General features: G+C 38.2%; 44 protein-coding genes and 4 pseudogenes. 16 read left to right on the plus strand and 32 right to left on the minus strand.

Going from position 1 to position 49348, the window contains the following annotated elements:
• Positions 1-130: 130 nt before the first annotated feature.
• From NO346_RS14935 to NO346_RS07730, 3 genes and pseudogenes are all read right to left on the minus strand, one after another.
• A pseudogene (locus NO346_RS14935) lies at positions 131-214 on the minus strand (hypothetical protein); the annotation flags it as partial.
• A gap of 224 nt (positions 215-438) precedes the next feature.
• Positions 439-612: a cbb3-type cytochrome oxidase assembly protein gene (locus tag NO346_RS07725; RefSeq protein WP_005159516.1), complete on the minus strand. Its 174-nt coding sequence runs from the start codon at positions 610-612 to the stop codon at positions 439-441.
• Positions 613-656: 44 nt separating this feature from the next.
• The gene (locus NO346_RS07730) at positions 657-1481 is read right to left on the minus strand and encodes a hypothetical protein (protein WP_005159514.1); all 825 of its coding nucleotides are present in this window, start codon (positions 1479-1481) and stop codon (positions 657-659) included.
• A gap of 151 nt (positions 1482-1632) precedes the next feature.
• Between NO346_RS07730 and NO346_RS07735 the strand changes: the two are divergent.
• Both NO346_RS07735 and NO346_RS07740 read left to right on the plus strand, forming a co-directional pair.
• A pseudogene (locus tag NO346_RS07735) lies at positions 1633-1971 on the plus strand (cytochrome ubiquinol oxidase subunit I); the annotation flags it as partial.
• 225 nt (positions 1972-2196) lie between these two features.
• Positions 2197-3609, plus strand: a complete 1413-nt coding sequence (locus NO346_RS07740; protein ID WP_087536127.1) for a PLP-dependent aminotransferase family protein — start codon at positions 2197-2199, stop codon at positions 3607-3609.
• Here the strand turns inward: NO346_RS07740 and NO346_RS07745 are convergent.
• Complete coding sequence (locus tag NO346_RS07745; RefSeq protein ID WP_256414795.1) at positions 3606-4670, minus strand: AraC family transcriptional regulator; 1065 nt, start codon at positions 4668-4670, stop codon at positions 3606-3608. The genes NO346_RS07740 and NO346_RS07745 overlap by 4 nt on opposite strands.
• Positions 4671-4788: 118 nt before the next feature.
• Between NO346_RS07745 and NO346_RS07750 the strand changes: the two genes are divergently transcribed.
• Both NO346_RS07750 and NO346_RS07755 read left to right on the plus strand, forming a co-directional pair.
• Positions 4789-5505, plus strand: a complete 717-nt coding sequence (locus NO346_RS07750; RefSeq protein WP_256414796.1) for an enoyl-CoA hydratase/isomerase family protein — start codon at positions 4789-4791, stop codon at positions 5503-5505.
• A gap of 37 nt (positions 5506-5542) precedes the next feature.
• On the plus strand, positions 5543-6370 hold the full coding sequence (locus NO346_RS07755) for an NAD(P)-dependent oxidoreductase (protein WP_087545879.1): 828 nt from the start codon (positions 5543-5545) through the stop codon (positions 6368-6370).
• A 131-nt stretch (positions 6371-6501) separates the two neighbouring features.
• On the opposite strand, the pseudogene NO346_RS07760 reads toward NO346_RS07755, so the two are convergent.
• Positions 6502-6963: pseudogene (locus tag NO346_RS07760) on the minus strand (IS1 family transposase); the annotation flags it as partial.
• Between the two features lie 170 nt (positions 6964-7133).
• On the opposite strand from NO346_RS07760, the gene NO346_RS07765 reads away from it, so the two are divergent.
• From NO346_RS07765 to NO346_RS07780, 4 genes are read left to right on the plus strand one after another with little or no spacing between them, the layout of a single operon-like run.
• Positions 7134-7700, plus strand: a complete 567-nt coding sequence (locus tag NO346_RS07765) for a nuclear transport factor 2 family protein (protein WP_178883305.1) — start codon at positions 7134-7136, stop codon at positions 7698-7700.
• 48 nt (positions 7701-7748) lie between these two features.
• Positions 7749-8117, plus strand: coding sequence for a hypothetical protein (locus NO346_RS07770; protein ID WP_087545873.1), 369 nt, complete (start codon positions 7749-7751; stop codon positions 8115-8117).
• A 59-nt stretch (positions 8118-8176) separates the two neighbouring features.
• Entirely contained in the window at positions 8177-8677 is a 501-nt protein-coding gene (locus NO346_RS07775; protein WP_087545871.1) for a chalcone isomerase family protein, read from the plus strand.
• Between the two features lie 11 nt (positions 8678-8688).
• Positions 8689-9375 carry a response regulator transcription factor gene (locus NO346_RS07780; protein ID WP_087545870.1) on the plus strand — a complete coding sequence of 229 codons (687 nt, stop codon included), beginning with the start codon at positions 8689-8691 and terminating at the stop codon, positions 9373-9375.
• A gap of 5 nt (positions 9376-9380) precedes the next feature.
• Here NO346_RS07780 and NO346_RS07785 read toward each other — a convergent pair whose 3' ends face one another.
• From NO346_RS07785 to NO346_RS07830, 10 genes are all read right to left on the minus strand, one after another.
• Positions 9381-10709 (minus strand): HAMP domain-containing sensor histidine kinase, encoded by a 1329-nt coding sequence (locus tag NO346_RS07785; RefSeq protein WP_178883302.1) that lies wholly within the window; start codon positions 10707-10709, stop codon positions 9381-9383.
• Positions 10710-10739: 30 nt separating this feature from the next.
• A complete protein-coding gene (locus tag NO346_RS07790; RefSeq protein WP_256414797.1) occupies positions 10740-11789 on the minus strand; it encodes a cyclopropane-fatty-acyl-phospholipid synthase family protein in 1050 nt (349 codons plus the stop codon).
• A gap of 9 nt (positions 11790-11798) precedes the next feature.
• A complete protein-coding gene (locus NO346_RS07795) occupies positions 11799-12578 on the minus strand; it encodes a DUF1295 domain-containing protein (protein WP_256414798.1) in 780 nt (259 codons plus the stop codon).
• A 37-nt stretch (positions 12579-12615) separates the two neighbouring features.
• A complete protein-coding gene (locus NO346_RS07800) occupies positions 12616-13815 on the minus strand; it encodes a cyclopropane-fatty-acyl-phospholipid synthase family protein (RefSeq protein ID WP_256414799.1) in 1200 nt (399 codons plus the stop codon).
• Positions 13790-14605, minus strand: a complete 816-nt coding sequence (locus tag NO346_RS07805; protein ID WP_256414800.1) for a DUF1365 domain-containing protein — start codon at positions 14603-14605, stop codon at positions 13790-13792. Before NO346_RS07805 ends, NO346_RS07800 begins: the two co-directional genes overlap by 26 nt.
• Positions 14606-14621: 16 nt before the next feature.
• Complete coding sequence (locus NO346_RS07810) at positions 14622-15896, minus strand: NAD(P)/FAD-dependent oxidoreductase (protein ID WP_256414801.1); 1275 nt, start codon at positions 15894-15896, stop codon at positions 14622-14624.
• Positions 15896-16882 (minus strand): acyl-CoA desaturase, encoded by a 987-nt coding sequence (locus tag NO346_RS07815; protein ID WP_256414802.1) that lies wholly within the window; start codon positions 16880-16882, stop codon positions 15896-15898. Before NO346_RS07815 ends, NO346_RS07810 begins: the two co-directional genes overlap by 1 nt.
• Before the next feature lie 224 nt (positions 16883-17106).
• Positions 17107-17910 carry a sulfite exporter TauE/SafE family protein gene (locus tag NO346_RS07820; RefSeq protein ID WP_256414803.1) on the minus strand — a complete coding sequence of 268 codons (804 nt, stop codon included), beginning with the start codon at positions 17908-17910 and terminating at the stop codon, positions 17107-17109.
• 106 nt (positions 17911-18016) lie between these two features.
• The gene (locus NO346_RS07825) at positions 18017-19675 is read right to left on the minus strand and encodes a bifunctional protein tyrosine phosphatase family protein/NAD(P)/FAD-dependent oxidoreductase (RefSeq protein ID WP_256414804.1); all 1659 of its coding nucleotides are present in this window, start codon (positions 19673-19675) and stop codon (positions 18017-18019) included.
• 10 nt (positions 19676-19685) lie between these two features.
• A complete protein-coding gene (locus tag NO346_RS07830) occupies positions 19686-20369 on the minus strand; it encodes an MBL fold metallo-hydrolase (protein ID WP_256414805.1) in 684 nt (227 codons plus the stop codon).
• 192 nt (positions 20370-20561) lie between these two features.
• Here NO346_RS07830 and NO346_RS07835 point away from each other — a divergent pair, with 192 nt between their 5' ends.
• Positions 20562-21860, plus strand: a complete 1299-nt coding sequence (locus NO346_RS07835; RefSeq protein ID WP_256414806.1) for a sigma-54-dependent Fis family transcriptional regulator — start codon at positions 20562-20564, stop codon at positions 21858-21860.
• 51 nt (positions 21861-21911) lie between these two features.
• Here the strand turns inward: NO346_RS07835 and NO346_RS07840 are convergent, their stop codons facing one another.
• The 5 genes and pseudogenes from NO346_RS07840 to radA all read right to left on the minus strand — a co-directional run bounded on the left by NO346_RS07840 (position 21912) and on the right by radA (position 29101).
• Positions 21912-24377, minus strand: a complete 2466-nt coding sequence (locus tag NO346_RS07840; RefSeq protein ID WP_256414807.1) for an acyl-CoA dehydrogenase — start codon at positions 24375-24377, stop codon at positions 21912-21914.
• A 325-nt stretch (positions 24378-24702) separates the two neighbouring features.
• Positions 24703-25139 (minus strand): annotated as a pseudogene (locus NO346_RS07845) (IS5 family transposase); the annotation flags it as partial.
• A 132-nt stretch (positions 25140-25271) separates the two neighbouring features.
• Complete coding sequence (locus tag NO346_RS07850; protein ID WP_256414808.1) at positions 25272-25544, minus strand: hypothetical protein; 273 nt, start codon at positions 25542-25544, stop codon at positions 25272-25274.
• A gap of 1002 nt (positions 25545-26546) precedes the next feature.
• Positions 26547-27587: a YhcG family protein gene (locus NO346_RS07855; protein ID WP_256414809.1), complete on the minus strand. Its 1041-nt coding sequence runs from the start codon at positions 27585-27587 to the stop codon at positions 26547-26549.
• A 122-nt stretch (positions 27588-27709) separates the two neighbouring features.
• Positions 27710-29101: a DNA repair protein RadA gene (gene radA / locus NO346_RS07860; protein ID WP_256414810.1), complete on the minus strand. Its 1392-nt coding sequence runs from the start codon at positions 29099-29101 to the stop codon at positions 27710-27712.
• Between the two features lie 358 nt (positions 29102-29459).
• Between radA and NO346_RS07865 the strand changes: the two genes are divergently transcribed.
• The 3 genes from NO346_RS07865 to chrA all read left to right on the plus strand — a co-directional run bounded on the left by NO346_RS07865 (position 29460) and on the right by chrA (position 32153).
• Positions 29460-29666 carry a hypothetical protein gene (locus tag NO346_RS07865; RefSeq protein WP_256414811.1) on the plus strand — a complete coding sequence of 69 codons (207 nt, stop codon included), beginning with the start codon at positions 29460-29462 and terminating at the stop codon, positions 29664-29666.
• 211 nt (positions 29667-29877) lie between these two features.
• Entirely contained in the window at positions 29878-30798 is a 921-nt protein-coding gene (locus NO346_RS07870) for a chromate resistance protein ChrB domain-containing protein (protein WP_256414812.1), read from the plus strand.
• Positions 30799-30800: 2 nt separating this feature from the next.
• Positions 30801-32153, plus strand: a complete 1353-nt coding sequence (chrA, locus tag NO346_RS07875) for a chromate efflux transporter (RefSeq protein ID WP_256414813.1) — start codon at positions 30801-30803, stop codon at positions 32151-32153.
• A gap of 123 nt (positions 32154-32276) precedes the next feature.
• Here the strand turns inward: chrA and NO346_RS07880 are convergent, their stop codons facing one another.
• From NO346_RS07880 to NO346_RS07930, 11 genes are all read right to left on the minus strand, one after another.
• Positions 32277-33584 carry an MFS transporter gene (locus NO346_RS07880; RefSeq protein WP_256414814.1) on the minus strand — a complete coding sequence of 436 codons (1308 nt, stop codon included), beginning with the start codon at positions 33582-33584 and terminating at the stop codon, positions 32277-32279.
• Between the two features lie 80 nt (positions 33585-33664).
• On the minus strand, positions 33665-34303 hold the full coding sequence (locus NO346_RS07885) for a transmembrane anchor protein (RefSeq protein ID WP_256414815.1): 639 nt from the start codon (positions 34301-34303) through the stop codon (positions 33665-33667).
• A gap of 11 nt (positions 34304-34314) precedes the next feature.
• On the minus strand, positions 34315-35028 hold the full coding sequence (locus NO346_RS07890) for a HupE/UreJ family protein (RefSeq protein WP_256414816.1): 714 nt from the start codon (positions 35026-35028) through the stop codon (positions 34315-34317).
• Positions 35029-35033: 5 nt separating this feature from the next.
• Positions 35034-35405 carry a hypothetical protein gene (locus NO346_RS07895; RefSeq protein ID WP_005322921.1) on the minus strand — a complete coding sequence of 124 codons (372 nt, stop codon included), beginning with the start codon at positions 35403-35405 and terminating at the stop codon, positions 35034-35036.
• A gap of 11 nt (positions 35406-35416) precedes the next feature.
• Positions 35417-38545, minus strand: coding sequence for an efflux RND transporter permease subunit (locus NO346_RS07900; protein ID WP_256414817.1), 3129 nt, complete (start codon positions 38543-38545; stop codon positions 35417-35419).
• Positions 38546-38559: 14 nt separating this feature from the next.
• Positions 38560-40038: an efflux RND transporter periplasmic adaptor subunit gene (locus NO346_RS07905; protein WP_256414818.1), complete on the minus strand. Its 1479-nt coding sequence runs from the start codon at positions 40036-40038 to the stop codon at positions 38560-38562.
• Positions 40039-40048: 10 nt separating this feature from the next.
• Positions 40049-41248, minus strand: coding sequence for a TolC family protein (locus NO346_RS07910; protein ID WP_256414819.1), 1200 nt, complete (start codon positions 41246-41248; stop codon positions 40049-40051).
• A gap of 46 nt (positions 41249-41294) precedes the next feature.
• Positions 41295-41750: a hypothetical protein gene (locus NO346_RS07915; protein ID WP_256414820.1), complete on the minus strand. Its 456-nt coding sequence runs from the start codon at positions 41748-41750 to the stop codon at positions 41295-41297.
• 155 nt (positions 41751-41905) lie between these two features.
• Positions 41906-42808, minus strand: coding sequence for a hydrolase or metal-binding protein (locus NO346_RS07920; protein WP_256414821.1), 903 nt, complete (start codon positions 42806-42808; stop codon positions 41906-41908).
• 106 nt (positions 42809-42914) lie between these two features.
• Positions 42915-44027 (minus strand): YqaJ viral recombinase family protein, encoded by a 1113-nt coding sequence (locus tag NO346_RS07925; protein ID WP_256414822.1) that lies wholly within the window; start codon positions 44025-44027, stop codon positions 42915-42917.
• A gap of 103 nt (positions 44028-44130) precedes the next feature.
• Positions 44131-45192 (minus strand): DUF932 domain-containing protein, encoded by a 1062-nt coding sequence (locus tag NO346_RS07930; RefSeq protein ID WP_256414823.1) that lies wholly within the window; start codon positions 45190-45192, stop codon positions 44131-44133.
• Between the two features lie 488 nt (positions 45193-45680).
• Between NO346_RS07930 and NO346_RS07935 the strand changes: the two genes are divergently transcribed.
• The 4 genes from NO346_RS07935 to NO346_RS07950 all read left to right on the plus strand — a co-directional run bounded on the left by NO346_RS07935 (position 45681) and on the right by NO346_RS07950 (position 48650).
• The gene (locus NO346_RS07935; protein WP_256414824.1) at positions 45681-46691 is read left to right on the plus strand and encodes a DUF1566 domain-containing protein; all 1011 of its coding nucleotides are present in this window, start codon (positions 45681-45683) and stop codon (positions 46689-46691) included.
• A gap of 33 nt (positions 46692-46724) precedes the next feature.
• Positions 46725-47252: a DUF1566 domain-containing protein gene (locus NO346_RS07940; RefSeq protein ID WP_256414825.1), complete on the plus strand. Its 528-nt coding sequence runs from the start codon at positions 46725-46727 to the stop codon at positions 47250-47252.
• 68 nt (positions 47253-47320) lie between these two features.
• On the plus strand, positions 47321-48148 hold the full coding sequence (locus NO346_RS07945) for a hypothetical protein (protein WP_256414826.1): 828 nt from the start codon (positions 47321-47323) through the stop codon (positions 48146-48148).
• A 58-nt stretch (positions 48149-48206) separates the two neighbouring features.
• The gene (locus tag NO346_RS07950; protein WP_087537522.1) at positions 48207-48650 is read left to right on the plus strand and encodes a hypothetical protein; all 444 of its coding nucleotides are present in this window, start codon (positions 48207-48209) and stop codon (positions 48648-48650) included.
• A gap of 54 nt (positions 48651-48704) precedes the next feature.
• Here NO346_RS07950 and NO346_RS07955 read toward each other — a convergent pair whose 3' ends face one another.
• Positions 48705-48977: a hypothetical protein gene (locus tag NO346_RS07955; RefSeq protein WP_087536784.1), complete on the minus strand. Its 273-nt coding sequence runs from the start codon at positions 48975-48977 to the stop codon at positions 48705-48707.
• Between the last annotated feature and the right edge of the window lie 371 nt (positions 48978-49348).

Genomic DNA, 49348 nt, shown 5'->3' on the forward strand with positions numbered 1-49348 from the left:
CTTCATTGATGACTTTATTCTCGATAAAAATCATCTGCTACCACAGAGAATCTATAAATGATAGTGCGTAAGTCCTATTTTAAATATCTTGCCTTTTTAGATTTCGAGCGACTCTCAGTAATGCGCCCTATCCACCTGCGGGTTGGATATAGGGTTCAATTCTGGCAAAATTAGTATTTTCTTGCTTATGAATGGTTTGTTCTGAGTTATCAATCATGTTGCCCTCATCTGAGCTATTTTTTAACATTTGCTACAGATAGGATTAACATGAATTATGCTTCTTTTCTATTCTTGATTTGTCTGATTCGATCAATTAGAGCGTTAAAATCTCTCTTGATTTTAACAATTACAACCAAGCCCAAAACAAAAAACTTACTGGCAATTGCTCAAAATCACCAGTAAAAGACAAAAACCAAGCTTAGGATTAAAAAACATAAGCTATTGCTTCGATTGAGCTGATGATTGTACATGAGCAGCATTTTGCTTCTGTTGCGATGGCATATAATCAGGTTGGTTGCTCACAGCCAGAAAGAAAAAGACTAAAAATAAACAACCCAATAAAATACTGATTCCAACCGCAAGGTATGGGAATCTTGATTGCTGTTGAGACATAAGTTCTGCTCCCATTGAAAGACTAAAATTTAATTCATAACAATTTACATAGTGGATAGAGCCTTAAAACTAGCGCCATTTTGAATTCGGGTTTGCATGTATTCGGCATAGACCGATAACTTTTCAAAAATATGTTCCGAATAGAACATATCCTCGATTAAATGTGCCGCTTGGGTCGGACTAAACTGACCAATCTTTGCGACTAGATTTGCATTAAGACTGGAAAACAAAGTACACAAGCTTTTGTGTGCTTCATCTTTGTTTTTAAATAGCAGCCTACGCATATCAATCAATTCATCATTGAGCATGCTTGGCCTACGATCAGCGTGAATCACATCAATTTTTACATCAAAATAATCTTCTAGGATTTGAATCTGTTGCTGATCTAAAGATAAATGTGTAACCAAGAAAATATGAAAAATATCCGTACGACACAATGCTTTGACTAAACAACGGAACAGAAAATCTTGCTCTGCTTTTGCATCATCGACCAGCTCGATATAAAGCTTGAGGCTGTGGATGACATCTTCGATTTTAAGATTGACACTTTTCTCAGCTTGATAGTATTGATTCAATATCTTAAGTACAGAGGATGAGACTGGCGTGGTATAAATCACAGGCTGATTTAAATTAGCAATCATAAATGGTGCAAATAAATAGGCGAGATTATTATCATTTTCCACTATTTCAGCTTGAGCAATATAAGCGACCTTCTCCTTAGAAAAATCTCTCAGTACCTTGCCCCTTAATAAAGTGGCTTCCAGATTTACATATTCTAGACTTAGCTGTTGTTGTACCGCTTGCGAAGGGACTTTGCTTTGAAAAAGCTGAGTCAACGCATTAAGTTCTTTAGTGATAAACATAGTCATACGCTATTCAGTCCGAATTAGTGTCATTCAAACGACTTACAATGCTTGATCAATATTTAACACACTGCATCGTTGCTTGATGCTATTTTGAATCAGGTACAAACAACTGAATAGCTACAGAGTTTCGCTAAAAAAATATAACAGATCATTTATGGATCTTGGTCTAACTGCTTTAGAATTAGCTCGAATACAGTTTGCATTTACTGTTTCATTTCACATTATCTTTCCTGCCACCTCGATTGGTCTCGCTTGTTTTCTTGCTATGCTGGAATGCAAATAGCTATGTAGTCAAAATCCCATTTATAATGCGGGGTTCCTCGGCATCATGCTCTTTGGTTGGGGATGGGTCAACCCCAAAGCGCATTTTTTTGCTACCCTCATGGTTGCAATCGGCACCTGTATTTCCATGTTTTGGATAGTATCCTCTAACAGTTGGATGCAAACACCGCAAGACTTTAGCATAGAAAGTCGTACTGAGTATTTCGGAATAAAGTCCGTATTGGTGATGAAGGCTATCACTAGGAGCTTTGTATGAAAATAAAATCGCTGCATTTAAATCCAGGCCAATGGTTTATAATCTTATGGTTAGTCGGATTTTTTGCACTCGCCATCTTTGCAGGTCTATTTAGATTACTCTTGATGTTTGCTTATTAAAAAATGGGTGGAATAGCTTTTAGATGAGATCTATTCCATCAATACGGATTTACTTTATTTTATGTATAAATCAGAACAATTAGCACATAACTTGAAACTGCTTATTGAAAATGGTTCTTGGCAGCCACACACCAAGTTACCCTCTTTACGTGAGCAAGTACAACAATCAGGCTTCAGTCTGATTACCGTAATGAATGCTTACCAAGAACTGGAAGCACAAGGGCTGATTTATTCAAAAGAAAAGTCAGGTTATTTTGTGGCTGAGCAAAATCATATTCAGATTCCACAAGCCTATTCAGTGGTGTCTTTAAATCCGAAAATTGAAATTAACTCACTCGTTTTTAAATATCTCAAATCAATTCAATCTCCCAACGTCAGCCCCTTAGGTTCTGCCTTTCCAGACAGTCAGTTGCTGTATCCCCCAAAACTGATTCAGATCATGGGACAACTTTCCCGTAATCGCCATAGTTATGACCAAACTTCAAATTTACCTCCCGGTAATTTGGCACTCAGAAAGCTGATTGCGCAACGCTATTGTATGCAAGGCATTCCAACCGATGCAGATGACATTGTCATTACATCAGGTGGACTAGAAGCATTAAATCTTTCACTACAAGCGATTACACAACCTGGCGATTATATTTTATTACAACAAACAATTTTTTATGGTGCTTGGCAAGCTGCTGAACGTTTGGGTTTAAAAGTCATCACCATCCCAGAACATCCACAGCATGGCTTTGATATTGAAGCTTTTGAACAAGTCATCAAAAATTATCCAATCAAAGTCTGTTGGTTTATGCTGAATGCACATAACCCAATTGGTTTTACTGTCAGCGATGACATCAAATATAAAATCGCTAAATTGTTGCATGAACATCAAATTCATTTAATCGAAGATGATGTTTATGAAGAAATGTTTTATGGCAGCCAAAAACCATTGCCAATGAAGTATTTTGACCAACAAAATCTAGTATTACACTGCTCTTCTTTTTCTAAAACCTTAGGTTCAAGTTTCCGTATGGGCTGGGTCTATGCAGGTAAATTCTCTGAACATATTCAACATTTACAATTGATGAGTACTATTTCTGCCAATGCGCTGATTCAAAATGCGCTGGTGGAGTTCCTCTCTCATCATCATTATGAAAAGCATTTAAGAACTCTGCGACGTGCCTTAGAAAAGAATAAAAAGCAATTCTTTCAATATCTCAAACAACATCTACCGAAAGACTGTAAGGTGTATAACTATCCAAATGGTTATTTTCTCTGGATTCAACTCCCTGACAAAGTCAGTAGTATGCAAATCTATGAGCAACTGATTCAGCATCATATTGGTGTTGCGCCAAGTCCCTTATTTAATGTATTGCCCTCACATCAACATTTTATTCGTATGAATTGTTCTTTTGAATGGACAGAGCAAATTCAGCATTCGCTAGAGTTATTCATTACAACGATTCAACGTCAAATACCCAATTAATTCAGTTTGGATAGATTATTCTTGCGATACTGACTTGGTGTTTCCCCAAAGGTCTTTTTAAATGCACGAATAAAATTGGTGGCTTCTTCATACCCTACCAAGCCAGCAATATCCTGAATACTATATTGCTGTTGTTGCAGTAATTTCTTCGCTTGATTAAAACGAACCTCAGCCAAGATTTGCAAAAATGTAGTGCCCTGTGCTTGCAAATGCCGCTTAATAGTTCGTTCTGACATATTTAAACGTTGCGCAATCAATTGAAGTGAGGGATAACCGTGACTAGAATGATATAACAACTCTGAACGAATACTTTTTTGTAAGTCCCGTGTACTTTCTTTTACGAGTTTAAGCTTGTCATTTTCACAATACAAAATAGCCTGCTGGAACGCGACTTGATCTGCATTCGAATTCTTACAATGTAAATATTTTTTAGAAAATCGAAAACCATTACGTGCTTGATTAAAATGAATCTTTATCTGAGATAAATCAATTTTTTCATAATTCTGAGCATCTGCCCAATCCACAAAAACCTCACAACTTTCTGAAATTTTCTCAGAAAATAAGGTAAGAAAATGAATTGCTCCAAATAATAAGCTCTCGATCAAAAAGTGTCTTAACCGATCAGATTGTTCTGCATCACCTAATTTCACTGGATGAACATCATCTAGATAAACATAGATAAACGTTTCATCTATATGCCATTCAGGGGTAAAATTTTGAATTCGAGTACAAAAATACTGCTGACAAAGGCTTAATGCCGTTTCAACATCCGCACAACTGAGAAATGCAAAACCTAAAGCCCCATGCGAAGTTGGACGTAACCTAAACCCATATTCAATCCCGAGGCGCGGATTCCCCGTCAATCGTAACGCATTCACCACTAATTTTGACCATTGATGCGCACTCATCTTGGCATCGGCTTGTTGCATTTCAGTCGGGATCAATCCAGTTCCATGCAAAACGATGTGTGCATCGATACCATATTCATAGACGATTTCTAATAATACATGGGCATAAGAAACAGAGATGGTTTCTTGAAACAATCCAAAAGGATCACGCATGACACATCCTATGTCCTAAAATGATCATTAATATGGCATAGTCTCCCCTATTGAGCGAGCACTTTCTTCGAAATAATAACCTCAAGATTGATGACTAAAACAATGAGGAATTGCTGAAATGGCAACCATGACACTCGATAAACAGCAATCGACCTATGTGCTGAATTTGACGAATAGCAATCAGGAAAATGCTTTAAATAAAGCGGTATTAGAAGAATATTTTGCTATTTTTGATGAAATTGAAAGTGATAAAAATAATGCCTGTTTAATTATTCGAAGTGAGCATCCTAAAACCTTTTGTAACGGCTTAGACCTTGCTTGGTTAATGCAACAATCATTGGAAGGTAAAAAAGCCTTTACCCTGCAACTTGAAAATATGTTGCTCCGTTTAGCATTACTCAACTTACCTGTAATTGCTGAAATAGGTGGTAATGCTTATGCAGGCGGTGCAATTCTCGCGTCTGCTTGTGACTTCCGATTTATGCGATCAGATCGAGGACGTTTTTGCTTTCCAGAAGTCCATCTGGGCATTCCTTTTACAGATATCATTGCTGAAATTGTGCAACTACTTCCTAATCAACATGCAATTTGGGAAATGTCTTTGACAGGCAAAACCATGACAGGCACTGAATGTCTACAATCCCAAATCGTTCACCAAATTGAACCGATCGAAGCATTAAGTCATGAGGTGTTTAAATTTGCAGAAGATATGGCACAAAAACACCGCCAAACCTATGCCGTGATCAAACGTCAGCTCCGCCATCGAATTGTAGAGATTGCCAAGCAACGTCGACTCTATGATCCTGAAAAATTTGCTCACCCTTTTATGATCTAATTCAACGTTTACAACAAGTCAAATCTAGGAAATATCAATGAATAATATGCAAGGAAGAACTGTTTTTATCACTGGCGGCAGTCGAGGTATTGGCAGAGCGATTGCGTTAAAAGCAGCTCAGGCAGGTGCGAATGTCGTGATTGCAGCAAAAACCGAAGTCGAGACCACTAAATTAACAGGTACAATTTATAGTGTGGCTGAAGAAATTGAAGCTGCTGGTGGCAAAGCATTGCCACTGTTACTAGATGTTAGAGATGAACAGCAAATCCATACCGCTATTCAACAAGCCGCCAAAGCCTTTGGCGGAATTGATGTGCTGATTAATAACGCAGGTGCAATTGCATTAATGGGAGTGGAATCCACCTCATTAAAACAATATGACCTGATCCAAACCATTAACCATCGTGCAACCTTTATCTGCGCACAAGCTGCATTGCCCTTTTTAAAGCAAGCTGAAAATCCACATATTTTAAGCTTATCACCGCCTGTAAATATGTCACCGAAATGGCTCGGGATGCTTGCACCTTATGCCCTATCTAAATATGGTATGACGATTTTGACTTTAGGCATGGCGGAAGAATTTCGTCACTATGGTATTTCATGTAATACGCTTTGGCCTGAAACTTATATCGCAACCGCAGCCGTTTCGAAGAATTTAGGTGAGGAAAATACCTTACAGGTCAGCCGTAAACCACAGATTATGGCAGATGCAGCTTTTGCGGTTTATAGCACGGCTAGAGGTGAACTTACAGGACAAAGCCTGACCGATGAACAAGCTTTGTCTCGTATTGGCATCACTGACTTTTCTCAATATGCATGTGTCGCTGGAAATACCAATCTACAGAAAGATTTCTTTTTGGATTGATCCAACAATGAAAAAACGACCTTAAAACATGTGTCTTAAGGTCGTTTCAAAAGCAAAGAAAATTAACCTGGGAAAATACCACGCTCTTTACGTGCTTTTAAGATGCGCTCACAACCTAAAATGAAGGCAGATTGTTTAAGCTTTTTCTTCAATCGTTGAACTGTAGCTAAGTCTCTTTTACCCCAAACATAAGCAACAATCTCACCTGTTTCTCGATGGAAGGCGTAAATAAGCCATTGTTTATTATTTTTATTTCCCACAAAAGTCCAAAACTCATCAACTTCAAGAGCCTCATAATGACTTTGTTTAGGCTGAATTTGGTAGGTCGATTCGGTTAAAGTACGTAAAACTTTACCGATACTGATTCGCTCAACTTCAGCGATATCTCGTATACCACTACCTCTGACCATCAACTGTAATATTTTTCGAGTAATGCCTGAATTACATCCTAGATCGCTCAGAGCATGGTCACCAATAAACTGACGTTTACAGTCTTTGCACTGATAGTTTTGTTTCCCATCTACTTTGATGCCATTTTTCTTTATACTGTCACTGAGGCAGGTTGGACATTTGATTTCTAGAGTTATTCGCATTTCTCTATTTTATCAAAATTCAACCTGCTTTGTTTCAGCATACTTTTTGAAACACCACCAAGAAATTATTTTCTTAGGCTATGAATAACGTATTAGGTTCAATAATCAGTTCACATCAGATTCACATAACCCGCTCTAAACTATTTATAAAATGAAATGAGTTTACGGGCATGGCATTTATACGAACTTTAGCGGTTTCAACATTAGCCTTATTTTCTTTAGCTTCGTGTAAAAGTATACCAAGCTATTCATCTGACTATAGCAAAGCAAGTAAAGAAATATCAGGCATTGCTTTGACGCAAGAACAAGCGACTGAAATCGGTAAGCGGTTCACTTCAGCATTCAATACACTTGGAACACCAAGTTTTATTAAAAATGCAAGCCAACTTTATGCTAATGACCTATACATTAATGACACCTTATCCCAGTTTTCGAACAAACAAGATTTGGTAAAACATTTTTCAGGTATGAATGAGCATGTAAGTAACGTCAATGTCAAACTTATTAGTGCCACTTATCAAAAAGATTCAGCCTATATACATTGGTATATGGCTTATGATTTTAAAATGTTTGGTCGTAGTAAAACTATGGCATCGTATGGCATAAGCGAAATCAAAATCAACTCCTCTAGCCAAATAGTTTTTCAACAAGATTATTGGGATCCTGCCAATGGCTTATATCGTTCATTACCATATATTGGAAAAGGTTACTCTCTGGTTTTACCTTTCAAAAAATAGTTTAAAATTCGGCCATCATAAATTTGTAATAATTCAAGGGTGATATATATGAACGATAATTTCTTATTAAATCAATTCAGTCACATTGATGGTTTAATCTTCCTTGCTGTGATAGATAATTATGATGGTACTATATTAAAATCTATAGGAGATCATCATATAAATATAGATAGTGCTATACTTGAAGTTACCAATATATATAACATGCAAATAAAGCTGACACATCAGTTTGATCCAATGGATTATCTTGAAGGTATATTTATCAGTTTACACAATCAATATCATATGATTACTCCCCTTGAAAGTAATCAAAACCTATTTTTATATGCAATTTTAGATCATACTCTAACAAATCCTGCATATGCACGTTACGAAATTGAACGTATTGAAAAAAATCTGAATTTTTATGCCTATTAAAAATATATCTTATTAAATAAGCTTTGAATTGAGTATTTCTTTGCACAATGGAGCTAAAAATGAATTCTAATTTAACGAAGAAAATATTTTCATTTTGTGCCATTAACTTAATAGTAGGTACTCATGTAGTGCATGCAAGTGTTCAAACTTGTCGGAATGCCCCACTAATTGTTACGGGAAAAGTTGTTGGTTCAGTGACATACTTTGCAGAGGATTGTAAAAAAAACTGGGAAAACCAGAACATACGCTTAGACTTTTCTTATCGTCAAAACATTCCTGAATGGGCATTTAAACGCGCAGCGACTCATTTCCTTAAGAAAAATATTGCAGACTTCTCAGATAACTCACCACTGAATAACATCACAGAATTATATCACCCTGTAAAAAAAGGTGATCTCTATAGCCTCAGCTACAATCAAAATAGCAATACACTTACATTATCTTTAAATCAAAAGACTCTCGGTGCGATTACAGATCAAAAAGCAAATCAGTATTTTAAAATTTGGTTTGGAAATTCACCTTTTAATGCTAAATTAAAACAACAATTACTTAATCCATAGTGGATATTATTATGAGCAACCAATTTATCCTGATGGTTGAAGACCACTATGAACTTGCGGCAACTGTATGTGAGTTTTTAGAGGAACATGGTTTTGTAATTGATCATGCGCGTAACTTGGATGCTGCACGTAATTTTCTTAAAACACAGGCATATCATCTGCTTTTATTAGACATAAATTTACCTGATGGCTCTGGTTACGATTTATGTGAATGGTTAAGAACAGAACAAGGTATGGATATTCCCGTGCTTATGCTTACCGCTCGTGACACCTTAGATGATAAATTGAAAGGTTTTGTTGCAGGCACAGATGATTATCTAGTTAAACCTTTTGATTTCAATGAATTAGTCATGCGTATTCGTGCCCTAATTAAACGTTCATTAGGCGAAGTTTCCAAAAATAAAATTCAAATTCATGACTTAATTTTAGATAGCTCCACACAAACCATTATACGTGCTGGTCAGCATATTGATTTACCGCGCATTCAATTCAAGCTGCTTAAGATTCTCATGCACCACTCGCCCAGAGTGATGACCAAACAGGAGATTGTCATTGAATTATGGGGCGATGAAGAACCAGAAAGTGATGCCTTGCGTAGCCATATTTACAATTTAAGAAAAATGGTGGATAAACCTTTTCAACAAAAACTCATTCATACGATTTCGGGTGTTGGTTTAAAAATCGCACTTGAGGATTAAGTGCTTTAATTCATATATACCACAACAATTAATCCTGTTGTATTCGGCAGTTCAAGGTCAGTATGTGTATTTAAATAATATTGACGATCGAACAACTCTACTCTCCAGCCTAGTTGCATACATAGTTTTTCTACTAACTGTAGACCTATGCCATGTCCTTTAGGATTGAGTTTTAGCTGACTACGACTTAACTCTCGGACTTTTAATTCATCTGGTAGGCTAATTCCAATGCCGTTATCAGCAATGATGATGCGATTTTTCTGTTGAATAATATGAATACTTGAGCCTTGAGAATAATTTAGCGCATTACGCAAAATATTGCTAAACACCATTTTTGTCATTGATGGATATAATAAACGTGTTGATTCTGAATCATCATACTGCACCAAGATCTCTATCCCTTTACTTTGGCTCACCATATCTAAATCGTGAACGAGATCAGTAATAATGGCAGATAATCGGGTTTGCTCAGCATTTAGGGTATTGGTCGTGTTACGTGCAATTGCAAGTAAAGTATCTACGAGTAATTGCATGTCCTCAATGGTATTTGCTATACGGTTCAATGATTTATCATTACCATATCTTGCTTGGCAGATTTGGACATTACCTTTCAAAATCGTCAAAGGCGTACGTAATTCGTGACTAACATCCCCCGTAAACTCGCGTTCACGATGAATAAACTCACTCAATACTTCATGGTACTTTTCTAATGCCTGTTTTAGATATTCTGCTTCCAAGTTGCCATTGGTACTAATATCTTGAAATGGAGAAGCCTCTTTACTTTGATGAACCCAGTCTATTTGTTCTAGCGCATTTGCAAGACGGGTAATCGGTGAGAAATAACGTTTCGCACGGCGATTTGACCACCATAAAATGCTATAGAGCACAATCAAACTAAACATTAATGGCGCAAGACCAAACATCCAAACAATTTTATTGACGTTACTTTCACCGAACACCAACAACACATGCTGACCATTGCGCTTGCCATAAACAGTCATACGATCTTTGCCATCTACAAAAATACGATGCACACCTTGCTGTAAAGTCAAATCACGAAGTGGTTGCGGAGGCTTGTTTGATGACCAACGATAGCCATATAAATTTTTAGTGTCTGGAAGATCGGCATTTGGATTACGATCAACACGTATCCAATAATGTTCCATTTCTTGTTCAAGCGCAGTTTTGAGTAATGAACCTTTTATCACCCATGCACTACAAGCAATACCAATAATAATTGAAAGTGCGATCAGCCCGATCTGCAACCAATAATAGCGATTAAACATCTCACCGAGTGGATGATTATTTCCGTCATTTTGTTTCGATCTAAACATTGGCTGATCTACTTGCAGAGCTATCTTTAATTATACGACTTTCTTTTTAAACAGGAAGTGACCGACAACCCACTCTTGCCCTTGTTCAAACCCAAATAATTCTGCACAAGCCATAAAGAAAATACGCCAACGTTGCCACCATGCTTCTGCATCTTGAGCGTAAACTTGTTCAAAAAGTGGTTTTAATTGTTCGACATTGCGATCCATATTTTCTAACCAAGCATTCGCTGTTTTCTCGTAATGAGTACCCGACCATTGCCAATGTTTAGATAGCTCTAAATGATCTTGGAAATGTAAGAATGTAGACGTTGATGGCATCAGACCACCCGTAAAAAAGTAACGTGACATCCAATCATATTCACTTTTAATTTCAAATGGATAATGTAAGAAACGATGACAAAAAATATGACACCACAACATCCCATCTGCTTTGAGCCAAGACTGAATTTTCTCAAAAAGCTTTTGATAGTTTCGAACATGTTCAAACATTTCAACCGAAACCACACGATCAAAAGTATTCGCTTTTAACTCAAGCACATTAACATCACAGGTTAAGATTTCTACGTTGTTTAGACCACGCTTTTGAGCTTCTGCAAGAATATGTTGGCGTTGAGTAGCTGAATTAGACACTCCCGTAATTTTTGCATTTGGATAACGCTCTGCCATCCATAAGGTAAATGATCCCCACCCACAACCCAGCTCTAAAATTTGTTGACCATCATGTAATTGAGCACGATCACTATATATCTGTAGTGCAAACTCTTCAGCTTCATCCAAATTTGTTCGATCATGGGGAAAGAAACAGGCACTATATTTCAAACGTTTGCCTAAGACAGCCTGAAAGAAAGCAGTTGGCAACTCATAATGTTGCTCATTGGCTTTGTCTGTTTCAATCGCAATCTCACTATGCTTCAACATATTGAGCACGTCCATATAGCGCTGTGCACCTTGCTCAGGATCATAACGCCCTTCTTGAATCAAACGCTTTTTACTCAATGCACGGATGGCTGCACGAATCGCTTGATCAGGAACTAAACCGCTTTCGACAAGTTTTAAAGATTTTTGAATAATAAAGTCCATGTGCAGTACCTACTGTTTGGGTTTCCACGGAATAAACATTGAAGTTCGTTTTTGATAATCGAGATAATTTTGACCGCGATTTTTTAAGGCTTGTTGTTCACTAAATGGAATACCTGTGATGTAGTACAAAAACAACCACATCAACACTGGATAAATCCACAAGCTATATAATCCTGCTCCTAACCCAATCGTTGGATAAGCAAACCAATGCAACCATTCAAAGAAATAGTTTGGGTGACGTGAATATCTCCATAGACCTTGATCCATTGTTTTGCCATGATTATTGGGATTTTGCTTGAAGTGATATAATTGTTGATCTGCAACTGTCTCACCGACGAATGCAACGAACATAATTAAACCTGCAATAATCAAATAATCATTGGTATCTATACTCCAAGACATGCTTGGCACATTGAGCAAGCTCCACATTGGAAGACTAAATAAGATGGCCAATCCTGCCTGAAACATAAAAAATAGAAAGAAACCAAAATGTTGATATTTGCCCATTGCTCTACGCATGTTGGCATATCGACGATCTTCTTCATGCTCAGCTAAATAACGACGGAATAAATGCAAAGTTAGACGCAAGAACCATATTGAACTGAATACGCCGAGAAACAATCTGACATTTAACGGAGCGATCTCAACAAACAATGCTGTAATGGCAATATTGAGAACAATACAGAAACTCCATGCGACATCTACGATACCTGCACGATGATTAGAGGTTGCCCACAACCAACACAGCGTCATTACTACGGCATCAAGTAAAAATAATTGCCACAACATAACCACCTCCTTGATGCATTAAAAAATCTTGGATTTTTTAATAAGGGCTTGCTTCAAATAGAAGATGCACATCACTGATCACGCCTTCTTTAAAGCCACCTTCGCAATAACAGAGATAGAAATCCCACATCCGAATAAAGTTTTCATCAAATCCTAAAGCCAAAACCCGTTCTTTGGCATTTAAGAAACGCTCACGCCATTGATGAATCGTTTCTGCATAGCTCAAGCCAATATCTTCAAGATGTTTTAAACGTAACTGTTGTTCAGATGCAGCTTGAGTTAAAACACTGATACACGGAATAAAACTTCCTGGGAAAATATAGCGTTTAATATAATCCACGGTATTCAAAGCTTTTTTATAACGTGCATCTTCAATCGTAATAGCTTGAATCAAGCCCAAACCATTCAGTTTTAATAAAGATCGACATTTGTTAAAGTAAGTCGATAAATATTGCTCACCCACCGCTTCGATCATTTCAATCGAAACCAACTTGTCGAACTTGCCTTCTAACAATCGGTAATCTTTGAGTTGAACATCGACACGATGACTAAGGCCCGCATCTGCGATACGTTTGGTTGCTTCATCATATTGTGCTTGAGAAATCGTAATCGTAGTCACTTTACAACCATAATGCTGAGCAGCGTAAATCGCAAAACCACCCCAACCGCTCCCGATCTCAACCAAGTGATCCATAGGTTTGAGCTGTAACTTCTGACAAATCAGTTCTTTTTTATAATCCGATGCTTCTTCTAGAGTCATATCTTTGTGCTTATACACAGCACTGGAATACATCATTGAAGAATCAAGAAAGAGTTTGAAAAAGTCATTGCTCAGGTCGTAATGCTCTGCAATATTTTTCCGACTCCCTGACAATGAATTTTTACGTGTTTTGTACCAAGCTTTTAATACAAGTTGGCTGGCTTGAGAAATCACATTCTGATTAATCTTATCAAGCACATGACGGTTTCTCGCCAAAATTTGAATGACTTCAACGAGGTGTTCACTGCTCCAATAGCCGCGAATATAACCTTCAGCTGCACCAAGTACCCCGTTTTTAAAAATCAGATCAATCAATTCTTTATTATGAATCTCTATCGTCGCTTCTAAATCAGAAACCTCACCCACGGTACCATTCCATTCTCCACGAAAATGAATTTGTCCATGACGAAGTTTGAGCAAGCTTCGAAGAACCAAAGGCAGTGAATCCTGTTCACCGAAAATAAGCGTTTTCATCATGTTGTTTTAAATCCTTATCTTTTTTTGGGTGCCGATAAAATGGAACTTTCTTTCGCCATAGATTAAAAGCTTGAAGGTAGATCGAAGCTAACATCTTGAAAGGTTCAAAGATATGATAAATAGCATAACGATTCAGTTGTGAAGGAACTGTGATGCTGGTTAAAGTGAAATGCATCGTTGCATCAAAGATAAATTTATCTGATTGATAAAGCTGCATATGAATCACATTTTGTTCATCTGAAAAGTTAAATCGCCATTTGTACTGAATATCCATTGGCATGAATGGAGAGACATGAAAACTCTTTTCAAATTCGAACTCATAACTTTTGAAATGACTGTGCTCTTTTAATTTTTGACGACAGTCATGCACATAAACTTTACGTTCATTCCAAGGGGTATTGGTGATTTCACTCAATATGAAAACAGGTTGTTTTTGAGGATTGAGTACAAAATAAAAGATGACTGAATTAAAACTAAATCCTAAAGTTCTTGGCAATGCGAGCACACGAATTTCTGATTGAGTTGATAAAATCGTATCCGCTTGCTGCAAAAGGATTTTCTTAATTCGTTCTCTGATCGAACCTGTATAGCCTTTTAGAAAATCATTTTCATAAAGATTTAAGATATTCCAACGCGAAGTTGAACAAAGCCATGAACGATCTAGGTTTTGATCGATACGATCTGGATCAAAACATAAATAGCTCAAACTAGACTCAAAATCGTGTGCTTTAGGATAAAAGCGCCGATGTCTAATCTGAGCTTTGGCTATGGAAAGTGAATCTTCAAACATGTGATCACCTCCAAATTTAGCCGTTCAATTTTAATAGTTGATCGACTACACGTTGAGCACTTCTCGCCCCATCTTCATGAAAGCCCCAACCCCAATATGCCCCACAGAATGAACTGCGGTTTTGACCATCGATCAAATCCCAACGCGCTTGTGATTCAATTGCTTTTTTATCAAAAACAGGATGTCGATAACGACGTTCGACATAAATCTTATCTTTTGCGATCGGCATATTCGGATTGAGTGTAGAAAAGATCTGAGTCTTACACGGTAGCTTCTGCAAGCTGTTCATCCAGTAAGTAAATCCATAGTGTACTTGATGAGCTTTGCTATTTTTTTGATGTTTCTCTTGAACAGTGACATGCACATGCCAACTTGCCCATTGAGATTGACGCTTCGGCATAATCGAAGTATCAGAATGTACCACCATAAAGTTATCTTGATAATCAAAACAACCTAATACATCTCGCTCATCTGCCGAAGGATCTTGAATCAGCTTTAACGTATCATCAGCATGACTCGCAAACACAACCCAATCAAAAGTTTCTTGTTGTTGATTCGTGACAATATGAACTAAATCATTTTCACGAATCACTTGTTGAACTTGCGCTTTTTTCCAAATAATTGATGGACAAGCTTTTTGAATCGCTCGTATATAAGAAGCTGAACCACCTTTGACCGTCTGCCATTGAGGGCGGTCTTCCAATTGCAACATACGATGATGTTGAAAAAAGCTTACGACAAATTTATAAGGAATATTTCCAACTTGATCCACTGGGCTTGACCACAATGCACCACACATTGGATATAAATGTTCTTGGCGAAATACCTCTGAATAATCATTTTGATTCAGATAGTCTTCGATACTCAGTTCAGCGTTGCACTGATCTAACTGAATATGTTTGTTGTCTTGATAAAAGCGAATCAAGTCGGACAGCATGATCCGAAATTTCTTATTTAAAAAATTCTGAGGTCGCGTTAATAGTGACCATTTTTTTGATGGATTATATTGAAGCCCTGTCACTTGATTGTTGACTGAAAAGCTCATGTCACTATTCTGTGCTTCTACACCTAATTCAGCCAGCATGGCGCTAAATAGAGGATAATTATAATCATTGAATACAATAAAACCGCTATCTACAGCAACGTTTTTACGTTCAATCCAAAGATCATGTGTATCCGTATGTCCACCGAAATACTGTTCTTTCTCAAAGATAGTGACTTCATGCTGTTTTGATAATTTCCACGCAGCGTATATACCTGAAATACCAGAGCCTACGATTGCAATCTTCATCAAGACTCCTCGCTTTGAATTTTACTCGTGTTTATTTTGAGATTTAATTGATGACTTTTATGGGTATCATAAATACGTTGTGGTACAGGTTTAATTCCCCAAATCAAACCGAAAAAAGACATCATTTTTAAAATGTAATAAGTAATGTCGATTTGCCACCAGAAGAAACCTTGCCGAGTACTCCCAGCATAATAATGATGGTTGTTATGCCAGCCCTCACCCAATGTAATAATCGATAAAAATAAATTATTTCGGCTGTTATCCTTCGTCTCGAAGTCTCGACTGCCATACAAATGCGCAAGTGAATTGATACATAAAGTCGCATGAATCAGCAAAACAGTTGAAATCACAAATCCCCATACCAATAGCTGTAAGCCTGAAGTCCCTAAACTCGGATAAGCAATACTCAACCACTCACCTAAACCATAAATTGCAAAAGCAGTGAACAAGACCACAGGTAAACTAAAACGGTCTAACCAAACAATTTCAGGAAACTTTAGCCAGTCTTTAATGACTTCTTTTCGTGTAGAAAAATTCTGTTCATTTAAAAACCATCCAATATGACTGTACCAAAATCCATGTGTAGATGAATGCGGATCGTGATCTGTGTCAGTAAAACGATGATGATAACGATGATGAGCTGCCCACCATAAAGGCCCTCGCTGTGCACTCATGGTTCCGATCAACACAAAAAAGAATTGTATTGGACGCGAAGTTTGAAAGGTTTTATGCGAAAGATAACGATGAAAAAAAGCAGTGATCGCAAACATACGAATAAAATAAAAAAACAGCATGAATGCTATAGCAAACCAAGACACACCCACCCAAAAAACTGCAAGACAAGCGATATGCAGCAAAATGAATGGTAAAATTCTAATCCACTGAATCTTGGTATCTTTTGAGCTTTCTTGAAAAGGAATATGCTGTTTATCTAAAGTATCAGTCAGTGACCAACTATCCATCCATCGCAGAAAAAATTTAAACATTGATTCTTCCTGACCCAATCTCTTTTTATATTTATGATATTAATAGAAATCATATGAAGTTTATGTGAAGCATCCTTTTAGGCATGCTAGTGAACTCTTAGCATCATAATACAAAATTACATAGGAAACATAAATTTATGTATCTTTTAACCTAAACTCAAAACCTCATCGTTTGAGTCTAGGCTCAGTTTTAGAAACTAAAAGTCAAATAGATAACAATATAATTAAAGTGAAATCATGGGCAAGATTTTCGATACGCTTGAAATCACCAAATAAATCGCAACACAAATTACCACTACAGCAAATACCTTTTGTACCGTTTTGATATCAATCAGGCTGATTAATCTTCTGCCAATTAACATGCCGATAATACAAGCCACAACAAAGCTAACAGTTACAACGATTGGATACTGAAAGCCATCTATGATGTGTATTGAAATACTTACACCACCAATTAAGAAAATGATCATCAGTGACGTTGCAACGATACTACGCATATCTAGATCAGTGACTTTACGCAAAGCTGGCACAATCACGAAACCGCCACCAACTCCTAATAATCCAGTTAATAGACCTGCAATCACACCGATAATACCCAACACTGAAGCAGTTTTAACATTCCAAATCAGTTGCCCTGTTGATTGATTCACCTTACACGGCGGATCTTCAAAATCATTCACCTTATTGAAGAAAATACGATAAGCCACAATCATCATCACGATACTAAAACCAAGGCTTAACCAAACTGGAGAAATAATACTCGCAAGATGAATCCCGTAACGTGCTGATGGCAAGCTGATTAATGCGATCCATATTGCGGCACGATAACGTACGATTTTCTTGAATAAGCCTTGAACCATGCCAACAAATGCAGCAAGTGTTACTGCCAACAAACCTACTGGTGCAGCTTGAGACACCGTCCATCCTTGACTCGCCATCAATGCTGGTACAGCCAAAATACCGCCACCTGCGCCTGTCAATCCAAGTAAACATCCGATCGCAAGACCTTCTAAGACTAATAACCACATGATATGCAATGTCCTCGTACAAGGATGAACCCATTTCTGGAGAAAATACTGCCCTAACTCAGCTCTGAATCAGGACTAAGTATTTGATTTATTTAAGCTGAATAAACTAAAGTTTTGGCTTCACCAGCCATTCACGACCTTTGAGCATTCCATCCCAATACATCGGCGGTAGAATTTGCTCTTTTAACAGCCATGCAAGCTGTGAAGGTTTTTGCCCATCGAGCAACCACTTAGGGAAACTAGGTAACAGTTTTCCGCCATAACCAAATTCTGCCAACACAATCTTTCCACGCTCAACTGTGAGCGGACAAGATCCATAACCGTCATATTGCGCAAAATTCTGATTGCCTTTTAAGTACTGCAATACATTCACTGCAACAATAGGTGCTTGCTTTCGTGCAGCTGCTGCCGTTTTCGCATTTGGTGCATTAGTGACATCACCCAAAGCAAAGATATAAGGGTACTTACTATGCTGTAAGGTATGCTGATCAACACTGACCCAACCTGCCGCATCAACCAAGTTACTCGCTCGGATAAAATCAGGTGCTTGCTGTGGAGGAACAACATGAATCATGTCGAAATCAGTTTCAATCACTGAAGTATTTTCCCCTTCACTGACCTTAAACCAAGCTCGCTTTTGGCTTCCATCGACTTTAATCAATTGATGATTAAAGTTTAAATTGGCATTGTAACGTTTAATATATTCCATCAAAGCTGGAACATAAGCTTGTACACCAAATAACACCGCACCTGTATTATAAAAATCAATTTCAATATCTTTTAATACACCTTGTTTTTGCCAATAATCAGCTGACAAATACATTGCTTTTTGCGGAGCACCAGCACATTTAATTGGCATAGGTGGCTGTGTAAAAACAGCTTTACCCTGCTTCATATTACGAACCAAGTCCCACGTATAGGGCGCAAGATCATAACGATAGTTTGAAGTCACACCATTTTTACCTAGCGTTTCAACTAAACCTTCTATTCCATGCCAATTTAATTTTAAGCCCGGACAGACGACTAATACTTCATAGTTAATCGGCTTACATCCCTCTAATAAAACTTGTTTATTATCAGGATCAAAAGCTGCAACAGCCGCCTTAATCCAATGAATTTGTTTAGGAATCAGACTCGCCATTGTTCTTACCGTTTTTTCAGGAGCGAATATCCCACCGCCCACCATCGTCCATCCCGGTTGGTAGTAATGAATTTCAGCAGGATCAATCACGGCAATATCTAAATTCGATTGACGAGATAACAAACTCGATGCCACTGAAATACCCGCCGCTCCCCCACCGACAATCACCACAGAAAAAGTCGGTATATTGTTTAACTGAGTTGGATTTTGCTTCAAAATTCGAGGGACTAAACCTTGTAAATCGTAGCCCAGTGATTTTGACTGCAACAACATCTGATCAATGGTAAGTTCAGCCACTTGAGACAGTGCCCATAAGGTAATCGATCGAGTTCCTGAACGGCAAAATGCTAGTACAGGTTTTTGGGATTTTTGATAAAGTGACTTAAATTCAATTGCTTGTTCATCTGTCACCCGCCCACTTACAACAGGTAAATATTCCAATTGAATCCCATGGCGTATTGCAGCTTCTTGGATCTCAATAATATTTGGCTGGTCGACACCTTCACCATCAGGGCGATTACAAATAATCGTTTTGATTCCCTTGGCTGCAATTTCAACCAAATCAGATTGATTGATCTGCGCAGATACCCAAAATTCAGGGTTAACTTGTTTTAAGTCACTCACAATTTTCCCCTTATTTCCCACACGCTTTATTGGCAGGTAGGGCTATATCAATCTTTTTAGGATATGGAAGATCAAGATTTTTCATAATTTCTACAAAATCTTGTTTGCTACGTCCATGACCTAAACGAGAGTTCGATTCGCGTTCATGCCTTACAGTTGAAGACAAACGACCTTTATAATCATGTCCCGGGTAAACGATCGTGTCGTCAGGTAAAGTGAATATCTGTTGGTGGATACTGTCGTATAAGGTTTCAGCATTTCCTTCTTGGAAATCAGTACGACCACAACCATCTATCAGTAATCCATCACCTGTAAACACCATATTGTCAATGACATAGCTTGTGCAAGCATTCGTATGTCCAGGGGTATAACGTGCTTCTATTAAGCATTCACCAACACGGATCGCACTGCGGTCAGTGATAAAAATATCACCACAATCCACGCCAGAATTACGATGTAAAACTGTTTTACAGCCAAAACGTGCTCTGAGTAAATTTGCAGCCGTAACGTGATCTGCATGAACATGCGTATCTAAGCTGTAAACTAACTTGAGATTCAACTGATTCAACATTTGTTCATAACTTTCTATTTCAGAAGCAACTGGATCAATCAGTACCGCTTCACGTGTTTGTTCAGATGCAACCAAATAAGTATAAGTTGAACTTTCTTTTTCAAAAAATTGATGAAATATCATTTCAATTTGTCTCGATATGCTTGGTTATATTCTTATTTTGCAAACTAAGTGCCAACTTTATGCAATATAAATTATATTCAAATAAAACAATATATTAATTAATAATATTTAATTTTAAACAAAATCACCATTTCATTAATGTTGCACAATATGTTTCAATTGTTTCAAATGAAAAACATTCGATGAAACACCATGCACCAAGCGATTGATTTTGATACTCAAGCTGATTTAGAGAGCTTTTTGTTTAAATTGCAAACCCTAATGTTAGATAATTCCTTTCTTATCTTAGATCAATCTAAGCAGCGTTTTGTGTATGAATTGAACGATAAAAAAATCAATAATTCGTTATTTCAAACTTTAAAAAAAACAATACAACATCATGAGCTTGAAATCGGACGACATATGATGAGTGATGCAGCTCAATCCATCGAGCTGTTTTGCCATCGTCATCCTATTAGAATTATCGATCAGCACTTTGAGGGAACCTTATATTTATTACAATCCACTCAAGTCATACAGAAAATAAAACAAGATCAAAACATCACAACTTTAAAGCAGACTTTTCATAGCCATTCGCCAGAAATGCAACGCATGTTTTCCATTATTCAACGTGTTGCAGTTACAGAGTTCCCAGTTCTAGTTCGCGGTGAATCTGGTAGTGGAAAAGAACTGGTTGCGCAGGCTATTCATGATCATAGTCAGCGGAAAAATAACGTATTTATTGCCATTAACTGTGCAGCTTTAAATGCCAATATTCTGGAAAGCGAATTATTTGGTCATGTTAAGGGTGCTTTTACAGGGGCGATTCGAGAACATAAAGGCGTATTTGAACGTGCTGCTGGCGGAACACTTTTTTTAGATGAAATCGCTGAAATTCCATTAGAACTTCAAGCAAAATTATTAAGAGTTCTTGAGACTGGTGAATTTACACCTTTAGGTGGAGAAAAATCGATTAGAGCGAATGTCCGTATTATCACCGCTACTCATCGAGCGTTACGAGAAGAAGCTCGTCTTGGACGCTTCCGTCAAGATTTATTATATCGACTGCGTGTTATTCCAATTTTTGTTCCACCACTGCGTGATCGTAAGCAAGATATTCCATATATTGCAGATTATATTTTATCTGAACAACACAATGTTTTTGGTACATCGACTAAATTATCTAATTCTGCATTACAAACCTTAATGCAATATGATTGGCCCGGAAATGTCCGTGAATTAAAAAATACGCTCCTTTACGCACTGACCATGGCAAACGAGAAGTCTGAAATAGATGTTTGCGATTTACCCGATGAAATTATTGATAAGCAACATATTCCACCTTCAAATTCAATCATTGAAGATGAACCATTACTGATCTCGGATAAAATCAATAAAGAAACGATACGGAAAACATTAATTCAATACCAAAATGATCTTTCACTCGCAGCAAAAGCACTGGGTATGAGTCGAACCACACTTTGGCGCTATCGTAAAAAATTTAATTTATAAAAAATAAAAAAGCGAGACTTGGATATCTCGCTTTTTTATTGACCACCTTATCTAACTTTTCAAATGAGGGTTCCCAAGAGACAGGTCATTTTCTAAATGCTGATCAAATATATCAGTCAGCATACTGTCGTAGCGTTTAGCATTATATTTTAAAAGCTGTTCCGCTTCATTTGCAGTAATAAAACCCACTGCAACTGCATCTGTAATATGTTCCTCAAAAGTCAGTCCTTTAAACTGATCTTTAGATTCAGCTTTTTTAAACTTATCCCAAAGCGGCTGCAATGTTAGCAACATTTGGAAGGTTGATTCCATGCGCCCCATCACATCTGTTTCATCGGTTGTGTAATAAACATGTTTTTTCAATTCCTCTCTAAAAGAATTTTCTTTAAGTAGTAATTGAGCAACTTGTTGTTTAAGTTCATCCGATGGTTTTGTGACTGGTCGACCAAATGGGAAACTGATTAATTTCACCAATGTCGCAGCAATTTTCACAGGGAAATTCTCATACAATCCAAAGAATGCTTCCTGAGCATTATAGAGAGCCTTATTTAATGCTAATTCTGCATGTTTTTGATCCGACTCAGTTCTTTGTCCATGCTCATAATAATTAAGAATCGCTGTTGCAATAAATAAATGGGCATGAATATCTGCTAAACGACCTGAAAGCATTTCCTTACGTTTTAAATCTCCAGCCAATATTCCCAATGCCATGTCTGCCGTCAAAGCAAAATCAGCACTCATACGATTTATCATTGCATAATATGGTTTTGAGAAATCGTCAGCCGATGAAGAGCCCTCTTTACTCCCCCCTGTGAGACCAAACGCAAGCGCTTTTGCAGCACGATTAAAAGTGTAAGCAAGATGTTTAAATAACAAGGTATTGAATTTTTTTAGAGCACTCTCTTTATTGTCTGATTGCAATAATTGCAGTTCTTCAAATAAATACGGATGGCATCTCATGGAACCTTGACCGAAAATCATCAAAGAACGCGTAAGAATATTTGCCCCTTCTACCGTAATTGCAACAGGTATGGATTGATAAGTTAAAGCCATAAAATTACGTGGTCCTAGCTGAATCGCACGTCCACCAACGACATCCATACCATGATTAATCACTTTTCTCATAGTTTCAGTCGCATAGTATTTTGCCATAGCTGTCATGACGGCTGGAGTCCCACCCTGATTCAAACCACAAGTCACCATGTATCTAAATGACTCAAGCATATAGGCATCACTGGCAATATCACTGGTTGCCTCTTGCACACCTTCAAAATGCCCAACTGACACTTTAAACTGTTGTCGAACGCTAGCAAATGCACCCACTAAAAGGTAACTCATCTCAGCCGCAGCAGTCGCCAATGCTGGTAAAGAAATACCACGACCAACGCCTAGACATTCCATCAACATGCGCCAACCTTTACCTGCATTTTGTTGACCGCCAATAATCCAGTCGATTGGAATGAAAATGTCTGTTCCTTCCACAGTTCCATTCATAAATGGCGCACCAGGATTATGGCGTGCACCTATTTTTATCCCTTCATGACTTGCAGGTATTAATGCACAGGTAATGCCATATTCGCTTTTACTTTTATCACCCAATAGACCATCTGGATCGTACAACTTAAACGCCAAACCAATTACCGTTGCAATCGGTGCAAGCGTAATCCATCGTTTAGAAAAATTCATTTTTAGACCAAGAACTTCTTGTCCTTGATAAGACCCATAACAGACTATACCTGTATCTGGAATCGCTCCCGCATCAGAACCAGCTTCTGGACTGGTTAAGCCAAAGCAAGGAATTTCTGTACCATTTGCTAAGCCGGGTAAATAACGTTGCTTCTGTGCAGTTGTACCGTAATGTAGCAATAGTTCACCGGGACCAAGCGAGTTGGGCACCATACAACTTACTGCCGCAGTCAATGAACGTGATGCTATCTTGCTCATAATGCGGCTTTGAGCAAATGCTGAAAATTGTTTTCCCCCAAATGATTTTGGAATGATGAGTCCTAAAAAACCTTTATCTTTAATAAACTGCCAAACTTCAGGAGGTAAATTTTTATCTTTGTGGTGAATTTTCCATTCATCAAGCATGGAGCAAAGTTGTTGAACTTCATTGTCTATAAAAGATTGTTCTTCAACGGAAAGTTTTGGATATGGATATTGATCGAACTTTTCCCAATCAGGCGCTCCCATAAATAATTCTTTTTCCCACCAACTTGTACCTGCTTCCAAAGCCTCTCTTTCTGTAATACTCATGGTAGGCATTGCTTTGGAAAGAATATTAAATGCAGGTTTAGCAATTAACGCTTCACGTAATGGTGCAACAAGTAAAATAATACTCATTAAAATGATGGGAATACCAACCACTAAACACCAAGGTGTAATAAAAATCGCGCATAGAATCGCAGTAGCGATAGCCAAAATACTACCAATTGTTCGATTGAGTTCGAAATAAAATGCAGCCCACAACACAAAAAACTGAATCAACAAGCTAAGCAATATCAATACGAGAGTCATAATTACTCCTTTGCCTTCAACTTGAACTGAGAAAGATGATTTATTTGAATTACTTCATTTTTAAACTTAGATGGAAATAGGTGAAAAAAGCGTGAATTTTTATTCTACAGATTGGATTGATTTTTTTTAAATTCGCTACCCAACATTACACAACTGCATCAAGATAAAACCTCTTGCGAAAGTCCTTATTGCAAGTTTATCTGGTTTACTAGTGCAGCGAGGCTTTGTTGCCAAAAGTTTGATAGACAATGCTACTCTAATTGAGCTAAATTCAAATGATAACCTGAATATGATGATGATCTAATTATTTGAATTTATTAAAAATTTATACATGTGTATGAATCTCATTCATCTGACTAGGAAAACTCCTTGCTGTGAATTTATCACCTAATAATTTGATGCAATGCATTTTGGTTTCCACTAATCTTCGATGATGATAACCAGACCATTTTTTCCAAAGTGACCTGCCTAGCCTTTTGACTATTTTTAATAATTCATTCCTCTTTAAAGATATCAATTTCTTATCTTTCCAAAGCTTTGCATTCTTCCTAGGTGGAATGACTGCATGTGCATCTCGATCTAAAATGACTTGTCGGCAGTGCTTTGTATCATCAGCACCATCTGTATAGACTAAATCAATTTGTTCATCCAACGGAATTTGATCAAGCAAATCACCAAGCACCTGTGAATCAATCACATTGTTTGTTGTGAGCTGAACTACTCGTAGTTGATATGAAGTTTGCGCCATTGGAGACGATATTCAGTATCAAAATTATAAAATTGATTCTATTTTCGATAAAATAGTTTTATATAAAAAGACCACGTCAAGGGGATGACGTGGCGAAAAACTGAAATATATAACTCACTATACACAGCATATAATCAAGCTATGTATTAATTTTTCGCAATGTTATCGAGTAGTTCTGGTTCCAACATAAAGAAATCTCGTCCAAAATTTTCCAATGGAATATCAGAAAGGTTAATTTGGTATTCAATATCACCGTTAAAAAAACTTTGAGATTTTTGTATCGAACGTTCCCAACCGAATTCCTTACCACATTGCTTGAGCAAATATTGATAAACCTTTGCATCATTGACTCTTAACAAGAATGCATCATCAGATAACTGATGTATCGAGACATTTTCGGAATATTGCACATCAATCATGATCTACCTCCTAGAATGAATGATCAAGTGTATATTAGTTATCATTATAGATAATTGCTTACTATTCAACCATTTTTTAATATTTATTTTTAGTTATGAAATATTTAAGTCATATTTTTGAAATAAACAACAAGAGTGGAAGCGATGTGGCGAAAATTGTCACTAATGCTAGCTTTCTTCTCTGTCAAATTATTAGCGATAAAGAGTAGGTCTTTGGCTGCATAACATCAAAAAGTGTAAATTCTCATAATAATACTTCCCATTAAAACCAATGATGTTCTAAAAAATTATTATTTATACATGCCTAAATACATAAAACAGCATTGATTCGATCTTGATCTGTGATTAAGTTTAATCCATTCATTACCTAAAATTTTCTCCATAACAACTTCTATATTTTCTGATGGGTAAATTATTTTCCAAATTAAGTTAGTAGACACTAAAAAGATTCAGTTCAAATTATTCAACGGTAAATGAATAACATCTTAATTGTTTAGAATTGTCTTCTATAGAAAACAATCATTATAACCTCAGACAACTGACAGTATTTTTTTAAATGTGTACCCTATCTTTTGAATAATTACTACTGAATTTAGGCAGATCAAACCGTCATTCACATCTATTCTACTTTGAAAGAGTCAGTTAAGTTGTTCGAAGTATAGGCTTGTATATTGTTAGCATTTCAAACTGACGATTAGCTAATTCTCAATTGCTCCTTACAAGTTTTATCCCATGTAATTCAATCCAATATTGGATGTAGGGTAGGTTTAGGGGTAAAACCAGAGCTAAGAAAAAAGCCCTTGTAAAAACAAAGGCTTTTTTAAATATTTGGCGGAAGCGGTGTCAGTCACATTAAGAACTCAAATTATTGATTAATAAATATAAAAATATTTAAATTTAGTTTTTTACTACTATTTTTACTACAAAAAATTCCACCAACTCGTTTGTTCAATACTTGTTCATTATAAACTAAATTGCTGTGAATAGCCTGATAACTACCCATTAAGCATTACCCTCAGCTTGCTCATCATCAATCAACTCAAATTTTCTTAATTCATCAGCTACCAAAGTTTGCAGTTGATCTTTAGGTAATAGTAGTTGGTACTCAGCCACCCCGATAGGCTTACCTACATCTTGCAAAGCAATTTCCACATCTAAATGATCTTTATCGGCACAAAGAATAATACCGATAGACTGATTCTCGTTTTCAGATTTTTCTAACCGATCAAGCAGTGATAGATATAGGTTCATTTTACCAACATATTCTGCTTTAAAACTTCCTATCTTGAGTTCAATCGCAACGAGGCTTCGTAAGCCACGATGAAAGAACAGCATATCAACAAAATATTCTTTACCATTATATTCCAGTCGGTGCTGATTACCAATAAAGGTAAATCCCTTACCAAGTTCCAGTATGAAATATTTGATTTTTTCAATCAAACGTCTCTCTAGTTCCAGCTCTCTGATAGGCTCAGTAATTCCCAGAAATCCAAGGTTATACTGGTCTTGGAATATTTCATTGGCATAGTCTGCATGAGTTGCGGGAAGCGTGTTATTAAAATTGTTCGATTTTAACTGGTTCTGTGTTTGACCATACATATCCATTTTTATAGCATTAAGCAATAAATCCCTTGACCAACTTTTTTCAATGGTTTGTTGCATATACCAATGGCGGACTTCTTTATCCTTAATTTTTTCCATCAATAAGATATTGTGTCCCCACGGCAATTTTGCAACAGCCTGTTGCAAAATTGAAGTTTCTGGATACTCCAAAGCAAAACGTAACATATAACCTAAGTTTCGTTCTGAAAAACCTTTTAGGCTGGTAAATTCATGTTGTAAATCTACTGCCAGTTGTGGAATAACCTTTGCTGACCAACCCTCCTGCTGTTGGCGCTCAGCAATCATTTTTCCTGTTTGCCAGTAAAGCAATATCATTTCAGCATTTACAGCAAGAGCTGTTCGTAACCGTGTTTGTTGTATTACATTTTTTATATCAGCGAATAATGACTGGTATTTTTCGATTGCTATTTCATTGCTCATAAAAGAACCTAATCAGATCAGCATCTATCTTGGTAAATTTGGCATAACAACTTGATTCATTGCTTTATCCATGACGACATGAAAGCATAGCATAAGTTGAACTAAAGACTTTTTACTGCTGCTTAATTTACAACCAAAGCATCATTTTCAAAGACAGCCTGTAAGACTTGGTATAAATATTCCACAGCAATCACTTTCATAGAGCCTATAGGTTGTTTTGGCTGATTCACTTTAGGTACAACTACAGTTTTAAATCCATTCTTTTCTGCTTCCTTTATACGGTCCTGTGCATTGGGTACAGACCGAATCTCGCCAGACAAGCCTACTTCACCAAACACAGCCATATCGTGAGGCAAGGGTTGATTTTTCAAACTCGATACACAAGCCAGTAAAACTGCTAAATCTGACGCTGTTTCTGTAATTTTCAATCCGCCCACAATATTGACATAGACATCATGTTTCAGAATATCCACTTTAGCTTGTTCTTTCATAATGGTAAGAAGCAACGTTAGACGATTATGCTCCAAACCTAAAATAAGCTGTCTAGGTGCATTTTCTGTTTTACTCACCAAAGACTGCACTTCAACTAAAAATGGTCGTACACCATTTCTACTAACCATGACAACAGAACCAGCAACTGCCTCACCATAGCGATCCAGAAAAATCGTGGCTGGGTTGATGACTTCTTTTAATCCCTGATCGGTCATATCAAATACACTTAGTTCATTCACCGCACCAAAACGATTTTTAACCACTCTGAGCATGCGATACTGTAAGTCGCTTTGTCCCTCAAAATGCAAGACACAATCAACCATGTGTTCAAGCACTCTAGGTCCTGCCAACTCACTTTCTTTGGTGACATGCCCAACAATCAGTAAAGATATTCCTGTATGTTTGGCAAATCGGGTTAAGATTGAAGCTGATTCTTTAATTTGCGACACATTTCCTGAAGCCGCAGGAATAGACTCTGTATATAAGGTTTGAATAGAATCCAAAATCACCAGAGAGGTTTTTTGTTCCGTTAATATTTCGCAAATACGCTCTACCTTCGTTTCTGCCATGACATCAAGTTTGTCCAGTGGCAGACCCAATCGTTTAGCTCGCATGGCAACTTGTGACAGTGACTCCTCCCCAGTGATATATAAAACGGATTGATTTTCTGCAATATAGGTTGCTGTTTGTAAAAGTAAAGTTGATTTGCCAATGCCAGGGTCACCACCAATTAACACCACTGATCCAGTGACCAGCCCACCACCTAATACACGATCAAACTCATCAATACCTGTTGAACACCTAAGCTCCTGACTCATTTTCACCATATTTAATTTAGTAATATGATGTTGTTGTCCTGCATAGCCAGAATGACTTAAACCTGTTGTTGCCCGATGTCGGGGCTTTCGTTCAACTGTTGTTTTGCTGAAACTATTGTATGCTCCACATTTAACACAGTGTCCTGTCCAGTTATCCTCCTCCTTACCACATTCACGGCATATATGGACTATACATTTAGCCATAGTAAAAACTCTATTTTTTAGTCACCTCAGCACCTTATCAAGCCAGATTATTAATCTCAAGCAAGGTAATGAAATAAGGGGAATTCGTTGAGAATAGAGGGGGAAAATGCCATTCAATGATATACGACATACAAGGTTAAATAACATTGAATTGAATCACCAATATATTTAAGCTGATTCAAAATATAATCCTACAAAACTACAGCGATATTGAGATATTGAAAAAATAGAAGTATTTGCTGCTCAACACCTCCAACCTCTACCTTTGCGATTGATCACATGCTCATCAATGGCAAAAAGGTTACGATGGACGATACGCATAACACTTTAACCCAAAAGCTGGGCAAACCCTCTTCAAATGGCAAGGGGGTACAACGAATGGAAATTTGGCAGTACCCAGGTTTATGCAGCTTATGGTCAGTACGGTTTGCAAAAACTAAGTGTGATGACCACAGGTAATACTTCCAGTTTGGTTGCTGTTGTCAATGACAAACAGATTCAACTGAAAAAAGATACATTTAATAATGTGAAATCAAAGCTCAAACGCGGCTGTACTGATATTTAGGAATTGCGTTTTGCAGACCAGTTTTATTATGCCACTACATTCTTGTAGGGGCATAATAAAATTAAACTGAAATATCTATTCATCATTTATAATTAATATCAACCTACACTCAGTTCAACCTAATATTTTTCTAAATAAGAAATCACTTCTTTGTATTTGTCCTTTAATTTTTTATATGTAATATATTAAACAAATAAGTTGAGTATATTACATGAAAATATCCTTACTCATATCCTCACTGCCTACGCAGAACACAACCACTCGTATGAGAGTCTGGCGATCCCTCAAAGCAAGTGGTGCAGCAATTCTAAGAGATGGTGTCTATCTACTTCCAATTTCTCATAGCGAGAAATTTGATTCTATTGCAAATGATGTTATTTCAGAGCAAGGGACTGCTTATGTGTTTCACGCTGAGCAACCCTTAAATCTTGAACTTGCTCCTTTTTTCAGTAGGAAAGAAGAATACGACGCTCTCTATAAACAACTTACTGAATTAAGAGATCGCCAAACTAAAGATGAAAAGAAAGAACTACTCAAGCAAGTCCGTAAATTAAGAAAAAATATCGATGCACTTGTAGAAATTGACTATTACCCTGATGAAACTCAGGCACAAGTTTTAAATGAGCTCTCCTCTTTAGAACTTTCAATTGCACGTATTGGTGAAGCGAATGAGCCTCAATCAATACAATCTCATATTCAACTTCTAGATAAAAATAGTTATCAAAACAGAACTTGGGCAACCCGTAAAAGACCTTGGATTGATCGTCTAGCCTCTGCATGGCTAATAAAGACTTTTATTGACTCTGCGCCTACATTCATTTGGCTAGAAACACCAAGTGACTGCCCTAAAACAGCATTAGGATTCGATTTTGATGGCGCTACTTTCAGCCACATTAATCACTGGGTGACCTTTGAGGTTCTCTTACATAGTTTTAATTTAGAAACACCCGCTTTAAAGAAAATCGCTGAAATTGTTCATTACCTTGATGTAGGTGGAATTGAACCCCCTGAAGCACTTGGTATTGAAAAAGTTATCCAAGGAATTCGAAGTCAAATAAGTGACGATGATCAACTATTTGCATTATCGAATCATATTTTCGATGGCTTATATGCCAACCTCTCAAGAGAATAATCATGGAACAAAAACTTGTTATCAAGTCAGAGCAAGAAATACAGCCTATTTCATTTTGGAAAGCATTTCTGTTTTGGCTTAAATTGGGGTTTATTAGTTTTGGTGGACCAGCGGGACAAATCGCTGTTATGCACCAAGAATTGGTTGAACAAAAGCGCTGGATTTCTGAAAAACGTTTTCTACATGCTCTCAACTACTGCATGTTACTGCCTGGGCCTGAAGCACAACAATTAGCAACCTATATCGGTTGGTTAATGCATAGAACCGTTGGTGGATTAGTTGCAGGAATCCTATTTGTATTACCCTCTCTCTTTATTCTGATTGGTCTGTCATGGGTTTATGTAAAATTTGGTGATGTTCCTATCATTGCTGGTCTTTTTTATGGGATTAAACCTGCTGTTGTTGCTATCGTTTTTCATGCGACATATCGGATTGGTAGCCGATCGTTGAAAAATAAGTTTTTATGGGCAATCGCTGCGCTTGCATTCATCTCAATATTTTTCTTTAACTTGCCATTCCCCTTAATCGTTCTAACGGCTGCAATTATTGGATATTTGGCAAGTAAAAAATATCCAAGCTTTTTTACAGGTGGGGGGTCACACCAACAAGGTAAAAAAGATTATGGTCCCGCATTAATTGATGATGATACACCTACCCCAAAACATGCCATATTTAGTTGGAAACATTTAGCTAAGATACTTTTGATTGGAGCAATCCTATGGCTTGCCCCAATTATCAGTTTGGTTTTAACGCTTGGTTGGGATCATTCTTATACTCAAATGGCTTGGTTCTTTACAAAAGCTGCGTTGCTCACATTCGGTGGTGCTTATGCAGTATTACCTTATGTTTATCAAGGTGCTGTTAATTTTTATGGTTGGTTGAGTCCAACACAAATGATCGATGGTTTAGCCCTTGGAGAAAGCACCCCAGGTCCTCTGATCATGGTTGTTGCGTTTGTAGGATTCTTAGGTGGCTTTAATCATGCTCTGTTAGGTAATGAACATCTATTCTTAGCAGGTGTATTGGGTGCTGTGATTGTGACTTGGTTTACTTTCCTATTTTCTTTCATTTTTATTCTAGCTGGTGCTCCAGTGATTGAATCAACCCACAATGAATTAAAATTTACTGCACCTTTGATGGCAATCACTGCCGCTGTTGTTGGTGTAATTTTAAATCTTGCACTGTTCTTCAGTTACCACGTTTTATGGCCAAATGGATTCGACCGTCCATTCAACTATGAAGCAATGGTTATTGCGATTGCAGCATTTATTGCCTTATTCCAATTTGAAGTCAAAGTCATGTATGTCATTTTTGCTTCAGCATTCTGTGGCTTGATTTTGTATATCGGTGCATAAATTTATAATTTTTAGTTTTTAATAAAAAAGGAAGCTAAGCTTCCTTTTTTATTGAACGATAAAACAAGTTTGAAATTGTACAACAAATAAATAATGCACTTCTAAGCCATTAATCGGAAAAAATTATTTAGGCCATTTTTGATGGTAGTCATCAATCACATATTCATGCACATGCACACCATTGATCTGATGTTGAATCACATGTTCATGGTCTGCGGGCAAATCATCATGGCTATGTACTAAAACATCATCATCTTTAGTTGTCCATAAGCGTAATGCGAGGATGAGAGCAACAACGGCAATAACTGCCATCGGTATAAATGTTTGTAATGTCCCTATATTCGTACTCAACCATCCAACCAATGGATAAGTAATTAACCAACAAGCATGTGAAAATGCAAATTGGGCTGCGAATAATGATGTTCTATTCTCACTGGAAGCAGACTTACGAATCAAACGCCCTGTAGGTGTTTGGGAAACCGAATATCCAATACCAAGGACAAACCAAAGTGCTAACAAACCATTATAAGATGCAATCAAAGAACCACTGAATAACCCAATGACAAGAATTGTCGTTCCCGTCAACATCACTGTTCGATCAGGAAACTTATCCAATATCTTAGGTAGGATGAACGCTGAAAGCATAGAACCTAATCCAAATAAACCAAAAGCCCAAGTTGTCGCATTTTCAGTTAGCTTAAATGTCGATTGAACCAATACCACGGTATTTACAATCACTACAGCGCTTGCTGACGCAATTGCTAAATTGAGAGCAAGCAATGCTTTAAGTCTTGGCGTATTAAAATAAATTTTAGCTCCCTGCTTAATACGGCTATAAACACCTCTAAATTCAGGTACTTTGGCAACTGGTAATTTCGCACTTACCACAAACAAAGCAGAACCGATAAAACCTAATACTGTTCCCAAAAACAGATTGTGATAGCTCATCAGAGTTAATAAAAATGCTGCCAACATTGGACTAATGATATTTTCTAAATCATAGGCTAAGCGAGATAATGACAAAGCATTGGTATAGTCTTTTTCTTCAGGCAAAACATCAGGAATCATTGCCTGAAATGTTGGCGTAAATGCAGCAGATGCAGATTGCAGAATAAAAATAAGCACATAGATTTGCCAAATTTGTGTCACAAATGGTAGGCACAATGCTGTCAATGCCCGAATAACATCTAATCCGACCAAAACCTGTTTTCTTGGTAATCGCTCTGCAAATGCCGATGCTATAGGTGCAACACCAATATAGGCAATCATCTTAATTGCCAATGCAATGCCAAGAACTTGAGCAGCTTGACCTTTTGCAATATCGTATGCCTGTAAAGCTAGGGCGATTGTAATCAACCCAGTCCCTATCAGTGCTATTACTTGCGCCAAAAACAAATGCCGATATGTTGTGTTTTTTAGTACTTCTAGCATTTTATGGATTCCTTTTAGAATCTGACATTTATAACGATTAAATCTCCTTGGAAGACTATTCCAAGGAGATTGATTAAAGCTTAAAAGACTTTCTTCATTTCACTAAACTGTCCTTCTACAAGTAGAGTTACAGTCACTGGATTTTCAGTACGGTTACGCCAGAACCAACCATGTTTACCATCAAAAGCTGCTTTTAAGACACCTTGTTGAGTTGTCTCATTCTTGCCTTTTCCATAACCATGATAAAATCCTTTAGGCGCATTTACTGGATCGCCATGAGTATCATAGTTAAGACCACCTCCTACAGCTTTCCAATCAAAGTTGACACTTGCACTTTGCGGCATTGTTAGTTTTACCTCTGTGGCTTGCCCAGGTTTTAGCTCAATACTAATACTCTCTTTATTAATCGCAGGCATCGCCATTTGATCATTCTCAGTCGCTACTTCAGTCGAAATTTCTGAGACAACTGAGTCAGAGTTATTCACCACTTGTTGAGAATTAATACCATTCTCTGACTCTTCAGCTAGAGATTGTTTAATTTCACCCATTTTTGTTAAGCCAAGTACTTTACCCATTCCTGTTGGGTCAATCGCATATTCCGCAGGCATGACACAGGTAACCAATACAACCACAGCACTTATAGCCGCGATAGCTGTTGATTTGATTAACTTTTTTGATGAAGGTAATTCGATATCTTTTGGAATTTCAACGTTATACATAATTTAGATCCTTATTGAGTAATGAAGCCAGTAAGTTGATAGCCAACAAGTAAAAAACCGAGGAACATGAGGAAGACATTGCTTTGATAGGCTGTTTTAAAGAAATAAGGTGTCTTTCTCCAAAACGTCATTAATAACAAGATGATGCACAGAGCCATAAACTGACCTAATTCAACCCCAATATTGAATGAGATTAAATTTGCCAGTAGCCCATCACTCGGAACTTCATATTCCTGAATTTTTACTGCGAGTCCAAAACCATGAATCAGACCAAAAATTAAAGTCGCTATTTTCGTGTTTGGTTGAAAACCAAACCAACGCTGATAAGCCCCCAAGTTATCAAGAGCCTTATAAACAATTGAAAAACCGATGATTGCATCAATAATGTAGGCATTTATCGAGATATTGTAATAAACACCCACCAGCATTGTAATCGAATGCCCAAGTGCAAACAGGCTGACGTACAAGCCTATGTCCTTCATTCGGTATAAGAAGAAGATAATGCCAACAAGAAATAGTAAATGGTCATATCCAGTGACCATATGTTTCGCACCCAAATAGATGAATGGAATCACATGAACGCCATAAATTTCTTGAATATAGCCCTTATCACCTTCTGCTACGCCATGAGCAAAAAGTGTCGGACTAACCAAGGTGATGGATAAAGCAAGTAATAGCTTTATGTAAGCACTTAATTTCACAATGTGTGAATCAATAATTTGCATGTATATCAAACTCCAAAATTTAAAATGAATTGAAAATCCATTAACTTTTTTGGGGGTTTAAAAATACGACTCACCATCAGATAAACATATTCTTTTGACCAATCTAGAATCGAAATTCCCTTTAAGAGATGAGCTAAAGCGGCTGATTTAAGTACGTCATAGCCAACAAAATGTTCATAGTAATTATCTTGGTGACTATGTGAATGTTGTTGGCTTATCTCATGATGGTGAGAGTGAATTGCATCAATTGAAACGTGTCTCTGAAATTCATTGTCAGTTACATGCTCATTAAAGTGCAAACATAAAGCGAGACTGATCATGCAGACTAGCCACATCATCACAAATTTGCTTTGTTTATCTCGCAATATATTTGTCATTAAAGATGCCCCTAAACAACCTGTTCAGTGGCATCGTTTGATTTTCTTGACCTACCTTGGTTAAACCACACATATAAGGTCGGCAAAATAATCAAAGTCAGTAAGGTTGATGAAATAATCCCACCAATAACGACAGTTGCAATTGGGCGCTGAACTTCAGAGCCAATGCCTACGTTTAAGGCCATCGGAATAAAACCTAATGAAGCGACTAAAGCTGTAATCAACACGGGACGGAGTCTTTCCATTGCACCATGTTTCACTGCATCAATGACACTTTCACCTTGAACTCTAAGTCGCTGGATGGCTGAAACAAGAACCAAACCATTCAGCACAGCAACACCCGATAAGGCAATGAAACCCACAGCCGCAGAAATTGAGAATGGAATATCACGTAGTGCTAAAGCAATCACACCACCTGTTAGTGCAAATGGCACACCCGTGAATACCAAGATACTGTTTCTAACATTACCTAAAGCCATATAGATCATGGCAAAGATCAGAATTAAAGCAATCGGTACTACAACCATAAGACGATTTGAAGCAGATTCCATTTGCTCAAACGTACCGCCCCAAGTCAGCCAATAACCATCTGGTAATTTAAAATCAGCATTCAGCTTAGATTGTGCTTCTGAAATGTAACTACCAATATCAGTTCCACGAACATTTGCTGTAATGACGATACGACGTTTACCATTTTCGCGAGAAATTTGGTTTGGTCCTTGAACATTTTTTAACTCAATTAATTCAGATAAAAGTACACTTGAACCATCAGGCAGATTCACAGGAACTTGATAGAGTTTTTCTAAGTCTGTGACAGAGTTTTGATCCATACGTACGACAATGTCGAACTTTCGATCACCTTCAAATACCTTACCTGCTGTCTCGCCTGTGATTAGGCTAGAAACCTGTTTTTGTACATCCTCTGCATCAAGTCCATAGTTGGCAATCATGTCTTTTTTCAGCTCAACAGAAACCATAGGTAAACCAGACATCTGTTCGACTTTAAGATCAGCAGTACCATTGACTCCCTCTAAAATTTTAGCGGCAGCGTTTGCCGATTCAAGCAACTGTTCCAAATCATCACCATAAATTTTTACGGCAACATCTGTTCGAACACCTGAAATAAGTTCGTTAAAACGCATTTGAATCGGCTGTGTAAACTCATAATTGTTTCCATATACGCCTTTAGCTACACGTTCAATTTCAGCAACAACCGCAGACTTTTCCTTATCAGGATTAGGCCACTGACTACGAGGTTTCAGCATGACAAAGTTATCTGCAACGTTAGGTGGAACAGGATCAGTAGCAATTTCAGCAGTCCCCACTTTGGCAAAAATAGTCTGAACTTCTGGAATTTTCTTAATCTCTTTTTCTAATGTGTATTGCATTTCAATTGCTTGAGTCAACGACGTGCCAGGGATACGCAAGGCATGTAGTGCCACATCTCCCTCATCCAAGGAAGGTATAAACTCTGAGCCTAAACGAGTCGAAAGACTTGCACTAAAAACAAAGAAAATAGAGACAAAAGCAATTAGCAAATATCTGTGATTTAAAGACCAATCTAAAATTGGGTTATAAAACCTTTTGATGCCATGGACGATTTTTGACTCTTCTTCTTTAATTTCACCAGTAGTGACCAATGCCACCATTGCAGGGACAAACGTAATTGAAAGAATCATTGCTGCCACTAAAGCCATAACCACTGTTGCAGCCATTGGTGTAAACATCTTTCCTTCAACACCAGTCAGAGTCATTACAGGTAGATACACCAAGATAATGATCAATTGACCATAGAGAATCGCTTTGCGGGATTCTTTAGTCGCCTCAAACACAGTCGTAAAGCGTTCTTGCCTTGTTAAAACTCGCCCAAGCTCTTTTTGTTTAATTGCCAACTTCGCTAAGGAGGCCTCAACAATTACAACAGCACCATCTACAATAATCCCGAAATCTAGTGCCCCAAGACTCATAAGGTTTGCACTAATTTTCTGGTTCACCATACCTGTGATTGTCATCAGCATGGATAATGGAATAACTAGAGCTGTAATCAGCGCGGCACGGAAGTGACCAAGAAATACAAACAGAACAACGATTACCAGAATCGCACCTTCTAAAAGATTCTTTTTCACCGTCTGTATCGTTGCATCAACCAAAGTTGTACGGTTATAGACAGCTTTTGCTTCCACACCCTCTGGTAATGATTTTTGAACTTGCTGTAGTTTTTGATCAACAGCATGAGCAACATTTCGTGAGTTCTCACCGATAAGCATGAATGCTGTACCCAGTACAATTTCCTGCCCATCTTTAGTCGCAGCACCTGTACGTAATTCGTGACCAATAGATATTTTGGCAACATCTTTCAATCTGAGGATATAACCATTGCTCGTCGTAATTGGGATATTCTGGATTTGCTCAATCGAGTTAATTTGAGAATCAGAGCGAATCAAATACTGTTCACCATTTTTCTCAATATATCCCGAGCCTTTGTTCATGCTGTTCTTAGAGATCGCTTCTAAAATCGCTTTCTGATCTAGCCCTATACTACGTAAATAAGCATAATCAGGTTGAACTACAAATTGTTTGAGATAACCGCCAATGGTATTGATTTCATTAACACCCTCAACATTTCGAAGCTGAGGTTTAATCACCCAGTCTTGTAAGGTGCGTAATTCCGTAGGTGAAAGCGGATTAGGATTGTTCTTGGCATTTTCAACGGTATACATGAAGATTTCGCCAAGTCCTGTAGAAACAGGCCCCATAGAGGTTGAAATTCCAACGGGAAGATTTGGTGTCACTCCTTGTAGCTTCTCATTGACTAATTGTCGGGCAAAATAAATATCAGTCCCTTCTTTAAAAATTGCCGTCACTTGTGACAGGCCATACCTAGAGACTGATCGGGTATAGTCTAAATTTGGAATACCAGCCAAAGCCGTTTCAATAGGATAAGTCACCTGAGACTCCATCTCCATTGGAGAGAGTCCTTGAGCTTCACTATTAATCTGAACTTGTACATTCGTAATATCGGGAACAGCATCAATTGGTAGCTTAAAATAGTTATAAGCCCCCAATGCACCGACAAATAGGAATACGATGAGTACAAGCCAACGATTCTTAATCGAGAGTTTAACAATCTGATCAAACATATTCGCTACTCCCCTTAATGGTCATGAGTAGCGCCAGATTTACCTAGCTCTGCTTTTAAAAGATATGAATTTCCTGCGGCATAAACCTGTCCTATTCGTAATCCAGATTTAACTTCCACATACCCATTGTATTTATCACCGAGCTCCAGTGGTCGAGCTTCAAAATCGTTACCAACACGAATGAATACCACGTCCCAATCACGGAAATTCTGTAACGCATCTTCACGTACAACCATTGGCTTTTGACTTTGATTTTCAAAAATTTGAGCCGTGATTAACTGTCCAGAACGCCACTTAAACTGATTTGGTATCTCAATAAATACCTGCGCTGTACGTGTTTTAGTATCGATGACATCACTAATATATTTGATTTTGCCCAATGCCTCTTCTGTGCCTGTTGGACTTTGAGGCTTAACTTTGACTCTGTTTGTAGGGTTTATAGCATTAAGCTTGTCAGCAGGAACATTTACTACTGCCAAGAGTTGTGAAGTATTTGCGATTTTAAAAATAGGGGTTGAAGAGCTTACATTAGATCCAACAGCACCAAGGATTTCTAATATTGTTCCTGACATTGCGGCACGAACTTCAACTGTTCCATTACCTGAACCGCCATAAGAGCTTATTAAGTTATTCAACTCATTTGCACGAGTTTGAGCAGCATCAAAATCTCTCTTTGCAGAAATATAATCAATCTCAGGTGATACACGCTTTTGCCATAATGCTCGTTCTTGTTCCATTTTTTGGCGAGCAAACTGTAGAGTATCCAAAGCAACTTTACGATCTGCATTCAAACGAATTAAATCTTGGCTTTGGACAACAGCAAGTAAGTCTCCTTGGCTTACTTTATCCCCAATATTACGGTAGGTTTTTATCAATGTTCCACTGGCTTTTGGTGCAACAAGGCTTTCAAAATTATCAGGAAACTTCAATTCACCTTTCAATTCCAAAGCATTTTCAAACATCATTGGTTCAACTTTTAAAAGCTCTAAACCACTGCTCTTAATACTACTGTCTAACATGGTGACACGACCTTCTTTCGTATCCCACTTCCAAGTATGTTTTTTTCCTTGATAATCAACATTTATAACCATCAAGAACGAATGTGGTTCATAGACAATTTCATTCCCAATCAAGTAATCACTCTCTGGCTTAAATTGAATGTTTTGCTCCGCATCCAAACGCTTGATGTAGACATTTGCCGTTAAATCTTCAGGTTTAAGTGGTTTATCTTTGAAATACCCATAAACACGGAGATGTGGTTCTACGCCCTGCTCAAAGATTTTTACTTCTGCTGAGAAATCCCCATCACGATATAAACGTCCACCATGAGGTCCTTTCTCGTCACCTGCTACTGCAACTTTTTCTGCTGTTGCTTCCCCATGTGCTGAAGAAGACTGAGTCTTTTGACCTGTCTTGTACCATGCCACAGCACATAACACGACAAGCAAGGCAATAATGCCCGTAGCAATTAAAGTATTGGTTGGTTTATTCATATTCTTGCCCTTATTCTTGGTCTAAATGAGTAATGTAGTTGCGTTCGACTTCTGCAATTTCAGTCTGCAAAGCCAACCACAAATCGAATCGAGCAAGATGTTTGTCTAACCAAATTTGCTTAATGCTATTGAACTCAAGTAACGAGTTTTTCCCTGCTTGGTATCCCATCTCTGCAATGCGAAGACTTTCATTGGTTGCGGGCAAAATGGTTTGATCATATTGATGGATCGCATCGATTAAGTTAGAGACCTCAATGGACTTGTTTTCCAGTTCAATTTTAGAATTACGGCTAACCCATACAGACTGCGTTTCAGCTTTCATCTGTTCCGCTTGGGCAATCGCAATATTGCCTTTATTTCGGTTGAAGATATTGAGTGGTATTGAGGTTGAAACTTGGAATACCTTGTCATTGGTTTCTTGATAGTTTTTGACCCCAACACCCAAAGTGATATCAGGTATTGCTTCTTTACGAGCGAGTTCAAATTGTGTCTTTTTCAATTTTGAACTCAGAATCGCTTCTTGCTCAACCAAACTGATTTTGTCTGTGAAATTAAAACTTAAAGGAACTTCCAAGGGACTACTTGGTAGATTTGATGTGAACTTAGAGCACAGATTTTTCTGAAACTGTCCCTTTTTAACTGCATTTTGATAACGTAGTTTTGATTCAGATGAAAGTGCTGCACTGAGTTGAGCATCCGAAGGAACTACTCGCCCAAGCTTGAGTCTTTCCGAAAGAACATTGGCTTGTCTTGCGTTCAACTTGCTTTCTGTTGAATAAACCTCAGCACGTTGAGTTGCCACATACCAGTTCGCCATACAGATTCTTAAATCTGCTTTGAGTTCAGCCTGTCGCTTTGCTATTTCGAACTGATTACGATCACCTTGAAAACGCGAAATTTGCTTTCTCAAGGTGAGTTTATTACTAAGAGGAAGCTCTTGTGACAGTCCCAACAAGGTTGTTGAACCATCCAAATCCTTCAATTTGGAATTACCGAGATTATCCAACTCCACATTGAAAGTCGGATTATTTAATCTGCCAGCAAACTTTTGGTTGATTTCATAAGCTTGTTCGGACTGCTGTAAGCTATTCAGTACAGCATCACTTGCGATTACCTGCTTTTGTAGTTCAGCATAATTCGTTTCTGCGAATACGTTTGCTGCTGTTACTACAAAACCACAGGTCAGAAATATCTGATATTTTTTAGACATGACTCTACCTATACAAAAAAATTAAAATTATTTTTGTATAGAAAGATCAATTACGTAGGACGATTAGGTCTTTAGAGTAAGTATAAGAATTACTAAATACTAGAGGGGGACGCCGCTTTACAAAGGCTCGATAAACGGGTTTTTCAAAAAGCTGGGAAAAAAATAAAACGAGTGGGATTGCGAAACTAAGAATAAAGACTGGATCTATGCTTAGATCACTATCAGAAGAAATTGGTTTTACTGAATGATGATAGATCGGCTCATCAAAATTCTTCCAAATATGTGCTTCCGCATCATGATCAGTAGAATTTTTTAGATAATCATCTGAGTGCTGTAAAGACCAATGACTAGAAGCATCATCCTCTACAATGATACTCAACTCATGTTGGTGTTCAATATTTTCAAGTAAAACAGGTGCCCATGCATGAACACCCGTAATTGTTATCGTAAACAAAAACAGGGTAAATGCGAGTATAAGCTTAGACAACCCACTTGAACGCATGGTGATGAACATACTTCTGATTTGCTGACAAAATACTAAAAAGCACGATTGATGTAAACCTATTTACTCAGACTTTAAATAAACAAATGTATCTAAACCTGATATTCGGAATGTTCAAAAAAAGAGTACTCATACTCTTTTTCAAGTGAATACTATCAATTCAAAGCCTGCACTGACTGCTGCAACCCTTTCTGAATATCCTGAACATGGGTCAAATCATGTGTCTGTTGGTGTGGCTCTGACTTCGTTTCATCCGTATAAAACTCCTCAACAATATCCAAACCCTCATCACCTCCCACCTCAAAACTGGCATTACCATAACCCTGTCGTGCCACATGATCTAAAGCCTCCTGATAAAACCCTGCTATTTTGCTTTGTTCATTCATCTGTTTGGCTGAAGTAATTGCCTCCTGCAAGTTAGTCCCATCACGTAAAGTTAAGTCCACGTAGTAAATCGGGGTACGATAGCTTTGTATAGTGCTTTTGCCTCTTAAAGTGAGTTGCAACGGTAGACATGACAGTAAATCACCCGATGCTGCATGGTAGTAACGTAGTCGTGCCGCCAAGGTACGGATACTGTTAAAACCTGTGGTTCTAAAGATAAATGTACCAAGCTCATCCGATTCATCCAGATTCACATACAGTCGTCCATAGGGTTTGCATAATCCACCTTGTGCCAATGGACATAAATCAGGGGATGGGCATGAGTGTTGCTCAACCCCTTGATTAGTCAATCGCTGACAAGTTTCTCCATTGCCTGAACAGATTAAACGTCCTGTTTGGCGGTCAAATAAGCTGTACTCTGCCCGTAGGTTTAAATCGGGATCATTGAAGATCATACGCACGGGAATCGTTCTGAGCTTTTGGTTTTGATTCGGTGCTTTGGCACGTAGTTGCTCATCCAATGGATGTTTCACCCATCCATCCTTATTCTGAATTTGACTAGTAATGGTAAATTGGTCATCCTTTTCAGGGATGCGTTTGCCGTTCTTTTCGACAATCTTGCCGATGCTAATACGACCTAAAACAGGTGGGGTGATTGCGAGACCTTTAATCATGATGTTGTCCTTTATATAGAGAAGTTAAAATTTGAATCAATAAATTTTGGGCATAAAAAATCCCATACCTGTTGCAGTATAGGATCAGTTTGGGTTGAGGTATTCGTTATCCACCATTGGGATAAATCTGAAAACGCCTTGTTCCTGCTTTGGTTTGAGGAAACTGCTGTAAATATTCAGGGTATTGTTTAAGCAAGGATTTGCTGTCTAGGCTGATGGAGTCCTGTGATTTCTTCCACGTCACTGATCCACCTGTAAACACCGCTCGTTCAGCTTCTTTCATCATCATTTGTAATTGATGTTTCAGTTCATCAAAATACTGTTGGTGCTGTTCAACCTTATGTCGCTCCTCTAACAATTGATTGAATAAGTAGTTGGCTTGTTCATTTTGAGTGAGATCTTCCACTGTTAATGGCACTTGCTCAGGATAAAGTTGTTGCAGGGCTTTGGCTGCTGAATCTGAAGCATCAACACTTGGCGGAATATCGGATTCCACACATTGCCAGAAGTGACGTTCAGCATTAATAAGGTGCTGAATCACAGTTTCATTACGCGTGACTTTGAAGATTTTAGTTTCATGCCCACAGATCAAGGCACAGATATGCGCTGCCTGTTTGCCTGTTACTGCGAGTTGATGTTGTACTTGGCATAAAACATAAAGCGGCACACCATCTCGCCAAAGCTTAGAACCGTACTCACCCACCGTCTTACATTCCAATATTTGAACTTCTTCATTGCCCACCACGGCATAGTCCAAATTGGCAAGCATAAAGTGTTTATCTTCATCAGGATGTTGCAGCACTGCATTGACTCGACGCACCTTATGATTGGTGTGCATGCTGTAGTATTCCGCCACCAAGGGTTCAAGCTGCTTGCCCCAGTACAAGGGTGCATAGCCTGAACTTTCATCCTCAATGTTCTGCTGCATTCGCCCCGTTTTGATCATCCATAATTCCAGCATCGACATATAGGGATTGAGTCCACATGCCGTAGCAGCGTCACTGCTGCCAATGCCCTGTTTCCGAACTTCCAGCCATTGCTGGTAATTCATCTGCTTGGTATTGGCGAGACGTTTGGCTACTGGAGCTTTGGTTTTTCTGGATATCCGTTTTCTTCGTGTACCGACCTCAATTTGTTGGGTAGTCTGATTGAGATTTGGTAAATACGGTTGTAATGGCGGGTAGTTTAGCGTGTTTTGAATCTGGGTATTGATATTCATTGGACTGTCCTAGTGGGTAAAATGGAAATTTGCGGCATAAAAAAGCTGCATCTTCGGATGCAGCTTTAGAAAATAAATTTGAGTTAAGTTTGCTTAGGCTAATTTAGGCAATCATTCTTAAGGCTTGTTCCAGTCCACGCTGTTTAATAGCTGCTCCTGCCCCAAACCATGCAGAGTCCAGACGGTAGTCCTGACTCATGGCTCGACGCTCGTGGTCAACGAATTCCGTGATACTGCACAACAAACCGTAGGCGGTATCCTTGGCTGAGCTAAGTTCAGCTCCTCGCCCATGTCCATTAAACATGGTCATCACCTTGGACATGGCACGTCCGTTGGGTTCAGTTTTATTGTCAGCTTTATTCGTTGTGGATGTTACTGGTACTTGATTTGGCATTGCCGCATTACGGTAGAACTGGACAATGCTTTCATCCTGCTCGGCAATACTCAGGCTGGTATTGTTAAACACTGCATCAAAATAGGCTGCGGCTTCCTGCTGGGTCACTTTACGCTGGCTAAGTTGCTTCATTTCATACATGTATTCATCCCATGCACGAACTGAGATGCCGAGTTGCTGTTTTACTTTCTCTGCATCAAATCGGGTACTGTGCGGAACTTTCACCACACCTGCACTGGTATTTTGTGCTTTTAATGCAATCGCCAGCGTGTTGTTACACACCACACGAATCGAAGTAAATTGTGCTGTGGTGGCAAGGGTTCCATCACAGGCTGTTGCCAATAAAATGTAGCCATTACTGACATCTTTGCCTTTTAAAGCCGAGGTCTGTCCTGTTTTAGCCAATGCCCAGAATTTCTTGCCACCCTTGAGTACCCCTGCGGTTTCCAGTTCAAAGCCTGATTGTTCAGTCAGGTCTTTGTAGAAATGCAGGATTTCCATCGGCTGTACTTCCTGAAAACGCTGACTGACCACGGATAAAGGTGCATGGGTATCAGAGCGGTATAAAACACGTTGTTCTTCAAAGGGCATAATGATGTTTTGCCCCCGATGGTTCTGCGCCATATAACTGACATCGGAGGATTCAATCCGCCAGTCCATGCCTGCCTGTTGTGCCCAGATTTCTAAAGGTTGATTAGGTGTAAGTTCATTGCCTAGGCCATGCCAAGGGGTTTGTCCTACAAATGCCATAGTTTCAACTAAATGTGCCATACGGTTTTCCTGTTAAAAGATTGAAATTGCATGATGCGAATTCAGATTTTGTGCATAAAAAAAGGCCTGCTGGGGGAGCAGACCAAAGTGAGAAGTTGTTAAATGGGTTTGAATACGTGGATTCACCTAGATGGTATATATCTGAAATTTTTTTAAATTCATTTTGTTCATCATTTAATTTTTCTGAATCAATAAATTGACGTGTTCTTTTTCAGCGATTATGATTCCCATGCTGGCCTACATTGCCAGTCGGTTTTGACAGACCGTTCCGAAAAACATTAAGAGATCATTCTTTTAGTGTGCATTCCCTCGTGCCCCCCTCTGCGGTGGAACGGGAGGGGGACGCGTCCGCGCGTGCTGGGATTTTTCGGCCAGTCTGTCAACCCCCTTTCGTTCTGCCACCATAATAATGTTTTGGTAGAACTTCTTTTCCCTAAGAGAATTCTATTAACATGGAAAAATATAAGTTATCAATCCTTTGCGGGGCTATGTTATTAACTGCTTGTGGCGGTGGTAATAGTGGCAATAACAACTCTACAGAAGTAAAACCTGAACCAATCCCTACTCCAACCTGTACAAATACCCAGTATCTTGAGGGAAATATTTGTAAGGACAAAGTCGCTCAAACCATCACAGGTTTAACCTTACCTAATTCAATCAATGTAGACCAAACAGTGTCTTTATCTGCTCAATCCAGTGCAGGCTTAGCACTTACATATACCATTAAAACTGTTGATCATTGCCGTATTACTGGTGATCTTGGTCAGCAAAAAGTTGAAATGTTTAGTGTTGGCGTGTGTACCATTGAAGCCAATCAAGCTGGTAATGGTAAAACACTTGCAGCACTCCCTGTTTCCGCTTCATCCACCATCTTGCCAGTGCTGACGACAACAGGTATTACCTTGTGTGGTACGAATGATAAAAATAACCTTGTTTGTAACGCATCTAATCTGGGTGAACTGCTCGGCTTAGGACAGGATGGTGAAGTTGAGGCTGGGAAAAAAATGACCTATAGCCTGATAAAACATAACAATGATGAGTGTATCAAGGATCAGATCACTGGTTTAGTCTGGGAACAAAAAACCGCAGATGCAAAATTACGTGACAGCAACTGGCGTTACTCTTGGTTCAATGCGAATACTCAAACCAATGGTGGCAATGCAGGTTCGCAGGCTAGCTCGACTACGTGTGGTTCTACGCTAACAAGTTGTAATACAACTGCTTATATCGAAGCCCTGAATAAAGCTAACTATTGTGGTTATAGTGACTGGCGATTACCAACCCGTAGTGAATTGATCAATCTGACAGATTACTCATCAACTCAACCCTCTTTAAATCCTATCTTTACCAATACAACTGTTGTAGATCGTTATTGGTCATCAACCACGAGTGCGAAACAAAGTACTCAGGCATGGATGTCTGACTTTAAGGATGGTGCAGCCAGTCCTGCTTTCAAGGACTATATGGGACATATCCGTGCGGTACGTGCCAGCCAATAACAACACCACTTAAAGATAAAAAAGGATTCTAAAATGAAAGCATCTTATAACGCTTTGTTGATTACTGTTATGAGTACCTTATTGGCTCACACCACTTATGCACAAACCTGTAACAGCCAAATCAAAAAAGTTGTACCTGACACACGTTACCAAATTATTGAAGGTAGCAATGGCAGCGAAGTGAAAGACATTAAAACAGGTCTGATCTGGCAACGTTGTAGCGTAGGGCAAATGTGGGCAAATAATCAATGTTACGGTACGCCACAAAGCTATACATGGTCAGAGGCATTACAAAAAACCAAAGCTTTGGGTAACGGTTATCGCTTGCCCAATGTAAAGGAATTACAAACTTTGGTTGAAGAAGCCTGTGTTAGTCCTGCCATCAATGAAACAATTTTTCCGACAACTGCCATCAATGACTATTGGTCATCATCTCCAAAGACCAGTGATAACCGTTATGCGTGGTCAGTCAATTTTGAGGAAGGTACAGTCAATAGTGATTCCATTTACTACAAGACTGCCAAAAAATTTAATGTCCGTGCTGTTAGAAATTCCAATTAAAACATTTTTGTCGATTGCCTGAGTGCTGCTTATTCAGGTGATCGTCATGCCTTATGGAGGAAAGGTCTATGAATAAGCCAAATAAGGCATGGATGATCTCAGCATCTTTCCTGCTACTGACCGCTTGCAGTAAACAGGAACCTGATATTAAACAGCCTCAAACAACTGAAGCTAAACCAGCCGAACATTCCAGACTTGACCAATTGAAGTTAGATGCGATTAAACAAATGTACGCTGAAACTCAAAAAGTAGAATCTGGCAACGACACACTTCCTCGTTATTCCACAGATAGATTTAAGGCAATCCTAGAGATGACCAAACAGTTTCCTGGGGAAATCTGTGGATACAATAGTGACGTTATCATGATGTCACAAGCTCCTGACTATACCAAAATGAATTTCAGCTATAGCTTGAATCAACAGGGTCAAGTTGTTGCCAATCTTGGTCGGGAATCCATTGTTTACGAATTAGTGTGTTCTGCCAATTCTTGTTTGGTAGATGATGTGATTTTTCCTGAATATGGAAACAGGCTAAGTTCAGATATTCAAAAAGAGTGTGGTGAACTGGCTCAATATCATCAAGAGCAACAAGCGGCGCAAGAACAGCCCCATTACCAATTTTCTTATCATATTGAAAGCCAAAACATGAGTTTTGGAAATCAATCTACCACTATATACACCCTCGTTATTTCATCAGAGTCAGATAATCCCGTAGAACTTAACAAAATTAGTGTCAATCGAGGTAATTGTCCTGTTCACATCATTGGAGACCAAAACAATATTCTTCAATTTGGGCAGAATTTCAAGTTAAGACTACATTGTGATGGAGTCGATGTTAAAGAGGTACGTCTGCTCGTTGACAAGGACAAAGAATTCGTAATGAAGTCTCGGTACTAAATAACGAACGTATTGCCATGAGTAAACAGCATGGTCAACAGCCAAAAAGGAATTAAATATGAAAAATATAAATGTATTCAAAACCACTTTACTCGGTGCATTGTTAGCAACCTCATGTGGTCTATATGCAAATCCACTACCAAGCTATAAAGGCATCCCCAAATCAGACCCTAAATTCGCACAGTTTATGCAAAAAAATAATAATAAACTGGTTCAACTCGACCTTACCATTAAAGACCCCAGTGAATATGATGACATCAGCTATGGATATAAAGGCGTAAGTCCAACATTCTATATCCCGCCTAAAGGCAAGCTATATTATGATATCTATATCGATTGTGACAAAATTGATAATCCAAATGCGGAGAATAGCATTCAGAGATGCTCGCCATATGTAAAATGGAATACACAGACGGGGCGATTAACAGGCAAGTTTAAGGTTCTAGACAAAGGTAAAAACGGAATGGGGAATAGGCTCTTCATGCTTGTTGCAGTTAAATAAAGTATTTATGATCCTCAAAAAACAGGGAGGCATAAATTGCTTCCCTGTTTTTCTTCAGTAAAAGGATTGCCCACAATGCTGGCATTGAAAGCAAGACTGCACAGTTTGAGTTGAAGCAGAACCAAACACTGTACCCAATAAACCACCGACTACGGCTCCAGCAATCCCTCCAACCAGAGGGGACACAGGCAAAGTTTTTGATAATGCAGCACCCATCGTGGCAAATGATGCTGACGATGCCAGACTCTGGTTGCCAGCTTGTGAACCGCTATTTTGCACAACACGGATCACATGCTCTGAATGGCAATATGGACAATTGATTTGCATAAGATGTACCTCTGAAATAAGAAAGGCTTACCGTTGGGGTAAGCCAATAAAGAGAAGATGTTTCTCATCTAGATGGTACATATCTATAATTTTTTAGAATCAGCCAAACGTCCTCATCTTTCTACACACCTTAACCCTTAAATGCTGTTCTTCTTTTTCTGATCGTACAAGGTATTTAATCGTAGCCAGCATATTCTCAACTTGTTCCTCATCTTTTGTTTTAATCATACCGATGCCTAGCGTTCCTTTTTCCTTAAACTGGCGTAAATATACAGCCGAATGACAATTAAAGTAGGGCGAATTCAAACATGAGGTGCGACAGTTTCAAAAGCCATATGATAATCAACAAGCTGAGCAAATTTCTCTAATGG

It is taken from the genome of Acinetobacter sp. 5862, assembly GCF_024494585.1.
Lineage (GTDB): Bacteria > Pseudomonadota > Gammaproteobacteria > Pseudomonadales > Moraxellaceae > Acinetobacter.

Bases quoted from the DNA above. Each gene is read 5' to 3' on its own strand.
- NO346_RS07725 (WP_005159516.1), bottom strand. From the start codon at position 612: ATGTCTCAACAGCAATCAAGATTCCCATACCTTGCGGTTGGAATCAGT.
- NO346_RS07730 (WP_005159514.1), bottom strand. From the start codon at position 1,481: ATGACTATGTTTATCACTAAAGAACTTAATGCGTTGACTCAGCTTTTT.
- NO346_RS07740 (WP_087536127.1), top strand. From the start codon at position 2,197: ATGTATAAATCAGAACAATTAGCACATAACTTGAAACTGCTTATTGAA.
- NO346_RS07745 (WP_256414795.1), bottom strand. From the start codon at position 4,670: ATGCGTGATCCTTTTGGATTGTTTCAAGAAACCATCTCTGTTTCTTAT.
- NO346_RS07750 (WP_256414796.1), top strand. From the start codon at position 4,789: ATGGCAACCATGACACTCGATAAACAGCAATCGACCTATGTGCTGAAT.
- NO346_RS07755 (WP_087545879.1), top strand. From the start codon at position 5,543: ATGAATAATATGCAAGGAAGAACTGTTTTTATCACTGGCGGCAGTCGA.
- NO346_RS07765 (WP_178883305.1), top strand. From the start codon at position 7,134: ATGGCATTTATACGAACTTTAGCGGTTTCAACATTAGCCTTATTTTCT.
- NO346_RS07770 (WP_087545873.1), top strand. From the start codon at position 7,749: ATGAACGATAATTTCTTATTAAATCAATTCAGTCACATTGATGGTTTA.
- NO346_RS07775 (WP_087545871.1), top strand. From the start codon at position 8,177: ATGAATTCTAATTTAACGAAGAAAATATTTTCATTTTGTGCCATTAAC.
- NO346_RS07780 (WP_087545870.1), top strand. From the start codon at position 8,689: ATGAGCAACCAATTTATCCTGATGGTTGAAGACCACTATGAACTTGCG.
- NO346_RS07785 (WP_178883302.1), bottom strand. From the start codon at position 10,709: ATGTTTAGATCGAAACAAAATGACGGAAATAATCATCCACTCGGTGAG.
- NO346_RS07790 (WP_256414797.1), bottom strand. From the start codon at position 11,789: ATGGACTTTATTATTCAAAAATCTTTAAAACTTGTCGAAAGCGGTTTA.
- NO346_RS07795 (WP_256414798.1), bottom strand. From the start codon at position 12,578: ATGTTGTGGCAATTATTTTTACTTGATGCCGTAGTAATGACGCTGTGT.
- NO346_RS07800 (WP_256414799.1), bottom strand. From the start codon at position 13,815: ATGATGAAAACGCTTATTTTCGGTGAACAGGATTCACTGCCTTTGGTT.
- NO346_RS07805 (WP_256414800.1), bottom strand. From the start codon at position 14,605: ATGTTTGAAGATTCACTTTCCATAGCCAAAGCTCAGATTAGACATCGG.
- NO346_RS07810 (WP_256414801.1), bottom strand. From the start codon at position 15,896: ATGAAGATTGCAATCGTAGGCTCTGGTATTTCAGGTATATACGCTGCG.
- NO346_RS07815 (WP_256414802.1), bottom strand. From the start codon at position 16,882: ATGTTTAAATTTTTTCTGCGATGGATGGATAGTTGGTCACTGACTGAT.
- NO346_RS07820 (WP_256414803.1), bottom strand. From the start codon at position 17,910: ATGTGGTTATTAGTCTTAGAAGGTCTTGCGATCGGATGTTTACTTGGA.
- NO346_RS07830 (WP_256414805.1), bottom strand. From the start codon at position 20,369: ATGATATTTCATCAATTTTTTGAAAAAGAAAGTTCAACTTATACTTAT.
- NO346_RS07835 (WP_256414806.1), top strand. From the start codon at position 20,562: ATGCACCAAGCGATTGATTTTGATACTCAAGCTGATTTAGAGAGCTTT.
- NO346_RS07840 (WP_256414807.1), bottom strand. From the start codon at position 24,377: ATGACTCTCGTATTGATATTGCTTAGCTTGTTGATTCAGTTTTTTGTG.
- NO346_RS07850 (WP_256414808.1), bottom strand. From the start codon at position 25,544: ATGATTGATGTGCAATATTCCGAAAATGTCTCGATACATCAGTTATCT.
- NO346_RS07855 (WP_256414809.1), bottom strand. From the start codon at position 27,587: ATGAGCAATGAAATAGCAATCGAAAAATACCAGTCATTATTCGCTGAT.
- radA (WP_256414810.1), bottom strand. From the start codon at position 29,101: ATGGCTAAATGTATAGTCCATATATGCCGTGAATGTGGTAAGGAGGAG.
- NO346_RS07865 (WP_256414811.1), top strand. From the start codon at position 29,460: ATGGCAAGGGGGTACAACGAATGGAAATTTGGCAGTACCCAGGTTTAT.
- NO346_RS07870 (WP_256414812.1), top strand. From the start codon at position 29,878: ATGAAAATATCCTTACTCATATCCTCACTGCCTACGCAGAACACAACC.
- chrA (WP_256414813.1), top strand. From the start codon at position 30,801: ATGGAACAAAAACTTGTTATCAAGTCAGAGCAAGAAATACAGCCTATT.
- NO346_RS07880 (WP_256414814.1), bottom strand. From the start codon at position 33,584: ATGCTAGAAGTACTAAAAAACACAACATATCGGCATTTGTTTTTGGCG.
- NO346_RS07885 (WP_256414815.1), bottom strand. From the start codon at position 34,303: ATGTATAACGTTGAAATTCCAAAAGATATCGAATTACCTTCATCAAAA.
- NO346_RS07890 (WP_256414816.1), bottom strand. From the start codon at position 35,028: ATGCAAATTATTGATTCACACATTGTGAAATTAAGTGCTTACATAAAG.
- NO346_RS07895 (WP_005322921.1), bottom strand. From the start codon at position 35,405: ATGACAAATATATTGCGAGATAAACAAAGCAAATTTGTGATGATGTGG.
- NO346_RS07900 (WP_256414817.1), bottom strand. From the start codon at position 38,545: ATGTTTGATCAGATTGTTAAACTCTCGATTAAGAATCGTTGGCTTGTA.
- NO346_RS07905 (WP_256414818.1), bottom strand. From the start codon at position 40,038: ATGAATAAACCAACCAATACTTTAATTGCTACGGGCATTATTGCCTTG.
- NO346_RS07910 (WP_256414819.1), bottom strand. From the start codon at position 41,248: ATGTCTAAAAAATATCAGATATTTCTGACCTGTGGTTTTGTAGTAACA.
- NO346_RS07915 (WP_256414820.1), bottom strand. From the start codon at position 41,750: ATGCGTTCAAGTGGGTTGTCTAAGCTTATACTCGCATTTACCCTGTTT.
- NO346_RS07920 (WP_256414821.1), bottom strand. From the start codon at position 42,808: ATGATTAAAGGTCTCGCAATCACCCCACCTGTTTTAGGTCGTATTAGC.
- NO346_RS07925 (WP_256414822.1), bottom strand. From the start codon at position 44,027: ATGAATATCAATACCCAGATTCAAAACACGCTAAACTACCCGCCATTA.
- NO346_RS07930 (WP_256414823.1), bottom strand. From the start codon at position 45,192: ATGGCACATTTAGTTGAAACTATGGCATTTGTAGGACAAACCCCTTGG.
- NO346_RS07935 (WP_256414824.1), top strand. From the start codon at position 45,681: ATGTTATTAACTGCTTGTGGCGGTGGTAATAGTGGCAATAACAACTCT.
- NO346_RS07940 (WP_256414825.1), top strand. From the start codon at position 46,725: ATGAAAGCATCTTATAACGCTTTGTTGATTACTGTTATGAGTACCTTA.
- NO346_RS07945 (WP_256414826.1), top strand. From the start codon at position 47,321: ATGAATAAGCCAAATAAGGCATGGATGATCTCAGCATCTTTCCTGCTA.
- NO346_RS07950 (WP_087537522.1), top strand. From the start codon at position 48,207: ATGAAAAATATAAATGTATTCAAAACCACTTTACTCGGTGCATTGTTA.
- NO346_RS07955 (WP_087536784.1), bottom strand. From the start codon at position 48,977: ATGCAAATCAATTGTCCATATTGCCATTCAGAGCATGTGATCCGTGTT.